The organism is Lonepinella sp. BR2271 (assembly GCF_051851515.1).
GTDB lineage: Bacteria > Pseudomonadota > Gammaproteobacteria > Enterobacterales > Pasteurellaceae > Lonepinella.
In genome coordinates, this window is sequence record NZ_JBPDVF010000009.1 from 1 (window position 1) to 57,671 (window position 57,671).

At 42.2% G+C, this 57,671-nt stretch carries 51 protein-coding genes (1 of these 51 running past the window's edge); 39 read left to right on the forward strand and 12 right to left on the reverse strand.

Annotated elements, in window-relative coordinates; all coding sequences use genetic code 11:
- The 5 genes from ACTG7X_RS07835 to ACTG7X_RS07855 all read left to right on the forward strand — a co-directional run.
- On the forward strand, window positions 1-768 hold a 768-nt coding region (locus ACTG7X_RS07835; RefSeq protein WP_439257951.1), incomplete at its 5' end, for an SEL1-like repeat protein.
- Between the two features lie 241 nt (window positions 769-1,009).
- Window positions 1,010-1,288 (forward strand): type II toxin-antitoxin system RelE/ParE family toxin, encoded by a 279-nt coding sequence (locus ACTG7X_RS07840; RefSeq protein ID WP_439239161.1) that lies wholly within the window; start codon window positions 1,010-1,012, stop codon window positions 1,286-1,288.
- 9 nt (window positions 1,289-1,297) lie between these two features.
- On the forward strand, window positions 1,298-1,570 hold the full coding sequence (locus ACTG7X_RS07845; RefSeq protein WP_439257952.1) for a HigA family addiction module antitoxin: 273 nt from the start codon (window positions 1,298-1,300) through the stop codon (window positions 1,568-1,570).
- Window positions 1,571-1,646: 76 nt separating this feature from the next.
- Window positions 1,647-1,925 (forward strand): type II toxin-antitoxin system RelE/ParE family toxin, encoded by a 279-nt coding sequence (locus ACTG7X_RS07850; protein ID WP_439257953.1) that lies wholly within the window; start codon window positions 1,647-1,649, stop codon window positions 1,923-1,925.
- A 9-nt stretch (window positions 1,926-1,934) separates the two neighbouring features.
- A complete protein-coding gene (locus tag ACTG7X_RS07855; RefSeq protein ID WP_439257954.1) occupies window positions 1,935-2,237 on the forward strand; it encodes a HigA family addiction module antitoxin in 303 nt (100 codons plus the stop codon).
- A gap of 49 nt (window positions 2,238-2,286) precedes the next feature.
- Here the strand turns inward: ACTG7X_RS07855 and dusA are convergent, their stop codons facing one another.
- Both dusA and ACTG7X_RS07865 read right to left on the reverse strand, forming a co-directional pair.
- Window positions 2,287-3,282 carry a tRNA dihydrouridine(20/20a) synthase DusA gene (gene dusA, locus ACTG7X_RS07860; protein ID WP_439257955.1) on the reverse strand — a complete coding sequence of 332 codons (996 nt, stop codon included), beginning with the start codon at window positions 3,280-3,282 and terminating at the stop codon, window positions 2,287-2,289.
- Window positions 3,283-3,293: 11 nt separating this feature from the next.
- Window positions 3,294-4,628, reverse strand: a complete 1,335-nt coding sequence (locus ACTG7X_RS07865) for a chloride channel protein (RefSeq protein WP_439257956.1) — start codon at window positions 4,626-4,628, stop codon at window positions 3,294-3,296.
- 188 nt (window positions 4,629-4,816) lie between these two features.
- Between ACTG7X_RS07865 and ACTG7X_RS07870 the strand changes: the two genes are divergently transcribed.
- The 14 genes from ACTG7X_RS07870 (at window position 4,817) to ACTG7X_RS07935 (ending at window position 23,511) form a co-directional block, all read left to right on the forward strand.
- Window positions 4,817-5,710 carry a DMT family transporter gene (locus ACTG7X_RS07870; RefSeq protein ID WP_439257957.1) on the forward strand — a complete coding sequence of 298 codons (894 nt, stop codon included), beginning with the start codon at window positions 4,817-4,819 and terminating at the stop codon, window positions 5,708-5,710.
- 50 nt (window positions 5,711-5,760) lie between these two features.
- Window positions 5,761-7,413, forward strand: a complete 1,653-nt coding sequence (locus tag ACTG7X_RS07875; protein ID WP_439257958.1) for a phospho-sugar mutase — start codon at window positions 5,761-5,763, stop codon at window positions 7,411-7,413.
- 98 nt (window positions 7,414-7,511) lie between these two features.
- A protein-coding gene (locus tag ACTG7X_RS07880) for an IS3 family transposase (RefSeq protein ID WP_439257959.1) occupies window positions 7,512-8,848 on the forward strand; the annotation gives its coding sequence in 2 pieces (ribosomal slippage) (window positions 7,512-7,983 and window positions 7,983-8,848; 1,338 coding nt in all).
- Between the two features lie 397 nt (window positions 8,849-9,245).
- Entirely contained in the window at window positions 9,246-10,706 is a 1,461-nt protein-coding gene (locus tag ACTG7X_RS07885) for a DUF3375 domain-containing protein (protein ID WP_439257960.1), read from the forward strand.
- 9 nt (window positions 10,707-10,715) lie between these two features.
- Entirely contained in the window at window positions 10,716-11,417 is a 702-nt protein-coding gene (locus ACTG7X_RS07890) for a DUF4194 domain-containing protein (protein ID WP_439257961.1), read from the forward strand.
- Window positions 11,418-11,484: 67 nt separating this feature from the next.
- A complete protein-coding gene (locus ACTG7X_RS07895) occupies window positions 11,485-14,853 on the forward strand; it encodes an ATP-binding protein (protein ID WP_439257962.1) in 3,369 nt (1,122 codons plus the stop codon).
- Entirely contained in the window at window positions 14,853-16,046 is a 1,194-nt protein-coding gene (locus tag ACTG7X_RS07900) for a DUF3322 domain-containing protein (RefSeq protein WP_439257963.1), read from the forward strand. The genes ACTG7X_RS07895 and ACTG7X_RS07900 overlap by 1 nt, the downstream gene beginning before the upstream one ends.
- An 87-nt stretch (window positions 16,047-16,133) precedes the next feature.
- Window positions 16,134-16,949: a 3'(2'),5'-bisphosphate nucleotidase CysQ gene (gene cysQ, locus ACTG7X_RS07905; RefSeq protein ID WP_439257964.1), complete on the forward strand. Its 816-nt coding sequence runs from the start codon at window positions 16,134-16,136 to the stop codon at window positions 16,947-16,949.
- Between the two features lie 70 nt (window positions 16,950-17,019).
- Window positions 17,020-18,507, forward strand: a complete 1,488-nt coding sequence (gene zwf, locus ACTG7X_RS07910; protein WP_439257965.1) for a glucose-6-phosphate dehydrogenase — start codon at window positions 17,020-17,022, stop codon at window positions 18,505-18,507.
- Between the two features lie 8 nt (window positions 18,508-18,515).
- Window positions 18,516-19,214, forward strand: a complete 699-nt coding sequence (gene pgl / locus ACTG7X_RS07915) for a 6-phosphogluconolactonase (RefSeq protein WP_439257966.1) — start codon at window positions 18,516-18,518, stop codon at window positions 19,212-19,214.
- Between the two features lie 37 nt (window positions 19,215-19,251).
- A complete protein-coding gene (locus ACTG7X_RS07920; protein ID WP_439257967.1) occupies window positions 19,252-19,680 on the forward strand; it encodes a toxin-antitoxin system YwqK family antitoxin in 429 nt (142 codons plus the stop codon).
- A 55-nt stretch (window positions 19,681-19,735) separates the two neighbouring features.
- Window positions 19,736-21,190 (forward strand): decarboxylating NADP(+)-dependent phosphogluconate dehydrogenase, encoded by a 1,455-nt coding sequence (gnd, locus tag ACTG7X_RS07925; protein WP_439257968.1) that lies wholly within the window; start codon window positions 19,736-19,738, stop codon window positions 21,188-21,190.
- Window positions 21,191-21,251: 61 nt separating this feature from the next.
- Window positions 21,252-21,878 (forward strand): ribosome biogenesis GTP-binding protein YihA/YsxC, encoded by a 627-nt coding sequence (gene yihA / locus ACTG7X_RS07930; RefSeq protein ID WP_439257969.1) that lies wholly within the window; start codon window positions 21,252-21,254, stop codon window positions 21,876-21,878.
- A 97-nt stretch (window positions 21,879-21,975) separates the two neighbouring features.
- Window positions 21,976-23,511: a YifB family Mg chelatase-like AAA ATPase gene (locus ACTG7X_RS07935; protein ID WP_439257970.1), complete on the forward strand. Its 1,536-nt coding sequence runs from the start codon at window positions 21,976-21,978 to the stop codon at window positions 23,509-23,511.
- 96 nt (window positions 23,512-23,607) lie between these two features.
- Here ACTG7X_RS07935 and ACTG7X_RS07940 read toward each other — a convergent pair whose 3' ends face one another.
- A complete protein-coding gene (locus tag ACTG7X_RS07940; RefSeq protein WP_439242637.1) occupies window positions 23,608-24,102 on the reverse strand; it encodes a YfbU family protein in 495 nt (164 codons plus the stop codon).
- A gap of 29 nt (window positions 24,103-24,131) precedes the next feature.
- Window positions 24,132-24,881: an MlaA family lipoprotein gene (locus ACTG7X_RS07945; RefSeq protein WP_439257971.1), complete on the reverse strand. Its 750-nt coding sequence runs from the start codon at window positions 24,879-24,881 to the stop codon at window positions 24,132-24,134.
- 266 nt (window positions 24,882-25,147) lie between these two features.
- Here ACTG7X_RS07945 and carA point away from each other — a divergent pair, with 266 nt between their 5' ends.
- The 4 genes from carA (at window position 25,148) to ACTG7X_RS07965 (ending at window position 30,540) form a co-directional block, all read left to right on the forward strand.
- Window positions 25,148-26,275 (forward strand): glutamine-hydrolyzing carbamoyl-phosphate synthase small subunit, encoded by a 1,128-nt coding sequence (gene carA, locus ACTG7X_RS07950; protein ID WP_439257972.1) that lies wholly within the window; start codon window positions 25,148-25,150, stop codon window positions 26,273-26,275.
- A gap of 10 nt (window positions 26,276-26,285) precedes the next feature.
- Complete coding sequence (locus tag ACTG7X_RS07955) at window positions 26,286-26,942, forward strand: Fic family protein (protein WP_439257973.1); 657 nt, start codon at window positions 26,286-26,288, stop codon at window positions 26,940-26,942.
- A 19-nt stretch (window positions 26,943-26,961) separates the two neighbouring features.
- Window positions 26,962-30,168 (forward strand): carbamoyl-phosphate synthase large subunit, encoded by a 3,207-nt coding sequence (carB, locus tag ACTG7X_RS07960; RefSeq protein WP_439257974.1) that lies wholly within the window; start codon window positions 26,962-26,964, stop codon window positions 30,166-30,168.
- 129 nt (window positions 30,169-30,297) lie between these two features.
- Window positions 30,298-30,540 (forward strand): hypothetical protein, encoded by a 243-nt coding sequence (locus ACTG7X_RS07965; RefSeq protein WP_439257975.1) that lies wholly within the window; start codon window positions 30,298-30,300, stop codon window positions 30,538-30,540.
- 57 nt (window positions 30,541-30,597) lie between these two features.
- Here the strand turns inward: ACTG7X_RS07965 and ilvC are convergent, their stop codons facing one another.
- Complete coding sequence (gene ilvC / locus ACTG7X_RS07970) at window positions 30,598-32,079, reverse strand: ketol-acid reductoisomerase (RefSeq protein ID WP_439257977.1); 1,482 nt, start codon at window positions 32,077-32,079, stop codon at window positions 30,598-30,600.
- A 63-nt stretch (window positions 32,080-32,142) separates the two neighbouring features.
- Between ilvC and ACTG7X_RS07975 the strand changes: the two genes are divergently transcribed.
- Both ACTG7X_RS07975 and ilvY read left to right on the forward strand, forming a co-directional pair.
- Window positions 32,143-32,304, forward strand: coding sequence for a hypothetical protein (locus tag ACTG7X_RS07975; protein ID WP_439257978.1), 162 nt, complete (start codon window positions 32,143-32,145; stop codon window positions 32,302-32,304).
- A gap of 496 nt (window positions 32,305-32,800) precedes the next feature.
- Window positions 32,801-33,688 carry an HTH-type transcriptional activator IlvY gene (gene ilvY, locus ACTG7X_RS07980; RefSeq protein WP_439257979.1) on the forward strand — a complete coding sequence of 296 codons (888 nt, stop codon included), beginning with the start codon at window positions 32,801-32,803 and terminating at the stop codon, window positions 33,686-33,688.
- A gap of 52 nt (window positions 33,689-33,740) precedes the next feature.
- On the opposite strand, the gene ACTG7X_RS07985 is transcribed toward ilvY, so the two are convergent.
- The 5 genes from ACTG7X_RS07985 to ACTG7X_RS08005 form a co-directional block, all read right to left on the reverse strand.
- A complete protein-coding gene (locus tag ACTG7X_RS07985; protein WP_439257980.1) occupies window positions 33,741-35,666 on the reverse strand; it encodes a UDP-glucose:protein N-beta-glucosyltransferase in 1,926 nt (641 codons plus the stop codon).
- Between the two features lie 9 nt (window positions 35,667-35,675).
- A complete protein-coding gene (rimO, locus tag ACTG7X_RS07990; protein WP_439257982.1) occupies window positions 35,676-37,010 on the reverse strand; it encodes a 30S ribosomal protein S12 methylthiotransferase RimO in 1,335 nt (444 codons plus the stop codon).
- A gap of 163 nt (window positions 37,011-37,173) precedes the next feature.
- Window positions 37,174-37,773, reverse strand: coding sequence for a peptidylprolyl isomerase (gene slyD, locus ACTG7X_RS07995; RefSeq protein ID WP_439257983.1), 600 nt, complete (start codon window positions 37,771-37,773; stop codon window positions 37,174-37,176).
- Window positions 37,774-37,831: 58 nt separating this feature from the next.
- Window positions 37,832-38,257, reverse strand: coding sequence for a ribonuclease E inhibitor RraB (gene rraB / locus ACTG7X_RS08000; protein ID WP_439257984.1), 426 nt, complete (start codon window positions 38,255-38,257; stop codon window positions 37,832-37,834).
- A gap of 337 nt (window positions 38,258-38,594) precedes the next feature.
- On the reverse strand, window positions 38,595-39,047 hold the full coding sequence (locus tag ACTG7X_RS08005) for a hypothetical protein (protein ID WP_439257986.1): 453 nt from the start codon (window positions 39,045-39,047) through the stop codon (window positions 38,595-38,597).
- A 380-nt stretch (window positions 39,048-39,427) separates the two neighbouring features.
- On the opposite strand from ACTG7X_RS08005, the gene ACTG7X_RS08010 reads away from it, so the two are divergent.
- The 3 genes from ACTG7X_RS08010 to ACTG7X_RS08020 are packed head-to-tail and all read left to right on the forward strand — an operon-like array spanning window position 39,428 to window position 44,158.
- Window positions 39,428-40,696 (forward strand): TolC family protein, encoded by a 1,269-nt coding sequence (locus ACTG7X_RS08010; protein ID WP_439257987.1) that lies wholly within the window; start codon window positions 39,428-39,430, stop codon window positions 40,694-40,696.
- A gap of 9 nt (window positions 40,697-40,705) precedes the next feature.
- A complete protein-coding gene (locus ACTG7X_RS08015) occupies window positions 40,706-42,919 on the forward strand; it encodes a type I secretion system permease/ATPase (protein ID WP_439257989.1) in 2,214 nt (737 codons plus the stop codon).
- Window positions 42,920-42,925: 6 nt separating this feature from the next.
- Window positions 42,926-44,158 (forward strand): HlyD family efflux transporter periplasmic adaptor subunit, encoded by a 1,233-nt coding sequence (locus ACTG7X_RS08020; protein WP_439257990.1) that lies wholly within the window; start codon window positions 42,926-42,928, stop codon window positions 44,156-44,158.
- A 33-nt stretch (window positions 44,159-44,191) separates the two neighbouring features.
- Here the strand turns inward: ACTG7X_RS08020 and ACTG7X_RS08025 are convergent, their stop codons facing one another.
- The gene (locus tag ACTG7X_RS08025; RefSeq protein ID WP_439257992.1) at window positions 44,192-46,117 is read right to left on the reverse strand and encodes an ABC transporter ATP-binding protein; all 1,926 of its coding nucleotides are present in this window, start codon (window positions 46,115-46,117) and stop codon (window positions 44,192-44,194) included.
- Between the two features lie 68 nt (window positions 46,118-46,185).
- On the opposite strand from ACTG7X_RS08025, the gene ACTG7X_RS08030 reads away from it, so the two are divergent.
- The 10 genes from ACTG7X_RS08030 (at window position 46,186) to ACTG7X_RS08075 (ending at window position 56,751) form a co-directional block, all read left to right on the forward strand.
- Window positions 46,186-47,025, forward strand: a complete 840-nt coding sequence (locus ACTG7X_RS08030; protein ID WP_439257993.1) for a DUF5718 family protein — start codon at window positions 46,186-46,188, stop codon at window positions 47,023-47,025.
- Between the two features lie 98 nt (window positions 47,026-47,123).
- The gene (locus ACTG7X_RS08035; protein WP_439242672.1) at window positions 47,124-47,384 is read left to right on the forward strand and encodes an oxaloacetate decarboxylase subunit gamma; all 261 of its coding nucleotides are present in this window, start codon (window positions 47,124-47,126) and stop codon (window positions 47,382-47,384) included.
- A 15-nt stretch (window positions 47,385-47,399) separates the two neighbouring features.
- Entirely contained in the window at window positions 47,400-49,205 is a 1,806-nt protein-coding gene (gene oadA / locus ACTG7X_RS08040; RefSeq protein WP_439257995.1) for a sodium-extruding oxaloacetate decarboxylase subunit alpha, read from the forward strand.
- Window positions 49,206-49,217: 12 nt separating this feature from the next.
- Window positions 49,218-50,519: a sodium ion-translocating decarboxylase subunit beta gene (locus ACTG7X_RS08045; protein ID WP_439257996.1), complete on the forward strand. Its 1,302-nt coding sequence runs from the start codon at window positions 49,218-49,220 to the stop codon at window positions 50,517-50,519.
- A 218-nt stretch (window positions 50,520-50,737) separates the two neighbouring features.
- Window positions 50,738-51,703: a TAXI family TRAP transporter solute-binding subunit gene (locus tag ACTG7X_RS08050; protein ID WP_439257998.1), complete on the forward strand. Its 966-nt coding sequence runs from the start codon at window positions 50,738-50,740 to the stop codon at window positions 51,701-51,703.
- A gap of 83 nt (window positions 51,704-51,786) precedes the next feature.
- Window positions 51,787-54,432 (forward strand): TRAP transporter permease, encoded by a 2,646-nt coding sequence (locus ACTG7X_RS08055; protein ID WP_439258000.1) that lies wholly within the window; start codon window positions 51,787-51,789, stop codon window positions 54,430-54,432.
- Between the two features lie 41 nt (window positions 54,433-54,473).
- A complete protein-coding gene (locus ACTG7X_RS08060) occupies window positions 54,474-54,899 on the forward strand; it encodes a universal stress protein (RefSeq protein ID WP_439258001.1) in 426 nt (141 codons plus the stop codon).
- Between the two features lie 195 nt (window positions 54,900-55,094).
- Window positions 55,095-55,940, forward strand: a complete 846-nt coding sequence (gene rpoH / locus ACTG7X_RS08065) for an RNA polymerase sigma factor RpoH (RefSeq protein WP_439258002.1) — start codon at window positions 55,095-55,097, stop codon at window positions 55,938-55,940.
- 125 nt (window positions 55,941-56,065) lie between these two features.
- The gene (locus ACTG7X_RS08070; protein WP_439258003.1) at window positions 56,066-56,329 is read left to right on the forward strand and encodes a type II toxin-antitoxin system prevent-host-death family antitoxin; all 264 of its coding nucleotides are present in this window, start codon (window positions 56,066-56,068) and stop codon (window positions 56,327-56,329) included.
- 2 nt (window positions 56,330-56,331) lie between these two features.
- The gene (locus ACTG7X_RS08075; RefSeq protein ID WP_439258048.1) at window positions 56,332-56,751 is read left to right on the forward strand and encodes a type II toxin-antitoxin system VapC family toxin; all 420 of its coding nucleotides are present in this window, start codon (window positions 56,332-56,334) and stop codon (window positions 56,749-56,751) included.
- A gap of 8 nt (window positions 56,752-56,759) precedes the next feature.
- Here the strand turns inward: ACTG7X_RS08075 and ACTG7X_RS08080 are convergent, their stop codons facing one another.
- Complete coding sequence (locus ACTG7X_RS08080; RefSeq protein ID WP_439258004.1) at window positions 56,760-57,149, reverse strand: helix-turn-helix domain-containing protein; 390 nt, start codon at window positions 57,147-57,149, stop codon at window positions 56,760-56,762.
- A 188-nt stretch (window positions 57,150-57,337) separates the two neighbouring features.
- On the opposite strand from ACTG7X_RS08080, the gene ACTG7X_RS08085 reads away from it, so the two are divergent.
- Window positions 57,338-57,671, forward strand: partial view of an ABC transporter ATP-binding protein gene (locus ACTG7X_RS08085; protein ID WP_439258006.1) — the 5' portion only. 731 nt of this gene lie beyond the right edge of the window; 334 of the gene's 1,065 nt are visible here — the first part of the coding sequence; the start codon lies at window positions 57,338-57,340; its stop codon lies off the right edge, out of view.

The window sequence follows — 57,671 nt, forward strand, 5'->3', positions numbered from 1 at the left end:
GATGGACAAGGCGTAAAACAAGATTATAAACAAGCTGTGTATTGGTTTCAAAAGGCAGCGGAGCAAGGGAATGCAAAAGCACAATATAATCTTGCTTTAAATTATTATGATGGACAAGGCGTAAAACAAGATTATAAACAAGCTGTGTATTGGTTTCAAAAGGCAGCGGAGCAAGGGAATGCAAAAGCACAATTCAATCTTGCCTTCATATATTATAATGGACAAGGGGTAAGACAAGATTACCGACAAGCGGTTTATTGGTATCAAAAAGCCGCTGAACAAGGGTATGCAGGAGCACAATTTAATCTTGCCTTAAGCTATTATGATGGGCAAGGCGTAAAACAAGATTACCGACAAGCGGTCTATTGGTATCAAAAAGCTGCTGAACAAGGGGATGCAAAAGCACAATTTAATCTTGGTAATATGTATGATAATGGGCAAGGCGTAAAACAAGATTACCGACAAGCGGTCTATTGGTATCAAAAAGCCGCTGAGCAAGGAGAGCCAAATGCACAAAATAATCTTGGTAATAGATATAGTGATGGGCAAGGCGTAAAACAAGATTACCAACAAGCGGTCTATTGGTATCAAAAAGCCGCTGAACAAGGGTATGCAAAAGCACAATTTAATCTTGCCTTAATATATTATAATGGACAAGGGGTAAGACAAGATAAACGACGTGCTAAAGAGTTATTTGGTCAATCCTGTGATAATGGTTATCAAGACGGATGTGATAATTACCGTAAATTGAATGAACGAAGATATTAATAAAGAAAATTATAATGTACAAATTTTTGATACTTGTATTATTTTTCGTTATTCCAGCCCACGCCAACCAAATTGATCAGATCAAACGCCAAGCAGAACTAGGTGACACTAACGTCCAATCCATGCTTGGTGCTTGCTGTTTTATAGGCTGGTATTGAAATAGCATAAAAGTGAAAATCGACTTTGACAGATGATATTTATAGCTGTATAGTGTAGCTACACAGTACGAGATTTTAATCCGATGATCATTTCATTTAAACATAAAGGATTGGAAAAATTCTTTACCACAGGTTCAACCGCTGGGATACAAGCAAGCCACGCCAAGAAAATTGCCCTAAGGTTGACCTACTTGAATAACGCCGCAGATATTAGTGATATGGATGTGCCTGGGTTCAATTTGCACGCCTTAACGGGCAATCTTGCTGATCATTGGTCGATTAAAGTCAGTGGCAATTGGCGTATTACTTTTAAATTTGAACAAGGACACGCCCAGATTGTGGATTATCAAGATTATCATTAAGGAATTATTATGCGTATGTACAACCCCCCCCACCCAGGTGAAGTGTTACAAGAATTTATTGCTGACACGACCGTAACCGAATTTGCTAAAAAATTGGGTGTAACCCGAACCACGTTATCACGGATTTTAAACGCAAAATCCGCTATTTCGCCCGAAATGGCATTGAGATTAAGCTATATTTTTAATACGAGTGCCAAAGTTTGGTTGGGTATGCAAGCGGATTATGATTTATGGCAATTGGAACATAACAAAGGTTTCCGTTTTAGCCCTGTTTTGGCGTAGGTTTTTAATAAAATCCGTTGAATTATGTAGTGTATTCCACTACAATTCGAATAGACTATTTAATTTAGGAATAAAAATGATCCTTTCTTTCAAGCATAAAGGTCTAGAGAAATTTTACCTTACGGGAAGTAAGGCAGGTATTCAAAGCCAACATTCCGCCAAAATTTCTCGTATATTAGCTCGCTTAGATAGTGCAAAAGTTCCGCAAGATATGAATGTACCCGGTTGGAATTTACATCCATTGATGGGAAATTTGCAAAATCATTGGAGCGTTAAGGTCAACGGTAACTGGCGAATAACTTTTCGGCTTGAAAACGGACACGCTGAAATTGTGGATTATCAAGATTATCATTAAGGAAAAACAATGCCAATGTACAACCCACCGCATCCTGCGGAAATGATTAAAGAAGATATTTTACCTGAATTAGGGCTAACGGTGACAGAAGCAGCTAAACAACTTGGGGTAAATCGAGTCACGTTTTCTCGCTTGCTCAATGGCAAAGCGGGAATCAGTGCAGATATGGCGATTCGGTTGCATCAATGGTTGGGAGAAGACAGTCCTACGCCTGAAAGCTGGCTACACCAACAAGCCAATTATGATTTATGGAAAGCGGAGCAAAAATCCCCTTTGGGCGTGATGCCAGTACATTCTTGGCAAGGTGTGTAATAAAAAAGTGCGGTATTTTTCACCGCACTTAGCCATTCATTCCCACATTTTAATCCGCTTCCACAAACCCCAATGCCGTTTCCACCACGTCAATCCCCGCATTCGGCTTGCAGGCATTTTCACTTAAATGTCGTCGCCATTGTCTTGCCCCTTTGCAGTTTTGGAATGCACCCAATATATGGCGAACAATATGATTTAAATACACGCCCTGACTGAGTTGGCTTTCAATATAAGGGAACATATTCCGCACTGCTTGATGAGCGGTGATGATCGGAGCATTAGGGTCAAACAACGCTCGATCAATTTCGCCTAATAAAGATGGATTTTGATAGGCTTCACGTCCTACCATCACGCCATCAACCTGTTGCAGATGGGCTTGAATTTCTGCAATGGTTTTAATGCCACCGTTAATGCTAATCCAAAGGTGCGGGAAATCTCGTTTGAGCTGATACACTCGCTCGTAATCTAAAGGCGGAATTTCCCGATTTTGTTTTGGGCTTAAGCCAGAAAGCCAGGCTTTGCGAGCATGAACAATAAACTCCTGACAGCCCACCGCTTGCACTTTTTGCACAAAATCACACAGAAAATCGTAGCTGTCTAAGTCATCAATGCCGATACGGGTTTTGACCGTGACAGGAATTTTCACCGCATTTTGCATCGCTTGCACGCAGTCTGCCACTAAATCTGCTTTTGCCATTAAGCATGCCCCAAACATGCCATTTTGCACTCGGTCGGATGGACAGCCAACGTTCAAATTAATCTCTTGATAACCTCGTTGTTCCGCTAAAATCGCACATTGTTTGAGCTGTTCAGGGTCGCTGCCGCCTAATTGTAAGGCAACAGGATTTTCCGCTAAATCAAACGCTAAATGATCATATTTGGCGTGAATAATCGCAGGTGCCGTCACCATTTCCGTATAAAGCAAAGCGTGCTTAGTAAATTGACGATGAAAATAACGGCAATGACGAGTTGTCCAATCTAACATGGGGGCCACGGAAAAACGTCCACGGTAATAAGGCGTAGGAAAGTGCGGTTGATTTTGCATAAGTTTTTTAATTATCCTTGTTCTTGAATACGTTGACGAAAACGGCCTGCGGCAAAATGGTAAAACGGTTTTGGCATAATTTGACGTGACACAATGGTGGCAATAATACCGCCGATTAATAACCAAATTAACACAGGCTGGCTCCCTGTCATTTCCATCACGACCACGGCTGCTGTCACTGGCGATTGGGTTGCACCGGCTAAAAATGCGGCCATGCAGAGTAACACCAACAAACGAGCATCTACTAAACCGCCTGTAAAGCCGGCAATTTGGGACCCAATTCCTGCCCCCACTGTTAACGCAGGCGTGAAAATCCCCCCTGCAATACCTGTCCAATAGGTCGCTACCGTAGCAAATAATTTGGCGATGCCTGTCACTTCGGGTTCCACCAGTTCTCCGCCCAAGGCTTGCGTTACCACTTTATAACCGGTGCCGTAGGTTTGACCGTGGGTGTAAGTGCCAAGCCCAGCTAAAACCAAGCCTAAAATCATGGCGATCAAAATCGGATGACGGCGTACCCAACCACGAATCACCCCAGGCACGACGCCTGCCACGCCTTTGGCTAAAAGTCGGGCAAAAATCCCACCAAAAACACCGCAGATCACGCCACATAACAGCACCCAAAGCAATATTTGATCTGCATTGGTCGCCCCTTTGTATAAAGGAAAATAAGGGTTATTACCATCAATGGCCACTAAAATAAAACCGGCGGCAAGCACGCCTAATAACACACGCCGTTCCCAACGCAAAATGACCCCACGTCCGAGTTCTTCAAGGGCAAAAATCACCCCAGCGAGCGGTGCATTAAAAGCAGCCGCTAACCCACCACCGGCACCGGCGGCCATTAACTCATTGGCATTCAAACCTCGGAATGCCACATTATGATGATGACACCAGTTGCCCCAAGCCAACATCACAGCAGCCCCCACTTGCACAGACGGCCCCTCACGCCCCACGGAGGCACCAAATAACATGGCTAAAAAGGTGAGTGGAATTTTCCAAAGGGTTTGCACAAACTGCACCAAATGGGATTTTCTTGAACCATGTGGCAAACTCATGGCGGCAATCACTTGGGGAATACCACTCCCCCCGACAAAAGGCGTGTATCTTGGGGTAAACCAAGCTAATGCGGCTAATCCCAACGGCAAAACAACCCAAACCGCAAGGGGATAACTGGCGGTCCATTGGGCATTCAGCTCCAAGCCAAATTCTGCTAATTTGGCAAATCCAAGGGAAAACAACGACACCAAACTTGCCCCAATCAGTAAGCAAGAAAACTCTACGGTTTTGCGAGAAATGCGGTGCGTTTGGCGTAATTTTTTGTGTAAAAAGTAACGAATATTCATAGGCCAATGATAAATAAGTTCTTCTTTAATCGCTTTATATTAACATAAATCAGCACGCTATTCTTTACTCCATATTCTCTTGTTGGTCAGAATTTTGTGAACTATCTCTCATTTTTACTATTTCTTTCTTTATTTTTCACAGATTTTACGACATGATCGGCATGAAGATTTTTCCCTTTTAGCCAACCATGAACAACGAACAATTTACACGCCTTGCTTATATTATTTTAATGGGCTTTGGTTTCCCCATTATGCGGTTTATGAGCATTCATTTTGAAACCTTAAATAATAATGCCGTCAGATTCTTATCGGGTGGATTATTTTTCATATTGATTTGTTTGGTAAAATTTAGACAAGAACTGAAAAAAATATGGGTAGAGCCGAAGATTATTGTCAGTCTATTGCTATTAGCGGTATTTATGACAGGCAATATGTATTTTTTTATTAATGGACTAAAGTACACCTCCGCTTTAGCTGGCAGTATTTTTGGTATTTTAGCGATGCCATTAGCCATTATTATGGCAGCCATTTTCTTTCAAGATGAACGCCAACGAGCTAAACAAAAACGCTTTTATGTCGGCAGTCTGATAGCGATTATAGGTTCGCTAATCTTTGTTTTTTATAGTAATAAAAATGCACAAAACAGCGATTTTCTACTCGGTTCACTGTTTTTAGCCACGGCTATTTTTATTCAATCTATTCAAAATTTGTTGGTAAAACAGGTGGCAAGAAAATTGCACGCTATTGTGATTAGTGCCTCCACCGCCACCCTTTCAGGATTGCTTTATCTTATGCTTGCCATTCATACCAATAGCATTGAACAACTGCAACAGGTCAATCAAGGGCTATTAATCGGTTTGGGGTTAGCTGGGGTTTATGGTATGTTGACAGGCATGTTAATGGCATTTTATATTGTACAAAAACAAGGGGTGGTGGTGTTTAATATTATTCAATTAATCATTCCTCTTTCCACCGCCGTTATTGGCTATTTCACACTCGGTGAAAAAATTAACCTATATCAAGGATTAGGCGGAATAATCGTGATTTTAGGTTGTATTTTAGCCTTGAAAAAGATAGGCTAAATAATTAACAACCATGTTAATGATTATTTTAATAAAAATAAGGAGATACTATGACAACAATTTTTAATCTTGCACAAAACTGGTTAGCACAAGATCCCGATGCAGAAACCAAAGCAGAATTAAGTCAATTAATTGAACAAGCACAAGCCGGTGATAAGGCTGCCACAGATGAACTTAACGCTCGTTTTGACGGCCGTTTGCAATTTGGCACAGCAGGCTTACGTGGGCGTTTACAAGCCGGTTCTATGGGGATGAACCGTGTTCTCGTGGCTCAAGCTGCTGGCGGCTTAGCCAAATTTATTCAAGATTATGATGAAAAGCCCTCTATCGTTTTAGGTTATGACGGTCGGAAAAATTCGGATGTTTTCGCTAAAGATACTGCTGAAATCATGGCGGGAGCAGGGATTAAAACTTATTTATTACCCCGTAAATTGCCCACCCCAGTGTTAGCTTACGCTATCCAACATTTCGACACCACCGCAGGTGTGATGGTTACTGCCAGTCATAACCCACCGGAAGATAATGGCTATAAAGTGTATTTAGGTAAAGCGAATGGTGGGGGTCAAATTGTTTCACCTGCCGATAAACAAATTGCTGCCTTAATTGATGAAGTCGCCCTTGGTAATATTCAAGATTTACCACGCAGCCAAGATTACATAGTGTTAGATGATGAAGTCGTCAACGCCTATATTGAAAAAACGGCAAGCCTAGCTAAACAGCCAAAAGCCGAGATTAACTATGTTTATACGGCTATGCACGGTGTCGGTTATGAAGTGTTAAGCAAAACCTTGACTAAAGCATGTTTACCACAACCCCATTTAGTCACTGAACAAATTCAACCCGATGGCGCATTCCCAACGGTGAATTTCCCTAACCCCGAAGAAAAAGGGGCATTAGATTTAGCCTTTAAATTAGCCAAAGCGAAAAATGCAGAATTTATTTTAGCTAACGACCCTGATGCAGATCGGCTGGCAGTTGCCGTGCCAGATAGTCAAGGCAATTGGAAAGCCTTGCACGGCAATGTGATTGGTTGTTTACTCGGTTGGTATCTTGCCGAAAAAAATCAAGGCAAACAAGGCGTGTTGGCATGCTCTTTGGTGTCTTCACCTGCTCTGGCAGAAATTGCCAAAAAATACGGTTTTCAATCAGAAGAAACCTTAACGGGCTTTAAATATATTGGCAAAGTGCAAAATTTAGTGTTCGGTTTTGAAGAAGCCTTAGGTTATTTAGTTGACCCTGACAAAGTGCGAGATAAAGACGGCATTTCCGCGGCCATTGTGTTCTTAGATCTCATTTGCCATTTAAAACAACAAGGCAAAACCTTGGCGGATTATATCGCCGAGTTTACCCAAACTTTCGGGGCGTATGTGAGTGGGCAAATTTCCATTCGGGTTAGTGATCTGGCAAAAATTGGCGAATTAATGACCGCACTTCGGGAAAATCCGCCAAGTCAAATCGGCGGAACGGAAGTGACTTTGTTTATTGATCATATGAAAACTGATCGCCATAGTAATATTCTGATTTTCACCTTAGTCAACGGCAACCGTTTAATTGCTCGCCCCTCTGGCACTGAACCAAAAATTAAGTTTTATTTAGATGCCAAAGGCGTGAATGCAGAAAATGCCGATCAGGTGTTAAAAGACTTTGATCACGCCGTGCGTGCCATGTTGCGTGATGAGAAATATGGTGGGCAGGATTGTTAAACTGCTTATCGCTTAATTGCGCAAGAAAGTGCGGTGTAAAAAAATGATCTGCCCCCAAAAAGTTGGACACAAACCAACTGATTAAGGGGCAGATTTTTATGACCAAATATAACGCACAATTCAAACTTGAAGTGATTCAGTTCTATCTGAATGTTTCTTATTCTTTCACTAAAACAAGTCAGCATTTCCAAATTCCAGAATCAATCATAAAAGATTGGCTCGCTAAATACACGTATTCAGGTACGTCTGCATTGCAGAATCAGTCCACTTGGAAACAATATACTGCAGATGAAAAATTCCAAATTATCACGCCTGTATTATCGGGTGAAATGAGCATTCGACAAGCAGCTTTAAAGGCTAATCTTCCCACTCACAGTGTGGTTGTAAATTGGTTGAAACGTTTTAAAGAACAAGGTATAACAGGACTTGAACCCAAACCTAAAGGACGAAAAGTGATGAAAACATTGATTAAACCTAAAAAAATGAAAGCACCACAAACAGAGATTGAAAAATTACAAGCGGAAAACTATCGCTTAAAATTGGAGAATATCTATCTAAAAAAGCTGGCGGAGCTAGAACAAAAAGAGAAAAAGCGAAAATCATCAATGAGTTAAGAGAATTAGGGCCATTAGATGTTTTGCTAGATATTGCCCAACTGGCTCGAAGTACGTTCTACGATAATCTTAATAGGCAAGATAATCCCGATAAGGCTTTAAAAGCAAAAATTAAACGTATTTTCATCAAAAATGACGGACGTTATGGTTATCGCCGAATCACACTAGCCTTGCGTAAAAAAGGAATTGTCGTCAACCATAAAAAAGTCGCCAAATTGATGAACGAACTGGGTTTAAAAGGGGAAAGAAAGCCAAAACGGGAATATCAAAGCTATCAAGGGGATGTTGGGGAAATCGCTCCTAATCTACTTGAACGCAACTTTACGGCAAGCAAACCCAATGAAAAATGGGGAACGGATATTACTGAGTTTAAATGCCGTAATGAGAAACTCTATCTCTCGCCGATTAAGGACTTCTACAATGGTGAAATTATTGCTTATGACCTAAGCCGTAGCCCAAATTGGGCACAAATAGACAGAATGCTAGAGCAAGCTGTTAAGAAGCTGAAACCAGGGGATAAGCCTATTTTACATTCAGACCAAGGTTGGCAATATCGACATCTTAGCTATCGTAAGCGGTTAGAAAAGCATAATATTTTGCAAAGTATGAGCCGAAAAGGTAACTGCATTGATAATGCAGCAACGGAAAGTTTTTTTGGACGATTAAAGGAAGAATGCTATTATGGTAAGCAGTTTGAAAGTATTGAGCAACTGGAGCAAACTCTCCTCGATTATATTGCTTACTACAATAACGAACGTATCCAAACCAAATTAAAAGGACTAAGCCCTGTGGAATACAGAACTCAGTCCTTAAATACTTAAACTAAACTGTCCGGTTTTTGGGGTTCAGATCATACGAGGAAGGGGCTTAAAAATGAAAAGTAAAAAATACCTAAAATAGGCTTAAACGTGCTCTTACTGCCAGTAAACCGAATGAAAAATGGTTACGGAGTTTAGAGTAAAAGATGGTAATAAACTCTACTTTTCGCCGATTTTAGATACATTTAACAACGAACTACTCGCACATCACACTAACACTAGCCCGAATTGGGCATTGGTGAAAAGGATGTTGAAAAAAAGCATTCTGGGGGGAGAAAAAACGGTGTTATATTCAGTTCTTTTAATTTATGAACGATAATAAAAGTGATATAATCTGATTGACATACCTTATTCCCCTTATTACAATTCTTGATAATATTCATAACCTTAAACGTAGCCAATGTCTTTCCAATCCCTGCAAGCCAAATACAAAATCGCACAGCAAGAAAGTCGTGCGTGGGCGTTGTTGCGTGCGGATAATGCACCTTATATTTTGGCATTTTTGGATGATATTTTTACGGACGATAGCGAAATTTCCTATGGGGAAGCTCGTTTATTGCTTGATGCAGTATTAGAACGTAGCCGAGAGTTAGGCACTTGGGAAACGCAAAATAATGCCACTACTTATCTGAATCAGTGGATACGCCAAGGTTGGCTTAGGGAAATGGATGATCTGCTTACCAAAACAGATTCTGCTGAAACGGCGTTACGTTTTTGTCGTAATTTACAACAGCGGGCATCAAACACCACAGCGTCGCATTTACGCATTGTGCAAGAAGCAGTACGTGAGTTGGTGGTGGCGTTAAGTGATAATTCGGATGACCGCATTGCCTTATTAGAGAACAAAAAAGCTGAAATTCAGCGAGAAATTGATGCCATAAATGCAGGGGTAATCATTGAACTTGATGACAGCCACAAGCGTGAACGCATTCGTGAAATCTATCAATTAGCATCGCTTTTGACTGCTGATTTTCGTCATTTGGAAGAAGAAATTCGTCAGTTTGATCAGTCTTTACGGATTGCGATGATTAGTGATGATAGTTCGCGTGGGGCAGTATTGCAGTCGGTGATGGACAAAGAAGAACTGCTTGCCAAAACCGAAGCTGGCAGTGCCTTTGAAGGATTTTTTCAGCTATTGTGCGACCCTAATCGTGCCACGGAATTGCGTGAACAATTACGTCAAGTTCTTGCTAAGCCAGATGTCGCCAGTCATTTAGCCGATAATCAAGCTCGCTTTTTGGGGCAACTGATGAATGAGCTAAACAATGAAAGTCAGCGAGTATTTAGAGTCCGTCGCCGCACCGAACAAGAACTGCGATCTTATATAGAAAGTGGACAAGCAGTGGAAAATCAAGCGGTAGATCGTTTGCTGAGTAAGTTAGAAAAAATTGCGGTGAATTTTTGCCAGTTAGATAATTTGCACAAAATCAACACATCACTATCCTTGCCAACAGGTACCGTTCAAATCAATTCCCCTACTGCTCAACGCTTAAAATTACCGAGTGAGAAAGTTCAAACCGATACCACATTGCACCAAAATAGTCATAATGCCAGTGATATGGTCTTGGCTAGCCTAGAAACGGTGAAAATTGGGCAAGTTGCCGAGCAGATTTTTGCTTGTTTGAAACAATCAGGGGCATTAAGTGTTGCAAGGCTTGTGGAACGTTTGCCGATTACAGCAGGTTTGGAAGAATTAGTGGCATTTTTGCGAGTGGCAAAAGCCGTTAATGCACCCGATTTGGGACAGCGAGAAAGTTGTATCATCTGCGATAAAAATGGCGAGAAATTGCAAGTTTCTATACCTATGTTGCTGTTGAGTGTGGATTTATTCCCCACTGATTTAAATGAATTACCGCTATAAGGAAAAATAATGTCGCAAAGCCTATTTGAAATGATCAGTGGTAAACCGACTGACACGACAAGCGAGCTTGAACCAGCCGAGAACAGCGAATCTCAGGATGAAGTAAGTCCACCTGAAGTCTTTCCACAAGCAATGCCTGAAGACGCCAAGCGTGTGTTGGTTTATTTGTTGCGTCAGGGTGTGATTTTACATAGCCAAAAAGCGAAATTATTTGAGAGCCTATGCCGTTATCAAGTGCAAATTCGTCAGCATTTGGCTGATGTATATTTGTCCTTAATGCTTGATGAGCGTGCTGGGGTGGCATTTGTACAAACCCAAGATAACACAACAAGCGATGACGAAAATGACGAAGCCGATGAAGACAGTTATTCGTTGATCACAAGGCGGACTTTGTCGCTATTTGATACCTTATTGTTATTGGTCTTACGCAAACATTACCAAGAACGAGAAACCGCAGGCGAGCAAAAAATCATCATAGATTTAGAGCAGTTAGAAATTAGCCTAAGTCCATTTTTGCCGTTAGTAGAACACGCCAGCCTTGAACGTAAAAAATTAAGCGGACGTGTCAAAGAGCTAATGAAACGCAAACTACTCACCGCTGTTAGGGGGTCAGACGAGCGTTTTGAAATTACACCGATTATTCGCTATGTGGTCAATGCCGAGTTTTTAGAAAGTTTATTGGTGGAATATCAACAATTAGCCGAACAGTAATTATTTGCAAATTATCCGTAAAAAATCACCGCACTTTTAACAGATTAAACACATTCAGGACACCGCTATGCCAGACACCACGCAAAATACGCTTTTCGCTCAGTCCCAAATCCGCCTTGCGGAATTATCGGTGTTTAATTGGGGATCATTTCACGGTCTGCATAATGCCCGCATAGACCCACAAGGCACACTGATTACAGGTGATAATGGTGCAGGTAAATCTACGTTTATTGACGGTTTAATGGCGTTATTACTTCCCCCAAGTAAAGCCAGTTTTAACGTAGCCGCCGCTCAAGGCGACCGTTCGGATCGTTCGCTGTTGTCCTATATGCGTGGGAGTTTTGGTTCGGCAAATGACGGCAGCCAAACACGCACTAAAAACAAGCGTGATAAGGCGGTGATTACAGGCTTGCGTGCTTTATATCAAGATGATGATGGCACACAAATTACCCTTGTGGCACTGTTTTGGACGTTGCAAGCTAGCAACAGCCTAAGTGATGTCAAGCGTTTATATCTGATTGGCAAGCAAAATATTCAGCTCAAAGATGTGCTTGATGTTTTTGCCGATGCTGACAGTCGATCGCTAAAAACGTGGCTCAAATTGCAACCACAGATCACTTGCCTTGATGATCGCTTTAACGATTATCAGCAGTTGTATCGTCAACTCTTATCTATGCAAAACAAAAACGCCCCAGCCTTACTATCTCGTGCTTTGGGATTAAAAAAGATTGATGATTTAACTAAGTTAATCCGAGAGTTGGTGCTTGAACCAAGTAGTTTACGTGATGAAGCACGCTTGATAGTGGCTGAATTTGCTGATCTTGTTAGTACGCACGATAAATTACTGGATGTACGTGAACAGGTTGCCCACTTAGAACGTCTACCACAGTTAGCCCAAAATATAGACAAGTTGCGAGAGCAAAGCCACAGTTTAGAACAACAAAAAATCGGCTTGCCTGTTTATTTTGCCCAAATTCAAGCTCAAATTCTAAGCGAAAAATTGCAAATCATCGCTGAAAAATTAGCGGACATTGAACGGCAAATTCGCAGCAACAAGCAAGCCATTGCCGATAGCGAAGCTCAAGTTGAACTTTATCACGCACAATATCTGCAACTCGGTGGTGATCAAATAGAAAGTTTACGCAAAGACATTACTTATCTACAAGAAAAACTGCAACGGATGATTTGGGATAGCAGTCAATATCAAAAAATCTGCCGTGAATTAGCCTTAAACGAGCAATTAGCAGAAGATGTATTTGATGGACATCAACGTCAAGCCGAGCAAACCCTAGCCAGTGGAGCGGAACAGAAAAAAGCACTGCAAATTCAATTTAGTGAATGTTATGCCACGCAAAAAGCCCTTGCCGAACAATTAAGCGATATTCAGCAAGATATCACCGCCTTAAAAGCACGCCCAAATTCTAATATTGACCTGCGTTATCAACAGCTTAGGGATAAGATTGCTGATGAATTAAACTTTGCTGACAATAGCCTAATGTTTATCGGTGAGTTAATTGATGTTGCCGAAAATGAGCAAGCGTGGCAAGGGGCGATTGAGCGAGCCTTAGGTGGAAAACGCACGACGTTACTGGTGCCACAAGCTCGTTACGCCCAAGTGACCGATTGGCTTAATCAACACCATACAGGGCTATTTGTACGGGCTCAAGTGGTAGAACAGGGCAATTTTGCCCCTGTCGAGTTTGCTAATAATGGCTTTTTAAGCAAGCTGATTTGGCGTAAACATCCTTATCAGCACTGGTTGCAACAGCATTTAAGCAAGAGCGATTTAACTTGTGTGAATGGCATTGACGAACTCAACCGCACGCCATTTTCGCTCACTGAACAAGGCTTAATGCAATTACAAAAGGGCTATTTTGAGAAAAAAGATCAGCACCAAGTCAATGATCGCCGTCAATGGCAACTTGGCTTTAGCAATGAACAAAAATTAGCCTTGCTAAATCAACAGTACAACGCTTTGCAAGCTGAACTCAAAGAAGCCGAAAACGCCTATAAAAATAGTCAAATCGCATTAGAAACCTTGCATTCACAATTAGAATTATGGCGTAAATTAAGTGAATTTCAGTGGGACAATATCAATGTCCCTTATCAGCAACATTTACTTGCTAGCAAGCAACAAGACTTGGCACGCTTGGAAGACAATCAAGGCGATTTAGCTCAAGCCAAAATACGCTGGGATACGGCGAAAAGCGGTTTAGAACAGCTACGATCCGCAAGATTAACACTTGCTACCGAACAAGGTTCACAGCAACAAGAACAGACAAATTTTACTCAGCAACTTGCACAAGCGGAAACCTTGATGCAACAGGGGTTAGCAGATGATATACGAGCTTTATTAACTAAGCGTTTTGGGCAGATTAATGCTGAAAGCTATCGTGAAGTTTATCGTGAACAACAGCAAGCCGAAAACGAGCTGGAGCAGGATTTACAACGCATTCGTGAACGCTTAGGTAGCGAAGAAAAGAGTGCGGTGGGCGTGATGAGTTCCTTTAAGGGCAAGGACAAATGGCAACCGCTCAGCGTGGACTGGGGCGTTGGCTTGGACGGCTTGGCGGATTGTTTGCGTTACTTGGACGAATTGCAACAAGAAGGTTTACCGCAACTGTTTGAGCAGTTCAAACAACGGCTCAACAAACACACTACGCAATCCTTGGCACGACTACAAAATCAGCTAGAAAGCGAATATGAAAAAATCCGTGACCGCATTGCACGTATCAATCTCGTGTTGGCAAAAACGGAATTTAAAGCCAACTCTTATTTACGTTTAGATGCCAAACGTGAAAAATATGCCCACGTTATTGCTTTTGATCGCAATCTCAAAAAAGCCTTGGGTTACTTAACCAGCGATAATCACGAAGAACGCTTTAATTTATTGCAAGAATTAGTACAGATTCTGGACAAAGCCAGCGACTCAGCAACCGCTCACAGTTTAGAGAGTTTACGCTTGCTTGACCCACGCTATCAAATGGCATTCAAAGCCGAAGAAGTGCATAGCCAAAGTGGCGAAGTGCTTGATGTGTTGGATTCATCTAGCGGTAAATCAGGCGGTGAAAAAGAGTCCTTTGCTGGTACGATTGTGGCGGCTAGCCTCGCCTATGTACTCACCCCTGATAATGGCGATTATCCGATTTATAGCACGGTATTTTTGGACGAAGCCTTTTCTAATACCGCCGAAGCGGTGAGTCGCCGAGTGTTGCGAGTGTTTAAAGCCCTTGGCATTCACGTTAATTTGATTACGCCGTATAAAAACTTAAATTTAGCACGAGAATCCGCTCGCAGTTTACTGATTGCTGAACGTGATAGCGAAAAACACGAAAGCCGTTTATGCGAAGTCACGTGGCAACAGATTGATGAGCAGCTGGCGAAGAAGCAAAATCTTGCACAGCAAGCACAGGATTTGGGGGTTGAATTAACTTAATGGCAGATGTAAATTGGGGCTTACTTCCCCACAATATCACCGCCCAACTTACCCAGCGTGAATGGCTCAATCGCACCCATCTCAAAGCACGCTTAAAAGGCGAGCGTGCTTTTCCGCTAGAAATCAGCCTAAAAGCCCCCACAAATGCACAAGTGCTGGAAAATCCTGAACATTTTCAGTCTTTTATCCACGCTTGGCAAAACTCCCCACCAAACTTTAATGTGCAATGGCAAACACGCCAACTACGCCATTTTGGGCAGCAAAATATCCCCATTAAAATTCAGATTAACACTTTACCTGATTTAATCGCTTGCCTAGGCGAAAATGAACAACAAGCATTTGCACGGATTTATGAAAAATTTGCATTTTTATTGCAAAATTTGACCGCACATTTGGATTTTATCAACGTGTTAATTGATAATTTAGAGTTGATTGAACCGTTGGCGGATGTGCAATTACAGCTTCTGGTGCAACTTATCCCCCAGTTACAGGCAAATATGGGGCAGGGCAATTATCTGCGAGCCTTGCCTTTGGTCGGTGTGGATACTAAGTTTTTAGAAAGCCATTTTGTACTCGTAGAAAATCTACTAGATGCTTTACATAATGGACAGGTCAAAACCCAAGGCTTAATGGCGTGGCTCAATTGCAAGCCCAAGCCTAAAGACTGGCTATTGATTAAACCGCTATGTAACAAGGCACAACAAGCCCTTGGCGGATTGCCGATTTTACGGCTGGATAGTGAGACCTTGCTCAATTTTGCCTTGCCTGCCCAGAATATTTTGATTGTAGAAAATGAACAATCTGCTCTCGCCTTGCCAAATTTAGACAATAGCATAGTAGTCGCTGGTGGCGGCAAAAATGTAGCCTGGCTAGACGCGACTTGGCTGGCGGATAAAAATCTTGCCTACTGGGGCGATATAGATTCGGACGGATTGCATATTCTTAATCTCGCACGTCTAAAACAGCCCAGTATTCGGGCGTTAATGATGGACGAACAGACGCTCATTCAACATCAAAAGCAAATGGTGAATGAAGCCAAAGCCTGTGAATTTGTGCCGGCAGGTTTGACGGTGGCAGAAGTGGGCTTGTATCAGAAGTTAAAAAATGGGGAGTTTGGTTGTACACGCTTAGAACAAGAAAGGTTAGCAAGGGATTATGTCGCAACGATATTGGCGAAATGGTTGGCACATTGATAAAGCAACTCATCAAACAATATCATTCGTCAACCCCCACAAATTTTGCTACACTAAATCCAACGCGGATTTCACCTAGGATTTTCTATGCAACTTACGGCTCAACTTCTTCAATCTGTTCTTCATATTGCCAATGAAGCAGGTAAAATCTTAGAAAATTTCTATCTAAAATCTGAATCTATTGAAATTCATACAAAATTAGACAATACACCCGTGACAGAAGTGGATGTTGCCATTAGTCAATTTTTAACCCAAAAACTCACCGCACTTACCCCTGATTTTCCTGTTCTCTCGGAAGAAAATTGCAATATTCCCTTAACAGAGCGACAAAAATGGAAAACCTATTGGTTAATCGATCCCTTGGATGGCACGCAACAATTTATTGATAGAACGGGGCAGTTTTCCATTTTAATTGCCTTAATTCATCAAAATCGTCCTATTTTAGGGGTTATTCATGCGCCGATTTTACACAAAACCTATTACGCTATGCAGGGATTTGGGGCATATAAATGGGAAGATAATAATCATCAACGCCTAATCGCTCGCCATATTGATTTAAGTAAACCGCTCAATATCGCCGTGGGTTCAGAAAGCCATAAGCAAAAAGTGCGGTGTATTTTGCCGGAGAATTTTCCTTGTGAATTTATTGTTTATGGTTCAAGCGGATTGAAAAGTACATTAGTTGCTGAGGGGATAGCGGATTGTTATGTCCGCTTAGGTGACACTGGTGAGTGGGATACGGCGGCGTCCGAGGTTTTATTAAATGAGCTACATGGTAATATTTTTGATCCTTCTTTTTCACCTTTGACTTATAATCAACGTGAAACTTTTGTGAATCCGCCTTTTGTGATGACGGCGGATGGTGAAAAAAATTGGCAAAAAATCTTTCACTTTAATTTGTGATAGCTATTGGAAAATTGTGCGTTAATGGTGCATAGTATCGCAATAGTTTATTATTTTACTAGGATATAATATGAATGCAGAAAATAATTGTATTGTGATTTTTGGTGCGTCAGGTGATTTGACCCATCGTAAATTAATTCCCGCCCTTTATAACCTCTATAAAATCGGGCGTTTAACGGAAAACTTTTCTGTGCTGGGCGTGGCTCGTTCAGATTTAAATGATGAAAGTTTTCGTGACAAAATGCGTAAAGCATTGATTAAACATGAGAAAGCAGCAGGTGAAAGTTTAGATAATTTCTGCTCACATTTGTATTACCAATCTGTAAACACCTCTGATTCGCAAGATTATGGTAAGTTAGTGCCACGTCTTGATGAATTACACGATAAGTACCAAACCTGCGGTAACACGCTTTATTACCTTTCTACCCCGCCAAGCCTTTATGGTGTGATTCCTGAATGTCTAGCGGCTCACGGCTTGAATACTGAAGAATATGGTTGGAAACGCATTATCGTGGAAAAACCTTTTGGTTATGATTTGAAGACGGCTCACGAATTAGATATTCAGATCCACCGTTTCTTTGAAGAACATCAAATTTACCGTATTGACCATTATTTGGGCAAAGAAACCGTGCAGAACTTACTCGTGCTACGTTTTTCTAACGGCTTATTTGAACCCCTTTGGAGCCGTAATTTTATTGATTATGTGGAAATTACAGGCGCAGAATCCATTGGCGTGGAAGAACGTGGGGGTTATTATGATGGCTCTGGGGCAATGCGTGATATGTTCCAAAACCATCTATTGCAAGTGTTAGCCATGGTAGCCATGGAACCGCCAGCGATTATTAATGCGGATTCTATGCGTGATGAAGTGGCGAAAGTCTTACACTGTTTGCACCCATTAAGTGAAGATGATCTACAAAATAATTTGGTGCTAGGCCAATATACCGAAGCCCAAATTGACGGCGAGCAAGCCAAAGGCTATTTACAAGAAAAAGGTGTACCAACGGATTCAAATACGGAAACCTTTATGGCATTACGCTGTAAAATTGATAACTGGCGTTGGGCGGGTGTGCCATTTTATGTGCGTACAGGTAAGCGTTTACCGACTCGAGTGACGGAAGTCGTGATCCATTTTAAAACTACACCACATCCGGTATTCAGCCAAAATGCCCCTGAAAATAAATTGATCATCCGCATTCAACCGGATGAGGGAATTTCCATGCGTTTCGGCTTGAAAAAACCGGGGGCAGGCTTTGATGCCAAAGAAGTTTCCATGGATTTCCGTTATTCGGATTTAAGCGGCTCATCAAGTTTATTAACCGCTTATGAACGCTTATTATTAGACGCCATGAAAGGTGATGCAACATTATTTGCTCGTACGGATGCCGTACATGCTTGCTGGAAATTTGTGCAACCGATTTTGAATTACAAAGAAAATCGGGGTCGTGTGTATGAATATGAAGCTGGCACTTGGGGACCAAAAGAGGCGGATAAGTTAATCGCAAAATCGGGGCGAGTATGGCGTAAACCAAGTGGTCAAATGAAGAAAAAAGTATAAGGTGAAATATGAATACCATTATTTTTGAGACGGCACAACAAGCGGTGGAAAACATTGCCGAGCAGTTTTTGCAATTAAGTCAACAGGATAAAGCTGTGCATATTTCCTTATCGGGTGGCAGTACGCCAAAATTGCTGTTTAAAATCCTTGCTCAAGCACCGTTTAACAGCAAAGTGCGGTGGAAAAATTTGCATTTTTGGTGGGGCGATGAACGTATGGTTTCCCCAGCGGATCCGGAAAGCAATTACGGCGAAGTACAAAAACTGTTATTCGATCATATTGAAATCCCTGCGGAAAATATTCACCGCATTCGGGGCGAAAATGATCCACAAGCTGAACTCGCTCGTTTTGAACAAGACATTCAAGCCAATATTCCCAACGGTGAATTTGACTGGATTATTTTAGGGATGGGCAATGACGGACACACGGCATCCTTATTCCCCCATCAAACGAATTTCAATGATCCGAATTTAGTGGTGATTGCCAAACACCCAGAAAGCGGACAGCTACGCATTTCGAAAACAGCGAAATTATTGAGCCAAGCGAAACGGATTAGCTATTTAGTGACAGGTGAAACGAAAGCAGAAATTCTCAAAGAAATTGCTACGCACTCTGCTGACCAACTGCCTTATCCTGCGGCGAAAATTCAAAGTTCCAATGGAGTAACGGAGTGGATTTTGGATCGTGGGGCAGCGAAATTACTGTAATTTATTTAGAAATATGGTCAATAATTAGGAGTTGGAAATGAAAAATAGATTTATCTTTATGTCTGTCATAGTAGTACTCTTAACGGGATGTGTTAGCAGTTCATCTGAACAATTTTCTCAAAAAAAAGAAATAGGTATAGAACAAATTCCTGAACAATACAGAGTACATCCAAAAACCCCTGCACCTAAAGGCGTTAAGGATGGAGAATATACGGGTAAGATTAGTCAAGGAAGAACATATAAAACGGTCTTTAAGGATCACTTTGCGGATAAATATATTGATGTGTATTATCCAAATGGGCAGTTGCATTCACATACTCCTTTGGTTGATGGATTGGCTCAAGGTTGGTCTGAAGGATATACAGCAGAAGGGAAATTAAGAACAAAAGTTTTATATAAAGATGGTGTAGTGGTTCGTTACCAAACGTATGATGAACAAGGTAAGTTACTCCAAGATATACAATAGTAATCAAGCATAATAAATTTAGAGCAGAATTAATTTAACTCAACAGGAGAAAAAAATGTCAGTTAAAGGCGACATCGGCGTTATCGGTTTAGCGGTAATGGGACAAAATTTGATTTTAAATATGAACGACAACGGCTTTAAAGTGGTGGCGTATAACCGCACCACCAGCAAAGTTGACGAGTTCTTACAAGGTGCAGCGAAAGGCACAAATATCATTGGGGCTTACTCATTAGAAGACTTAGCCGCCAAATTAGAAAAACCACGCAAAGTGATGTTAATGGTGCGTGCGGGCGATGTGGTGGATCAATTTATTGACGCCTTGTTACCGCACTTAGAGCAAGGCGATATTATCATTGACGGCGGTAACTCAAATTACCCTGATACCAACCGCCGAGTGAAAGCCTTGAGCGAGAAAGGGATTCGCTTTATTGGTTCGGGCGTATCAGGCGGTGAAGAGGGGGCAAGACATGGGCCGTCGATTATGCCTGGTGGTAGCCAAGACGCATGGCCTTATGTGAAACCCATTTTCCAAGCCATTTCTGCGAAAACAGATAAAGGTGAGCCTTGCTGTGACTGGGTTGGCAAAGACGGTTCAGGTCATTTCGTGAAAATGGTACACAACGGCATTGAATATGGTGATATGCAATTAATTTGTGAAGCCTATCAATTCTTAAAAGACGGGCTAGGCTTAAGCTATGATGAAATGCACGCCATTTTCCAAGAATGGAAAAATACCGAATTAGACAGCTATTTAGTGGATATTACTACCGATATTTTAGCGTATAAAGATGCTGATGGTTCGCCGTTAGTAGAAAAAATCTTAGATACCGCAGGTCAAAAAGGTACGGGCAAATGGACAGGAATTAACGCCCTTGATTTCGGTATTCCATTAACCTTAATCACCGAATCGGTATTTGCTCGTTGTGTTTCTTCTTTCAAAGATCAACGTGTTGCTACGTCTAAATTGTTCAACAAAACCATCTCGCAAGTCACGGGCGATAAAAAAGTGTGGATTGAGGCCGTTCGCCGTGCCTTATTGGCATCAAAAATCATCTCTTACGCCCAAGGCTTTATGTTGATTCGTGAGGCGTCAGAGAATTTTGAGTGGAATATTAATTACGGTGCAACGGCGTTATTATGGCGTGAAGGCTGTATTATTCGTAGCCGTTTCTTAGGCAATATCCGTGATGCTTATGAAACTAATCCTGATTTAGTGTTCTTAGGGTCTGATCCGTATTTCAAAGGCATTTTAGAAAACTGCTTAGCAGACTGGCGTAAAGTGGTGGCAAAATCGATTGAAGTGGGCATTCCAATGCCTTGTATGGCAAGTGCGATTACATTCTTAGATGGCTATACCTCCGCTAATTTACCAGCGAACTTGCTACAAGCCCAACGTGACTATTTCGGTGCGCACACTTATGAGCGTACTGACAAACCACGTGGCGAGCATTTCCATACTAACTGGACAGGACGTGGTGGCAATACGGCATCAACGACGTATGATGTGTAGTTGAGCAATATCTGGTGGGGGAGAACTGACATGGTTTTTCCCCACGTCAAGAGAGAAAAAAATGTCCGAATTAAAATTAAACTACCATAAAACCCATTTTCTCACCAGTGCAGCAAATATTACCCAGTTGCCAGAAGATACGGGAATTGAGATTGCTTTTGCTGGTCGCTCAAATGCAGGAAAATCCACCGCACTGAATGCCTTAACCAATCAAAAAAACTTGGCTCGCACCTCAAAAACTCCAGGGCGGACGCAGTTAATCAATCTGTTTGACGTGGAGCCACAATGTAAATTGGTGGATTTGCCTGGTTATGGTTATGCGGCGGTGCCAGAACAAATGAAATTGCAATGGCAGAAGTCTTTATCGGAATACTTGCAGAAACGAGAATGCTTGCAAGGCGTAGTGATTTTAATGGATATTCGTCATCCGTTAAAAGATCTCGATCAGCAAATGATTGAATGGGCGGTGGCCTCAGAATTGCCTGTCCTATTATTACTCACCAAAGCCGATAAACTCAGCCAAAGTGCCCGATCAAAAACCGTAAAAATGGTGCGTGAGGCGATTTTACCTTTTCAGGGTGATGTGCAAGTTGAGCCATTTTCAGCACTCAATAAAATCGGCATAGATCGCTTGTCGGCGAAATTAAATGACTGGTTTAGTCCCACTTTTGAGGGTGAAAAGAGTTAATTTTGTGATCTTGATTCCAAAAATACACCGTAGTTTTTGCAAAGCGCGGTGTATTTTTTTATGCTTTTTCTAATTTAGCCATAAAAAAGGAAAAGTCATGTCGTTAGCGATTGTTTATAGCCGTGCCTCTATCGGGGTGCAAGCCCCTCTGGTGACCATTGAAGTGCATATTAGCAATGGTAAGCCGAATTTTGTGTTAGTTGGATTGCCAGAAAAAACCGTGAAAGAGGCGCAAGATCGGGTACGAAGTGCGTTGATTAATGCGCAGTTTAAATATCCCCCGAAACGTATTACGGTGAATCTCGCTCCAGCGGATTTGCCCAAAGAGGGGGGACGTTTTGATTTGCCGATTGCCTTGGGCATTTTGGCGGCCTCAGGGCAAATTAATGCGGAGCAATTACGTCAATTTGAGTTCTTGGGTGAACTGGCGTTAACGGGTAATTTACGTGGTGTACAAGGCGTCATTCCTGCCATTTTAGCCGCCCAGAAAGCGAAAAGAACCATGATTATTGCGCCACAGAATGCCAATGAGGCCTCGCTTATTTCGGGCCATGACAGTTACTATGCTCATTCCTTGTTGGAAGTGGTGCAGTTTCTCGGCAATCAATTAAATTTACCCACGGCGAGCCAAATGGCTGAACAGGTCAGGGAAAATGCACAGCAAAGTGCGGTGCAAAATCAGCAAGATTTAACCGATATTATTGGTCAACATCATGCTAAACGCGCTTTAACCATTGCGGCAGCGGGGCAGCATAATTTGCTGTTATTAGGGCCACCGGGGACAGGCAAAACCATGTTAGCCAGCCGATTAACTGACTTACTGCCAGAAATGAGCGATCAAGAGGCCATTGAGACGGCTTCTGTCACCAGTCTGGTTCAAAATGAACTGAATTTTGCGAACTGGAAAAAGCGTCCTTTTCGGCACCCTCATCATAGTGCCTCTTTACCTGCTTTAGTGGGTGGAGGCTCGATCCCAAAACCTGGCGAGATATCATTAGCAACCAATGGCATTCTTTTCTTAGATGAGTTGCCCGAATTTGAACGTAAAGTATTGGACGCCTTGCGCCAACCCTTAGAAAGTGGCGAAATTGTGATTTCTCGTGCTAACGCAAAGATACAATTTCCTGCCAGATTTCAATTAGTTGCGGCCATGAACCCAAGCCCTACTGGCCATTATCAAGGCTCGCATAACCGTACCTCACCACAGCAAATCATTCGTTATTTAAACCGCCTGTCTGGCCCGTTTTTAGATCGTTTTGATCTCTCTATTGAAGTGCCATTATTACCACAAGGCGCATTACAATGTCAAGAAGATCGTGGGGAAACGAGCGAACAAGTGCGTGCAAAGGTGCTAAAAGTGAGGGAAATTCAGTTCGCTCGACAAGGTAAAGTGAATGCCCATTTAACCAGTAAGGAAATTGAACGCTATTGCCCGTTATCAGAAAAAGAGGCGATGTTTTTGGAAAATGCGCTAACGAAGTTAGGCTTATCCGTACGAGCCTATCACCGTATTCTAAAGGTGTCACGCACCATTGCGGACTTGGCGGAATCAGAACACATTACCCAAGCCCATTTAGCCGAGGCGTTGGGCTATCGCACCATGGATCGGTTATTGTTGAAATTACACGAGTAATCAATGGTTTAGAGAGAAAAAAATAGACAAAAATAAACCGCACTTTTTGTGTCTGAGCATGTTGTTCAACAAAGTGCGGTCTTTTTTTAATGAGATTTAGGCATTTAAAATATTCTGAATTTCTTGAATACTTAAATGATAACCATGCGGGCAATTACGCCATTCATCAAGCATTTTGGTGTATTTATCCCACATTGGGGTTTGTGAGTCGCAGCCGTGTTCACAACGCATAAATTCTTGATATTTGCCCTCAACACCGGTAATAAAACGCAAGTAGCTTAAATATTTTTTCTCACGCACCGCACAATAGCCCACAAATTGTAAGCGGTGAGGCGTTACCGTGGATTTATCGGTTAAATTGTTGTACGAAACATGTAAGGCTTTATACATTTCGAGCGTATCTAGCACGGTTTGGCATTCTTCTAATGAAATGTCATTAAATTCTTGATCCAGTTCTTTTAATTCACGCGCAAAGCCACCTTTTACGATAGCCTCTAAACGGGCATATTTCGCTTTATTTTCAGGTTCAAGTAAACCCATTAATTTATATTGATTGCTTAAAATTAAGCGTTGTGTTGATGTCATTTCCATAATAAATTCCTTGTTTCTTTAAATTTTATTTAGTCGATACTGTTTAAATCTTCTTTTGAAAGCCCGCTTTCTTTCACTTTTACATTACCATCTGTGGCACGATATTCAAGGTTTTGATAATAAGCCTCACGGAATGTAATGTACGGATCTTGTGCTTGTTCTAACAAGGCCTCTTTATCTATGGCTTTGGCACGGGTGTCCACGGCTTGCACGCCGGTTTTGACTAACGACCAAGCTCCGCCAACCCAATGCCAGAAAGGATAGGTATAAGCGGTATCAACCACGGAACCAGTTAATTCTCGAGGTGTGGTGGCATTATAGACGGGGAGAACCACATAGGTACCCGCCTCTACGCCATAACTGCCGAGGCTATCGCCGAAAGTGCGTTGGTGTTCAATTTTGAGTGGATCGCTATAACTGGCCCAGTCAATTAATCCGCCTAAGCCAAAGGTCGAGTTAATCACAAAGCGGTTAAAATGCACCATGGCTTTTTTGACCTCGCCCTCTAATAAGCGGTTCACAAAGCTCACAGGTTCATCAAGGTTATTGGCCACATTTGAAATTCCTGTAGTGACAGGGCTTGGCAAGGCATTCCAACCTTTGGCGGCCGGTTTCAATAAATAAGGGTCGAGAACTTTGTAGTTGAAATCCCACATCGTGCGGTTAAATCCTTGTAAAGGATCTTGACGTTCTCCCGTGACGGGATCGAGCGTGTTAGTACAGCCACTCAGTAACACAAGGCTACAAAGTGCGGTGGAAAAGAGCGTTGTTTTTTTCATTAAGTTGATTTCCAAATAGAATTTTGCTTATTGTAAATGAGTTAGGCAAAATCTACAAAAAAATTTACCGCAGTTTAGATTAAAAACTGCATAAAATGAATATTAATTCAGTTTTGTTGCATAAATATATTTCTTTGCAACTTTACAAGCGGATCGGGGCTTGATAGAATAGCTTGAATTTAACCAATTCACCTCAAGAGATTGTCATCAACAATCTTTGGTTAATGAATATTTGTAAGTGTTCAACCACACATTCAGGAGCAATTATGTCCGCACAAGCCATTCTCGTGCTTGCCGACGGCAGTGTTTTTCACGGCATCTCTATTGGTGCTGAGGGCTACACTATCGGCGAAGTCGTTTTTAATACTGCCATGACCGGCTATCAAGAAATTTTAACTGATCCTTCCTATTTTCAACAAATCGTCACGCTCACTTATCCCCATATTGGCAACACTGGTTGCAATATTGAAGATCTTGAAAGCCAACAGGTTTTTGCCTCTGGCTTAATTATTCGTGATTTACCCTTAACGCATAGTAATTTCCGTGCTAACCAAAGCCTTTCAGATTATTTAAAAGCCAATAATGTGGTGGCGATTGCGGATATTGACACTCGCCGTTTAACCCGAATTTTACGTGACAAAGGAGCACAAGCTGGTTGTATTATGACCGGTGAAGTTGACGAGAAAAAAGCCTTGGAACTGGCGTTAAGTTTTGGCTCAATGGCAGGCAAAGATTTAGCTCAAGAAGTGACGTCTAACGAACCTTATCAATGGACACAAGGCGAATGGCAACTCGGCAAAGGCTATGTGGAAACGAAACATCCTGAATTTAATATTGTGGCGTACGACTTCGGCGTGAAACGTAATATTTTAAGAATGTTGGCGGAGCGGGGTTGCAATATCACGGTTGTGCCGGCTAAAACTTCAGCCGAGGACGTGTTGGCCTTAAACCCTGATGGTATTTTTCTTTCCAACGGACCGGGCGACCCAGAACCTTGCGATTATGCCATTTCAGCAATCCAAACCTTATTAAAATGCAAAAAACCGATTTTTGGCATTTGCTTAGGACATCAATTATTAGGTCTAGCCGCAGGCGGTAAAACTAAAAAAATGCCATTCGGCCACCACGGCGCTAATCATCCGGTGCAAGATTTAGACAGTGGCAATGTGTTGATTACCAGCCAAAATCACGGTTTTGAAGTGGATGAACACAGTTTGCCAGCTAATGTGCGAGTGACCCACCGTTCGTTGTTCGATAACTCGGTACAAGGCATTGAACTCACCGACCAATCGGCATTTTCATTCCAAGGACACCCAGAGGCCAGTCCGGGGCCGAATGATGTGGCGTATTTGTTTGATAGATTTATTGGCGAGATGAGAAAAGCGAAAGCGTAAGAAGATAGCCATGCAAAATAAATTTAATTTAACTCTACAAGAAGATCGTTTTCTGGCGAAGAAAAATATTGTGGAAGTGATCCACAGTATTTCACGACTGGAAAACGTCAACACCACTTTTCCGCAAACCCAAACCATTGTGAGCGGCATGAGCGTGAGCGGGGTGTCAACGGACGATATTCAGGTGATTTTAAATTTAAAAAATGCGTGGCAATTTATTTTAAAAAGCGATTTGCCTTTTAATTTAGCTTTTGCTTGTAAAATCAATGGCTTTGTGGCGTATAATGAATCACTGGCGTGGGGCGAATTACGCACGGGCAAGGTGGGGATTAGTGGCGTGGCTTATGTGCCAGAAATTCCCAATCCACAAGCCGTTGAACAAAGGTTTGCACAAATTATCAATCAGCCCATTTCTGCCACGGAAAAAGCGTTAAAATTAATGTATTACCTGATGCGAAATCAACTATTTTGGGACGGCAATAAACGCACGGCGATTATTTGTGCCAATTATTTGCTGATTCAAGCAGGGGCGGGCGTGTTAAATATTAACGAACAACAATTGGAACCATGGCACGAGCGACTTTCCAACTTTTATGAAAGTGGCGATGATACAGAAATTATTGAATGGACATATCAGCATTGTTTGTATGGGATTGTCAAAGATTAAAGAAAACAGGAAATAAAAAATGCCAAAACGTAACGACATAAACACAATATTAATTATCGGGGCAGGTCCAATTGTCATTGGGCAAGCCTGTGAATTTGACTATTCGGGGGCGCAGGCTTGTAAGGCTTTGCGGGAAGAGGGCTATAAAGTGGTGTTGGTGAACTCCAACCCTGCCACCATTATGACCGATCCGAATATGGCGGATGTGACCTACATTGAGCCAATTCAATGGCAAACCGTGGAAAAAATCATTGAAAAAGAACGTCCTGATGCCATTTTGCCAACCATGGGCGGACAAACGGCGTTAAATTGTGCCTTGGATTTGTCTAAAAACGGCGTGTTGAAAAAATACAATGTGGAACTCATCGGGGCAACGGAAGACGCTATTGATAAAGCCGAAGATCGTGGACGGTTTAAAGAAGCCATGGCGAAAATTGGGCTAAATACGCCAAAATCTTTTGTGTGCCATACTTTCGATGAAGCCTGGAAAGCACAGGAAGAAGTGGGTTTTCCAACCTTGATTCGTCCGTCATTTACAATGGGTGGTTCAGGCGGTGGGATTGCCTATAACCGTGATGAATTTCAAGCCATTTGTGAACGGGGTTTTGATGCCTCACCGACCCACGAATTGTTGATTGAGCAGTCCGTACTCGGTTGGAAAGAATACGAGATGGAAGTGGTGCGGGACAAAGCGGATAACTGCATTATCGTCTGTTCCATTGAAAACTTTGACCCAATGGGCGTGCATACGGGCGACAGTATCACCGTTGCCCCTGCTCAAACTTTGACCGATAAAGAATACCAAATTATGCGTAACGCCAGCTTGGCGGTGTTGCGTGAAATCGGCGTGGATACGGGCGGTTCAAATGTGCAATTTGCTATTAACCCTGACAATGGCGAGATGATCGTGATTGAAATGAATCCACGGGTCAGTCGTTCTTCGGCGTTGGCAAGTAAAGCAACAGGCTTTCCGATCGCCAAAGTAGCAGCCAAATTGGCGGTGGGTTATACGCTTAACGAACTTCGCAACGACATTACAGGCGGTTTAATTCCTGCCTCTTTTGAGCCGTCCATTGACTATGTGGTGACCAAAGTCCCACGCTTTGCCTTTGAAAAATTCCCACAAGCGGACGACCGTTTAACTACGCAAATGAAATCCGTGGGCGAAGTGATGGCAATGGGGCGTACCTTCCAAGAAAGTTTACAAAAAGCCTTGCGTGGCTTAGAAACAGGGATTTGCGGTTTCAATTTGCTTTCCGAAGAGCCTGAAAAAATCCGTAGCGAATTAGGCAATCCAGGCCCGAACCGAATTTTATATGTAGCAGACGCATTCGGTGCAGGCTTTAGCTTGGAAGAAGTCCATCATTATTCCAAAATCGATTCGTGGTTTTTGATTCAAATTCAAGATTTAGTGCAAGAAGAATTAGCCTTAGAAAAACGCACGCTAGACGAATTGGATTACGCTGAACTTCGTCGCTTAAAACGCAAAGGCTTTTCCGATAAACGTATCGGGCAGCTCACTCAAGCTGGCGAAACCGCGGTGCGAAATAAACGAAATTTATTAGATTTGCACCCTGTTTACAAACGAGTGGATACCTGTGCGGGCGAATTTAAATCCGACACCGCTTATCTGTATTCAACATACGAAGAAGAATGCGAAAGCCGTCCAACGGATCGCAAAAAAATTATGATTTTAGGTGGCGGTCCAAACCGTATCGGGCAAGGTATTGAGTTTGACTACTGTTGCGTTCATGCCGCCCTTGCCTTGCGTGAAAGCGGTTTTGAAACCATTATGGTCAACTGTAACCCTGAAACGGTTTCGACCGATTTTGATACATCGGATCGTTTATATTTTGAGCCGTTGACGCTGGAAGATGTGTTGGAAATTATCCATGTGGAAAATCCGTACGGCGTGATTGTGCATTACGGCGGTCAAACCCCGCTGAAACTCGCCAATGCCTTGCACGACAACGGCGTGAATATTATTGGCACCTCTGCCGATAGCATTGATGCCGCCGAGGACCGTGAACGTTTTCAACAAATCTTGCACGATCTCGGCTTAAAACAACCGAACAACCGTACTGCTCGCAATGCGATTGAGGCGGTGAAATTAGCGGAAGAAGTGGGCTATCCGCTGGTGGTACGTCCGTCTTATGTATTGGGTGGTCGAGCCATGCAAATTGTGTATAACGTGGACGAACTCAACAAATATATGCGTGAGGCAGTGCAAGTGTCGGATGACAGCCCGATTTTGCTTGACCATTTCTTGAACAATGCCATTGAAGTGGATGTGGATTGTATTTGTGACGGCAAAGAGGTGGTCATCGGTGGCATTATGCAACATATTGAGCAAGCAGGCATTCACAGTGGCGACTCCGCTTGCTCGTTGCCCGCTTACTCCTTAAGCCAAGATGTACAAGATGAAATCCGCCGTCAAACCGTGGCCATGGCGCAAGCTCTGAATGTGGTAGGCTTAATGAATGTGCAATTTGCGGTACAGGATAACGTGATCTATGTGTTAGAAGTCAACCCTCGTGCCAGCCGTACCGTGCCATTTGTCAGCAAAGCCACAGGACGTTCCTTGGCGAAAATTGCTGCTCGAGTAATGGCGGGTATTTCCCTTGCGGAACAGGGTATTTCAGGCGAAGTGATCCCTGATTATTACTCCGTCAAAGAGGCCGTGTTCCCGTTTATTAAATTCCCTGGGGTGGATACGATTTTAGGGCCTGAAATGCGTTCAACAGGCGAAGTGATGGGCGTGGGTAAAACGTTCTCCGAGGCCTTTTTGAAAGCAGAGCTTGGGGCAAATGAACGGATTCCAAAAACCGGTAAAGTCTTTGTATCGGTGGATAACAAAGACAAAGCCCGCCTATTGCCAGTGGCTCGCCGTCTACAAGAACAAGGCTACGGTTTATGTGCCACCATGGGAACCGCTAAATTCTTACGGGACAATGGCATTTCGGCTCAAATTGTGAATAAAGTCCGTGAGGGGCGCCCGCATATTGTGGATGCGATTAAAAACGGTGAAATTGCCATGATTATCAACACCGTGGGTAGCACTCCAGAAAGCGTGACGGACAGTCATTCCATTCGCCAAAGTGCGTTGCAACAAAAAGTCTTTTTACAAACCACCCTGTCAGGGGCTGAGGCTTTGGTAGAGGGCGTGAAAAGCCTTGCGGGGTGTGATGTGTATTCGTTACAAGGTTTGCATCAGCGGTTGCAGTAAGAGCCAAACAACTAGACACAAAAAATGTGTTTAGTTAAATCAAAAGAGGGAACTATTTCTTTTCTTTACATTCTAATCAAGGCGGACATTTTGTCCGTCTTTTTAATCTTTAAACAAGGAAACTTTTATATGAAAAAATTACTCGGAGTATCATTCTTAGCTGTTTTATTAACGGCTTGTACATCAGAATCAAACCAACGTCCGCAAGGTCCACGTGGTGAACGCCCACACAATCCACAACTTGAAGCAGCAATGAAATCTTGTCGTGAATCTGTGGGACAAAATGCAGACCGTAGTAAATTTGCAGCTTGTATGAAAGAAAAAGGTTTTGAAAAACCAGCGGGTAAACCAGATTTAAAACCAGCTAATTAGTTGTTATATAAACAAAAAGTGCGGTATTTTCTACCGCACTTTTCACATTCATTTCAATTATGCTTGAGATGAAATACGTTTCATATCTGTCATATAACCACGTAATTCTTGACCGATTAATTCAATCGGGTGATTGCGAATCGCATCATTCACATCACGTAATAACACGTTATCAATTTCAACCGTTGGTGCAGGTTCACCTAGGTCGCCTTTTTGTAAGGTTGGAATCACTTTTTCTGCCAAAATTGGTGTTGCCACGTGGGAGAATAGATAGTTACCATATTCTGCTGTATCAGAAATTACCACGTTCATTTCATATAAACGTTTACGAGCAATGGTGTTGGCAATTAATGGTAATTCGTGTAAAGATTCGTAGTAAGCGGATTCTTCATAAATACCACTTGCCACCATGGTGTCAAATGCCAATTCTACACCCGCTTTCACCATCGCTACCATTAACACGCCGTGATCAAAGTATTCTTGTTCAGAAATTTTGATGTTGTCGCCTTTTGGTGAATTTTCAAAGGCGGTTTTGCCTGTGGCTTCACGCCATGTTAATAGGTTCACATCATCGTTCGCCCAGTCTGCCATCATGGTGGAGGAAAATTCGCCACTGATAATATCGTCCATGTGTTTTTCAAATAAGAACGCTAATTCCTCTTTGATTTGTTCAGATAATTCAAAGGCACGCAATTTGGCGCTGTTAGATAAGCGATCTAACATCAGCGTGATACCACCTTGTTTTAACGCTTCAGTAATGGTTTCCCAACCGTATTGAATTAATTTACCTGCATAAGCTGGGTCTTTGCCGTCAGCCACTAATTTGTCGTAGCAGACGATAGATCCTGCTTGTAACATACCGCAAAGAATGGTTTGTTCGCCCATTAAATCAGATTTTACTTCAGCCACGAATGAAGATTCTAATACACCTGCACGGTCGCCCCCTGTGGCACTTGCCCATGCTTTAGCGATTGCCATGCCTTCACCTTTCGGATCATTTTCAGGGTGAACAGCGATTAAGGTTGGCACACCAAAACCACGTTTATATTCTTCACGGACTTCCGTCCCCGGGCATTTTGGTGCAACCATCACCACCGTAATGTCTTTGCGAATTTGCTCGCCCACTTCAACGATGTTAAAACCATGAGAATAACCAAATGCAGCACCATTTTTAATTAGAGGCATGACATCTGCTACTACTTTTGAGTGTTGTTTGTCTGGGGTTAAGTTGATGACTAAATCCGCAGTTGGAATGAGTTCTTGGTAAGTACCCACTTTAAAACCATTTTCGCTAGCACGTTGGAATGACGCACGTTTTTCTGCAATGGCTTCTGGACGTAACGCATAGCTCACATCTAAGCCAGAATCACGCATATTTAAACCTTGGTTTAAGCCTTGTGCACCACAACCGATAATGACAACTTTTTTGCCTTTTAAGAAGTTGCAGCCATCGGTAAATTCGTCACGTTCCATAAAGCGGCAACGACCGAGTTGGTCGAGTTTTTGGCGTAGATTTAGGGTGTTGAAATAGTTAGACATTTTTATTTTCCTTTTGGATTGTTAGCTGTTTTTGTTGAATGAGGGGATTATAGGGGTTTTATTGTGTTGCGTAAATTGATATTATTGGGATTTGATATTGCGGATTTTGCAATTATTGAAATCGGGTTTCGTCCGATGGGCGACCATACTTTCTTTTGCTTGTGGCAAGAACGGATTTCGCCGTTGGCGACTTACTTTTTCTTTGCTCGTGCAAAGCAAAAGTAAGCAAAAAGAAAGCACGCCCCAACTTTGCCTTGTTTCCTGAAAATGATTAAATTTGCTTAACGGAAAAGTTGTCAACTCGCTTCGCTCAAACAGCACAACTTTTCCTACAAATTTAATCATTTTCAGGCGGCAAACATGGGGCCCCCATTGGTGATGAAATAAAGTGCGGTGGAAAAATTGAGAATACCTTAAGCATAGTAACGTTACTCCGTAGCTTAAAAAAATATCTATTTTTTTAACCGCACTTTTATCTACGCTCGATCAAAAAATTGGGGCCCCGTCTGAACCGCCTTTGCGACTTGAAATTTTTAGGTAAAATCGCCTTGTTTGAGCGTAGCGAGTTGCGATTTTACCGTTAAGAAAATTTCAACCAAGCAAAGATAAGCGGTGAAGTCGGGGTGTGTTTCTTTTGTTACTTTTCTTTGCACAAGCAAAGAAAAGTAAAAGACGTGGCGAAATCCGATTGTAATAAAATTGTAATTTAAGAGAAAAAACCATGAACTTCACTGATCTAAAAATCTTCCTCCACCTCACCCAAACTCAAAACTTCAGCAAAACCGCTGCCCAAAACCACATGTCCCCCTCCACGCTTTCACGCCAAATTCAACGCATGGAAGAAGAACTGGGACAGCCTTTATTCCTCCGTGATAACCGCCAAGTGATTCTCACTGAAACCGGCGTGAAATTTCTCACGTTTGCACAACAAAATTGGCATAATTGGGACGTGTTTAAGCAACAGTTACGCTCGACTTCTCAAGAATTATCTGGCGAGTTAAAACTCTTTTGCTCGGTGACGGCGGCTTATTCGCATCTTCCACAAATCTTAGAAAAATTTCGGGCTCGTTATCCTAAAGTGGAAATTCAATTAACCACGGGCGATCCCGCATTAGCGGTGCAAATCGTGGAGGAAAAACAAGCCGACTTAGCTTTAGCGGGGCGGCCATTGAATTTGCCACATTCTCTTGAATTTCAACCTATTGATGATATTTCATTGTCGTTAATTGCGCCTCGTGTGGCTTGTGTGGCGACCCAATTATTGCAGCACGATCCCATTGATTGGCAACAGATTCCGTTTATTCTTCCCGTCGAGGGGCCGGCTCGTCAACGGATTGATGAATGGTTACGCCATAAGAAAATCAAACACCCGAAAATTTATGCGACAGTGAGTGGGCATGAGGGGATTATGTCGATGGTGGCATTAGGTTGTGGGGTGGCGTTATTGCCTGATGTGGTGATTAAAAATAGCCCTATTAGCACCCAAGTCTCCTCGTTAAATTTGGATGTGCCTGTCGCACCTTTTGAGTTAGGCATTTGTGTGCAAAAACAGTCGTTAGCCTCGCCATTGGTTAAGGCATTTTGGTCGATGTTAAAAAAAGTGCGGTAAAAAATTAAGTAATTTTTACCGCACTTGGACGAGATAAGTAACTTAACCTTGATTAAGCCTCTTTTTTCTTGGTGGCTTTTTTGGCTCTTGGTAAGGTGAGCTTGACTTTATTGGCTTTGCCCCATGTTTTTAAGCGTGCCATAAATTCTTTACCCATAGGGCTAGGATCACCTGTGAATAATTTTTGTAAGCCGTTATTTTCAATGATATGACGGCGTAATTCTAAACGTTCTTGATGATTTTCCGCTAAACGAATCGCACGTTCCACATATTCATCTACCGTATTGGCAATTAACCATTCAGGCAAGCCTAAACGTTTGAATAAGCCCTCGTCAATATGTTCATGCACTTCAGGGCCTGTTTTACAAATACCCACTAAGCCTAAGGTGACCATATCAATAATGCCATTGGTGTTGCCAAATGGGAACGGGTTCACCATCATATCGCAGTTATGTAAGATACTGAGATATTGATGATAAGGTGAGTGTCGGTGTGCTGTCGCTGAATCACCTAGGTGGCTTTTAATAAAGCGTTCTACATAAGGATGAGTTATACCACTGGATTGTCCTAAGGCAAAATGGAAGTGGACTTTCACTTTGGCACGATCACGGATGGCTTTTAATGCCTCAAGGAAATACGGGTTCAACTTCATGGTGGTGGAGGCGATACCGATATTGACCACGTCAGGATTTTCATGCAAGCGATATTCTACCTTTTCTGGCGCTAAGGCTGACGGCACATAAGGCAAGGCATCTTTTGGTAAGCGTAATAATTTTTCGCTAAAGCATTGTTCAGAACCAACGTAATCATCTTCTACCACTACATATTCAATAAATGGTGAGTGCGTGGTGGCAGGGTGACCTAAGGCGACGGCTTGGATTGGTGCCAAGCGAGTGTTACTGGCAAAAATCGTGACAAGATCCATGCCGATACTTGGCATATATAATATTGCGCTACCATTTTCATTGCAGATGTTTTTTAAGAACAGCAGTTTCTCAAAAATATTATCACCTTGTATAAGATGGAATTCATCAAACACATCACGACCTAATTGGTCTACGGCGTCATTACCCACACCGATAATATGAAATAGCTCACGCGCTGCACGCATTGAAGTGGAGTGGGTTCGATAAATAGAGTGCGCAGAATGAAAATGTTCAAGCAACACCACCATTACAGGTTTCCCATCACGGTAGCCGATATTACTCACATCACGATCTTGCCAACCGCCAGTGATTAAGTGGTTGCGAATGACTTTATTGAGGGCATTTTTAATCCCATGTTTATTGTCGGCAATGTCATAACTACAGTGCATGTAAACATCATGGGAAATACTGCTTGGCAAATTATTGAGGTTTGGAATTTGTTCCAAACGTTCAGGGAGCCATTGCAAGATGGTGCCACGTTTGCTAAAGGCTTGTTGTGTCCCGATAAAACGAGGTGATTGCAAAGAGAAGCAAAGGGAAACGCACAGATCACGATCCAGATTCCACAAGGCGTCTAAATTAATGGTTAAATTAGATTCAGGCAGATACATAATGCAGAATTTCGTCCACACCGCTTTGTTTGATTCTAAGGTAATCTCTGACGAGGATTTATCGGGATTGAGATTATAACTTTGTAACACATGGTCCGCATTGATATAAGGCGAAGAGGCGAAAATCATCCCTAGCCAACGTTGATAGCCGAAAAATTTTAAGGCACCTGAATCAGAAACCTGTAAGGCTTTATCCATAAATAACGTGCTGATCGCATTTGCCATTCGAGTACAAAAATAGACGATACGATCTTGCTGTAATTCGTCGTTTGAGAGTTGTGTGGGGACATTCAATTCAATGTCTTGAATATCGCCAAAATTGCTGTCTAATTTACTTAAAATTGCCAGTAAGATATTACAGGCAAGTTCATAATTTTTCGCTTCAACGGCTTGTTCAAACTGTTCCACGTTGGGTTTCATTTCTGTATTATTGTCTGTCATAAGCGCCCTTTAACAAGTTCCCCATAAATCATATTCATCTGCGTTAGTTATTGTAACGGAAATAATATCACCGATTTTCACCGCACTTTGGCTGATATTATCCACATAAACCACCCCATCAATTTCAGGTGCATCTGCCATGGAACGGCCGATAATCCCATCTTCATCAATGTCGTCCACAATCACAGGTAAGGTTTTGCCAATTTTTTGCTGTAATCGTTGGGCGGAAATTTGCTGTTGGACTTCCATAAAACGTTGGAAGCGTTGTTCTTTAATGTCCTCTGGCACTTGATCTGGCATTGCTGTTGCGGTAGCGCCCTCGACGGGACTAAATTTAAAGCAACCGACACGATCAAGTTGTGCCTCTCTTAGAAAATTAAGTAATAATTCAAAATCTTCTTCTGTTTCACCTGGGAATCCTACAATAAAGGTGGAGCGCAAGGTTAATTCTGGGCAAATTTCTCGCCATTTTTTAATCCGTTCTAAAATGCGTTCTACCGACCCTGGGCGTTTCATCAATTTCAAAATTTTCGGGCTAGCGTGTTGTAATGGAATATCCAAATACGGCAAAATTTGCCTTGCCGCCATTAAAGGGATTAATTCATCCACATGTGGATAAGGATAAACATAGTGCAAACGTACCCAAACTTTTAAACTCGCCAACATCTGGCACAAGGTGATCAGATTATTTTTAATCGGCATGCCATTCCAAAATACGGTTTTATTTTGGTTCTCTTTGCGTTGATCGAGCGAATAAGCCGAGGTATCTTGCGATACCACCAACAATTCTTTTACCCCCGAATCCACTAAGCGTTTGGCTTCATCTAAAATTTGGGTAATAGGACGGCTGTCTAAGTCACCACGCATGGACGGAATAATACAAAACGTGCATTTATGATCGCAGCCCTCTGAAATTTTCAAATAGGCGTAATGTTTCGGCGTGAGTTTTACGCCTTGGCTTGGCACGAGACTCACATAAGGATTATATTCCGGTTTCGGCACATATTTATGCACATTTTCCATCACCGCCTCATAGCTATGTGGCCCTGTAATTTCCAACACTTTTGGGTGAACTTCACGGATTTTATCTTCTTTTGCGCCCAAACAACCGGTGACTAATACACGGCCGTTGGCCTCAAGTGCCTCGCCAATGGCCTCTAAGGATTCTTGTACGGCACTATCAATAAAACCGCAAGTATTGACAATCACCAGATCAGCATTTTCATAAGTAGGGATAATATTGTAACCGTCAGTACGTAACTCGGTGAGAATGCGTTCGGAATCGACTAAATTTTTCGGACAACCAAGGCTAACAAAGCCAATATTTGGCGTTTTTGATGACATAAATAATCTTAAAATAATGTAAAAAATTGGGCGTATTGTACAAAAATTTTAAGGGAAAGGCGACAAAATCAACGTAAATATTTTGTAAAGTTTCGGAAAAATCGTGAAAAAATACCGCACTTTGACGTTATTTTGCCAACAAAGTGCGGTATTTTTAATCTGATTAATGGTGGTGATGACCACAACCACAGCCGTCATGGCTATGTTCTTCTTCATGGTGGTGGTGATGGTGACTGCCACAACCGCAACCGTGACCTTCTTCATCGGAATCATGGTGATGGCCACCGCAGCAACCGCCCTCCGCATGAATATGACCATGGGCAATTTCTTCCAAGGTGGCTTCACGGGTTGCGACCACTTCCACAGTGAAATGCAATTCTTGACCGGCTAACATATGGTTACCGTCAACGACCACATCGGCGTCACCCACTTCGGTAATGACAACAGGTAATGGGCCCATATCCGTATCGGCAATAAAACGCATGCCCACTTCTAATTCATCTACGCCTTGGAATACCTCTTTCGGTACACGTTGCACCATATTTTCGTTGTATTCGCCATAACCTTCTTCCGGTTTTACACGTACTTCAAATTTATCACCAACCTCTTTGCCTTCTAACGCATTCTCTAAACCAACCACTAAATTATGGTGACCTTGTAAATAGTCTAAAGGTTGATTGGCTGGCGCCTCGTCAACTAACACGCCATCTTCGGTACGCACTTGGTAAGCAATGCTTACGACCACATTTTTTGCTACTTTCATTTTTTTCTCCAATGTTAAAAAGGGGGCTATTCTATCGAAAATTCGGTCAAATAGCTAACTATTCATCTTCTTCGTCAAATTCTTCTTCAAAAAATTCGCCATCATCACCATATTCATCTTCTTCGGCATTGGGATCTTCAAAATAAGTCCCCCAACCGTCATAAATGCCGCCATGTTTTGCCACTAACGGCACGATTTCTTTTTGTTGCGCATCAATGATTTCAGGTTTGAGTTCCACTTCGGCGATAATATCGAAACAGAACAATAATTTACCGTTATCATCTTCTAATTCTTCGGCTTCTGACACTTCATATCCCGCTTTGAACGCATCCACGGCGATTTTTTCTAATTTATCAAAATCGTCGTGCGCAATATGGTGTTCAATAATATAAAGCGCATTGGGATCGCTGCCGTCATTGAATAAGTCGTTAATAATCTCACGGGTTTCCGCTTGGAGTTCCGCGGGGGTTGGGTGATTGGCCATAATGTTTGTCCTGTTATTGGGTTTAATTGGGTTATATTATCATAGAAATGGACGAAATATGACAGGATAAAAATAAAACGGATATTTTCTGCTATGTGTTTAGCCGTATTTAAGGCGAAATCATTAAATAAGCGCAAGGGAAAGTGACGGATTTTCACTATAAAATTCAGAAAGCGCAATCTCTGCGCTTTCTGATACATCCACACCTTTAGTGCTATGCAACCCTATTGAGGGGCATTGACTAATGTCTAGATAGAAATTGTTTAAGCATCTGTGCTTGTGTTTTTTATGTTCAATAGAATATCCATAAACATTCCTTGAAATCCTAAAAAATGCCTTATTCGCAATGAATTAGGGCGTCAGACATGCGTGAAACTAATTTTCTATTTTTTACGTTTGATGCTTGGTTAAATTCGCTGTCACTAGCAGGGGTAAGCACTAACTTATTGTTAAGTTTTGATACCTTGATATAGTTTGCTGTTGCGGTATCAACGGCTACTGAGCTATTGGTTTTTACGATTTTTGCGCCGTAACCATCTGCAATAGCTACTTCTACTTCATGATTACCTTTGCAAACTTGTTGCTCAACACGATTATTTTGTTCAAGTGCAGCTAAAAAGCGTCCATCAATGGATACCACGACATCGTGATTAATACTGTTGTCGGTAAAGATTGCCACCGTACCATGTTGGTTGCCAGTGACAGCGCGATCTGTATTTGTTGCTACTGTGCAAGCAGAAAGCAATAAGCTAGAAAGGCCGACACTTAATGCAATGTGTTTTAAATTCATAAATATTTCTCTTAAGTAAGTTGATGAATGTGAGTTAATCGTCAGAACGATAAAAATTTAAATCAAAGGAAAGCGATTAAAATCGAGAATGCTGAGTAACCCCTTACTTTAATCAAAATCCTTTGCCCTAAGTGCTATCTTCTTTTCAAAAAAATTAGATAGATCTTTGCAATTATGATTTAAATTGGAAAAACTTTCAACCATTTTATGTTTTATTACGTAAAGAATGTGCTTAATGCGCATTGAATACCCTCAATTAACCTATATTATGGGGTTTCATGGGAACTTCATCTCTGTTTGGTGATAAGAATAGAAAAGCGCATGGTGATATGTTATAATCTTCTCAAACGGTATCGTTGAAAATATCAAAGGCATACAAAATGAGCAAATTAGTTACCCGAATAACGGGTTTTTTCTTTTTATTTGTCAGTGTTTTTGCTGTTATGCTCGGAAACGCGCAAGCAGAATCATTGCAATCTATTTTAAAAGTCGCATTAAATTCCGATCCTACCATTCGTGAAGCACAAGCGAATATTGGGGTATCGGATACGCAAGTGAAAATTTCCAAAGCAGGACATTGGCCTGTATTAGGGGTGACTACATCTCGTAATTTGAACCATCATTATAAAGATGGACGTACTGTCGAACGCAATCCCGTGGCATTAACTGCCACCGTGAATGTGTATTCTTGGGGCGAAATTTCCAACGCGGTCGAGAGAGATGAGCATAAACGGGAATATTATGAACATAAATATGATGAAACTAAGGAACAATTAGGTAGCACGATTGGTAAAATTTACCTGTCTGCCTTGAATGCCAAAGAAAATATTGTGATCTATCAGGAAAGTTTACAACGTTATAGCGATATTTTGGCTGATTTGAAAGTGATTTCTAGTTATGACGCTGGACGTTTGTCAGAAACGGTAGAAGCTGAATCTCGCCGTTTACAAGCCGAATCTTCGTTGACAGCACAACAACGTATTTTACAAACGTCGTTAAGTCAATTAAGCCGTTATACCGGGCGATTATTAACCGAAGATGATATTGAAGATCCGTTTTCCAATATCACGGTGGAAATACTCAAATCACAATTCACGAGCAAAGGCCAATATGCAGATAATCCAAGTTATCAAGCGCAACAAGCCGAATTAGCGCGTGCGCAATCCCAAGAAAAAGTCTCTAAAGCAAAACGTTTACCAGCACTGAATCTGGAAGGCGAATGGGGTAGACGTGGTTATGAAGTGAATATGAAAGTGTCGTGGGATTTATTTAACCCCGCCACCTATTATTCTGGTGTGCAAGATGCTTATTCTGCTGAAGCCGCTAAAGAACGTATGGCGGAGATTCAACGTGAAGTGACGGAAAATTCACAAACCGCTGAAATCAGTATGCGCCAAAGTTTACAATATTTAAAAGTATCAAGTAAGCAAATTCAATCTCAAAAGCATGTTGTTGATATTTATGAACAACAATATTTGATTTCTCGCCGTTCTTTGCTTGATGTGTTGGACGCGTATCAAAGTTTAACAAGTATTCAGGTGGCAGAAGCCTCCGCTCGAAAAGATTACCGTGATGGCGTATTGGCATATCTGGTTGCACAAGCGCAAGTGGGTAAATGGGCTGGCGTTGTCACATTGAAAGGATTATAAGGTTAATATATGAAATCTATCGTAGAACATTTGGCGTTTGTCACCCAAATTTATGGTTCGCCTGTGGCGAAAGAAACATTAGCCGCGCAGACGATTCGCGATGCGCGCAATAACTTGAATTTTACCTCATTGAGCGAAGTGTTACGCACGCACGGCTATGAGAATAAAATGTCGCGTCGCGTGCTGTCGGATATCCCTGCGTTGACGGTGCCAGTGGTGATTATTCTGAAAAATGAAGAATCCGCGGTGATTACCAAAATTTCAGGCAATGCCGGTAGCCGTGTTTACACGGTACAACAAACGGTGGGCGTTGAGCAGGAAATGAAGGAAGCGGAACTCAATGCGAAATATCTTGGTTATTGCTGGTTTATTAAGCCGAAAGCCGCCGCGGACATTAGTTCTGAACTGCCTGAATATAAGATGAGTAAAGCATGGTTCTGGAAAGTGATTTGGCGTTTCCGTTCCTATTATTATCAAGTCATTTTAGCCACCTTTGTGATTAACTTTTTGGCCTTGGTGAGTTCGTTATATGTGATGAACGTGTACGACCGTGTTATCCCGAATAAAAGTTATGAAACATTGTGGGTGTTGAGTATTGGGGTGATCATTGCGATTTCCTTTGAATTTGTCGCCAAAATGATTCGAGGGCATTTAACCGATATTGCGGGTAAAAAAGCGGATTTAATTATTAGCTCAGCGTTGTTCCGTCGAGTGCTTGCGTTGCGAATGTCGGATAAACCTGCCTCTTCAGGGAGCTATGCCAATAATCTGCGCGATTTTGAGTCGGTGCGTGATTTCATGACCAGTGCCAGCTTATTGGCCTTGGTGGATTTACCGTTTATTTTGCTGTTTGTGTTTGTAATGTTTTTAATTGCAGGCAAATTGGCGATTGTGCCATTAATCATTATTCCAACAGTGATTTTGGTTGGCTTTTTGGTTCAACCGATGATGGAAAAATTTATCAATGAATCCATGCGTGAAAGCTCACAACGTCAAGGGTTGGCGGTGGAAGCGGTAGAAGGTATTGAAACCATCAAAACCAACAACGCAGCCAGTTGGGCGCAAACCCGTTGGGATTATTACACCGCACGAACCGCCTCATCTCAAACAAAAACCAAAGATTTGAGCAATTTTGTGGTGAATTTTTCCACCGCACTTCAGCAATTAAATACCGTGTTTGCGGTATTGTATGGGACTTATTTAATTCATAGCGAAGTTGAAGCCGAGCGTATTACCATGGGGGCATTGATTGCGACGGTGATTTTGTCTGGTCGTGCTTTGGCACCATTGGGACAAATCGCTGGCTTGGCAACACGTTTACAACAAGCTCGTTTGGCCTTTAAAGGCGTGGAAGACATTATTTCTCGTCCGAGTGAACGTGCCGACGACCGTAATTACATCAGCTTAGAATATATGCACGGTCAAGTGGCTTTTAATCAAGTGGGCTTTAAATACGTGAAAGACGGTATGCCGGCGCTACAAAATGTGTCAGTGACCATCAAGCCGGGGGAAAAAGTCGCGATTTTAGGTAAAATTGGTAGTGGTAAAACAACCATGCTGAACTTGGCGTCAGGTCTCTTTGAACCGGAACAAGGCAGTGTTACCATTGACGGTGTAGATGTACGTCAAATCGATCCAAACTACTTGCGTAGTCAAGTGGTATTGCTCGGTCAACACCCACGCTTATTCTTAGGCACCTTGCGTGACAATATGAATTTGGCGCGTAGCGACAGCTTTACCACTGACCAAGAATTATTAGCTGCCTTACAACGTTTTGGTTTAGATCGCATGATTCAAGGACACCCACGTGGGTTGGATATGCCATTGGGTGAGAACGGTATGGGCTTGTCAGGTGGACAACGTCAAATCGTGGCGTTATCCCGTATGACCTTGAAAAATCCAAAAGTCGTGTTGTTAGATGAACCGACCAATAGCCTCGATTCTGGCTCCGAAGATCTCGTGTTGAACGCCATTGCACAATGGGCGCAAAATCGTACCATGGTGATTGTGACGCACCGTATGCAAGTACTGAAAGTGGTGGATCGAGTGATCGTGGTGGATAATGGTCAAGTGGTCATGGATGGGCCAAGAGATGCGGTTATTCAACGTTTACAACAAAATGAGAAAACTGTTCCAACGCAGGCGCAGGCACAAGCAAAACAAGTACCGGCGCAAGCTAAAAGTGCGCCAGCAGAAAATAGTAACCCAGCAAGTAAAGGGTAGAGAAAAATGAAAGCAGAAAACCTAAAAGAGCAGCTGAGTGAAAAAGATTTAGCGCTCGTCAATGATCTCAATGCCGCGTTGCAAAAAGAGAAGCACAACAAATCATTTGCCATGATTAGCTTATTGTTTGTCTTTGCTATCGTGTTCGTGATTTGGGCATATAACAGTCCTTTGGAAGAAGTAACCCGTGGGCAAGGCTCGGTGATTCCAAGTAGCCGTGATCAGGTGATTCAAAGTCTGGATCCCGGTATTGTGAAAGAAATGTTGGTAAAAGAAGGGGATATCGTAGAAAAAGGGCAAATATTGCTGACCCTTGATGATACGCGTAGTTTGGCGATTTTAAAAGAAACTGAAGCGAAAATTAGTACATTACAGGCGACGATTGACCGTTTAAAAGCAGAGGCTTATGGTCAGCCATTACAATTTGCCGAGGATACACCCGACGATTTAATTGCCAGTGAAACAGCCGCTTATAATACACGTCGTAAGGCAATGCAAGACGCGATTTCGGGCATGCAACAAAGTAAAACAATGTTAGATCGTGAAATTGCCATCACCACCCCAATGGTCGCCAAAGGGGTCATGCCGGAAGTGGAATTATTGCGCTTGAAACGTCAATCAGCGGATTTGGTGACACAAATCAGTGAACGTCGTAACCGCTATGCAACGGATGCGAATAACGAATTGGTGGCAAAAGAATCAGAGCTTGCGCAAGCTAAAGAAAACCGCATTATGCGTGCTGACCCAGTGGCACATTCGCAAATCAAAGCCCCTCTCAAAGGGATTGTGAAAAATATCAAAATCAACACTGTCGGTGGTGTGGTGGGGGCCGGTCAAACCATTTTGGAAATCGTCCCCATTGGGGAAAAACTGTTGGTACAGGTTTATGTAGCACCTCGTGATGTGGCCTTTATCCGCACAGGCCAAGAAGCCTTAATTAAAATCAGTGCTTATGACTATGCGATTTACGGTGGTATTGAAGGAAAAGTCACGCTTATCAGCCCAGATACTTTACAAGATGATCGTCGTCCAAGTGAGTTAAAACTCAACCCAGACCAAGCCTATTATCGTGTATTGGTGGAAACGGTGAGCAATAATATTACCGATAAAAACGGGAATAAAATGGACATTACCCCCGGCATGACGGCAACGGCAGATATTAAAACGGGAACAAAAACCGTGTTCCAATATCTTATCAAACCGATCACGCGCTTGAAACAAGCAATGCAAGAACGTTAGAAAAATACGCATTAACACCTAGCCTTAATCAGGCTAGGTGTTATAACTTTCTAATGTTTCCTGAAGCCCTAACCATTCTATTTCCACTTCTTCCAACTGTTTTTTCACATTCACTTGCTCCGCCAAAAGTGCGGTCAATTTTTCTTTATTTTCTGGTGAATAGAGATCATTATCGGAAAGTTGCTGCTCAATCTCAGTCAATTGTACAGACAATTTTTCCATCTGGCTTTCAAGCTGAATGAGTTTCTTGCGTAATGGTGCAGTTTGTTGCCGTAGTTCGGCTTCTCGGCGTTTTTGATCTTTGCGATTTTGTTGGGAATTTTCCGAAACATCGCTGTTTTGCACCGCACTTTTATTTAATTCCTTACGTTCTTGTGTATTAATATTAGTCAGCCATTTCGCATAATCGTCTAAATCACCGTGAAATTCTTCTACTTGTTTATCATGTACCAAATAAAATTCTTCCACCGTGTTACGCAATAAATGACGGTCGTGCGACACCACCACTAGCGAGCCTTGATAATCCACTAAGGCTTCGGTTAAGGCTTGTCGCATATCTAAATCTAAGTGGTTAGTCGGTTCATCTAATAACAGCAAATTTGGACGTTGCCATACAATTAACGCTAACACTAATCGGGCTTTTTCGCCGCCAGAAAAGGTTTTTACGGCTTCGTTAACTTTGTCGCCGTGAAAAGCGAAACTGCCTAAATAATTGCGACATTCTTGTTCGGTCAGTTTGTCATCTAATTTTTGCAAATGCCATAGAGCGGATTCATCGGCTCGTAAGGTGTCTAATTGATGTTGAGCAAAATAGCCCAGTTGCACGCCTTTGGCCAGTTGCACATTGCCAGAAAGGGCAGTTAATTCACCTGCTAATAATTTGATCAACGTGGATTTCCCTGCGCCGTTTTTACCAAGCAAACCAATACGAGAACCGGGTACGAGATTCAGTTTAATTTTTTGCAAAATTTCCACCGCACTTTCACCCACACCATAGCCAGCAGCGGCTTTTTCAATCATCACTAAAGGGCTCGGGAGTGACAAAGGTTCTCTAAATTCAAAGGTAAAGGGATTATCAATATGTGCAGGCGCAATTTTTTCCATGCGTTCAAGGGCTTTCATGCGACTTTGAGCCTGTTTGGCTTTGGTCGCTTTGGCTTTGAAACGGTCGATATAGCTTTGTAAATGGGCGATTTTTTCTTGTTGCTGACGGAAAAGTGCGGTCTGTTGTGAGAGTTTTTCTGCACGTTGCAGTTCAAAGCTCGAATAATCACCGGTGTATTCGTTCAGTTGCTGATTTTCAATATGTAAAATCTTATTGACGATAGGATCGAGAAAATCACGGTCGTGGGAAATTAATAACAAGGTGCCTTGATATTGGGTGAGCCAACGTTCTAGCCAAATCACCGCATCTAAATCTAAGTGGTTGGTGGGTTCGTCCAACAGCAATAAATCGGACGGACATAACAAGGCCTGTGCCAAATTCAACCGCATTCGCCAACCACCCGAAAAGGATTTTACAGGGCGTTGCAATTCTTCTTGAGCAAAACCTAACCCATGCAACAATGCGGAGGCTCGGGATTGAATGGTCCACGCATCAATATTGTCTAACTGTGCATGAATATGAGCAATGGCATGGCCGTCATTTTGTTGGTTAGCTTTTGCTAACTCGGTTTGTAATTGGCAATAAAGGCGGTCGCCCTCAATCACATAATCTAATGCAGAGGTGTCTAAGGCTGGTGTCTCTTGATTCACCCAAGACACCGCCCAATTAGACGGAAAATTCACATCACCGCCCTCGGGTGACATTTCTTTTTTGAGTAAAGCGAGCAAAGAGGATTTACCACAACCGTTTTTTCCCACTAAGCCCACTTTTTGCTTTGGATTAATGGTCGCAGTGGCATTTTCGAGCAGTAAATTTTGCCCACGTTTTAAAGATAAATTGGAGAATAGGATCATTTTTGTGTTATATTTTTCAAAATTTTGTTTATTTTCCTGTTTTTCAGCTAATTAGCAAGGAGAAAAGTATGTTAAAGCACGATTTTATTGGTTTAGGCGTGGCCGGTAATTTTGCCGGTCATTTGGAACAAGCGGGTGAGGCGGCAGATTTTGTGAAAGTGAAAACAGAAAGTGCGGTGCAACCCAAGGCCATTTTCCCTTTTTATGTGCCAAGTCAGCAGTTAGACGAAAGCGAAGGTTTTTTATCGGTTTACCCGATTTCTCATGATCGCTTGCAGTTTCCACTAAATGCCGATAATTTGCAAATTGAGCCAGAAATTGCGTTAATTTGCGACGTGCAATATGATAAAACCAGTCAAAAAGTCACCGCACTTTTACCGACCCATTTTGCTGCTTACAACGATTGTTCCATTCGTCGCCCCAACGCCCACAAAATTTGTGAAAAGAAAAACTGGGGAGCCGATTCCAAAGGGATTTCGGCAACTTGGATTGCCCTTGATAGCTTTGCCAGTGGCAGTAATATTGATGATTATCATATTGCCTGTTTCCACCGACGTCACGGCGTGTTAACGGAATACGGTATTGACAGCCCCGCTGCGGAATACAGTTATTTTCATCAACAATTATTGGACTGGATTGTGGATAAAATGAATCATCAGCCTGATCAGGATCCGATGAATGATATTGCCAAATTACTCAAACAAGCCAATTATCCAAGCAAGGCAGTGATTAGCATTGGAGCGACCCGTTACACTGAATTTGGTGAAAAGAATTTCTTGCAAGTGGGCGATGTCAGCCAAGTAGTGGTCTATAATGGTAAAAAATATTCGCACTCGCAAATTGTCGAAATGGCCGAGCAAATGCACTTCGCACAGGATATTTCTGCGTTAGTGCAAAAAGTGGTGTAAATAAAATAATTTGCTCACTTTGTGATCTCTATCAAAGATTTTATTTTAATTAAGTCGTAAGATACAACAATGTTCTATTTCATATAAGGATGATTAATATGACCCCAGCAGAACTTTTCGGCGAAGGGATTAACCTGATGTTTTCAGGTATGGGTTTTGTGTTGGTCTTTTTGCTCATTTTAATTTGGGCGATTGGATTGATGTCAAAACTGATTACCCGATATTTCCCTGAACCTGTGGCTGTCCCAAAAACAGCTCCCAATTCCACCGCACTTCAGCCTGTCAGTAACGACTTAGATCGTTTACGTCCAGTGATTGTTGCTGCCATTGCACATCATCGTGCGACCCATTCAAATTAAGAGAAGGATTTTATTATGACTAAAAAAATTAAAATAACCGACGTGGTACTTCGTGACGCTCATCAATCTTTATTTGCCACTCGTTTACGTTTAGAGGATATGTTGCCGATGGCGGCAGAATTAGATGATATGGGGTATTGGTCGTTAGAAGCGTGGGGCGGTGCGACCTTTGATAGTTGTATTCGTTTTTTAGGCGAAGATCCTTGGGTGCGTTTGCGTGAATTGAAAAAAGCCTGCCCGAAAACGCCGTTGCAAATGTTATTACGTGGACAAAATTTATTGGGCTATCGTCATTATGCCGATGATGTGGTGGATCGTTTTGTAGAGCGTTGTGTCGCTAATGGCATGAGCGTATTCCGTGTATTTGATGCCTTAAACGACCCACGTAATATGCAAGCCGCTTTGCAAGCAGTGAAAAAACACGGCGGTCACGCACAAGGGACATTGAGCTATACCACCAGCCCAGTGCATACTTTGCAAACGTGGTTAGAGGTAACAGAACAGCTACTTGAAATTGGCATTGACAGCCTTGTGATTAAAGATATGTCAGGGATTTTAAACCCAATGGCGGCTGCCGAATTAGTCGGCGAAATCAAAAAACGCTTTGATGTGCAACTCCATTTGCATTGTCACTCCACCACAGGTATGGCAGAAATGGCATTATTAAAAGCGATTGAAGCAGGGGTTGATGGGGTTGACACGGCGATTTCGTCTATGTCAGGCACCTATGGACACCCAGCTACTGAATCCATTGTGGCGACCTTGCAAGGTACAGAATTTGATACGGGCTTAGATATTCCACGTTTAGAAAAAATTGCCGCCTATTTCCGTGATGTGCGTAAAAAATATGCCAAATTTGAAGGGCAGTTGCGTGGTATTGATAGCCGTATTTTGGTAGCACAAGTGCCAGGTGGTATGCTGACTAACCTTGAGGGGCAATTAAAACAACAAAATGCCAGCGACAAATTAGATTTAGTGTTGGAAGAAATTCCACGTGTGCGTAAAGATTTAGGCTATATTCCGTTAGTCACCCCGACATCACAAATTGTGGGTACGCAATCTGTTATCAACGTGTTAATGGGCGAACGTTATAAAACCATCGCCAAAGAAACCGCAGGGATTTTAAAAGGCGAATATGGTCGCACTCCAGCCCCTGTGAATGCAGAATTACAAGCTCGTGTGCTTGAGGGAGGCAAACCAATTACCGACCGTCCAGCGGATCATATTGCCCCTGAAATGGCGAAAATTGAAGCAGAAGTGAAACAAACCGCACAAGAAAAAGGCATTAAACTGGCTGAAAATGCGGTAGATGATGCGTTAATTGTGGCGTTATTCCCACAAATTGGTTGGAAATTCTTAGAAAATCGTGGCAATCCTACTGCCTTTGAGCCTGCTCCGACATTAGAAAGTGCGGTACAAAAACCAGCAGAAAAAGCCCCAGCCAAACCAGCAAGCGGTTCAGCGGTTTACACCGTGGAACTTGAGGGTAAAGCCTTTGTAGTGAAAGTGTCTGAAGGTGGCGATGTTACTCATATTGCACCGACAGCAGCTCCAGCGACAGCCCCTGTGGCTCAAACTGCTCCAGCACCTGCTGCAAGTAGTGGTACTGGCACTGCAGTTACCGCACCAATGGCAGGCAATATCTGGAAAGTGGTCGCCACCGAGGGACAAACTGTCGCAGAGGGTGATGTGTTGTTTATTTTAGAAGCAATGAAAATGGAAACCGAAGTACGGGCGAACCTTGCTGGTACGGTGCGTGGTATTTGTGTGAAAGCGGGTGATTCAGTGGCTGTGGGCGACACCGTCATGACCATTGCTTAATTTGGAGGCAGTATGGAAAGTATTATTGCTCTACTGAAAGGCACAGGTATTATGCACCTTGAATGGGGGCAAGCGGTGATGATTTTGGTGAGCCTGTTGTTATTGTGGCTTGCCATTGTGAAAAAATTTGAACCGTTGTTGTTATTGCCGATTGGCTTTGGTGGTTTGTTGTCGAATATTCCTGAAGCGGGCATGGCAATGACGGCATTGGATAATTTGTTACATTCAGGTACACCTGAACAACTTGCTGTGATTGCAGGAAAAATCGGTGTAGTGGCAGATCCTGTTGCAATTAAAACCGCTCTTGCGAGCTTGCCAGCCTCTGTGCAAGCACAGCTTGAAGTCACCGCTGGCGATCTTGGCTTTAGTGCAGGTATTTTAGCCCTGTTCTATAAAGTAGCGATTGGCTATGGTGTTGCGCCGCTGGTGATTTTTATGGGGGTCGGTGCCATGACGGATTTTGGTCCGTTAATTGCCAATCCAAGAACCTTATTGCTTGGTGCGGCGGCACAATTTGGGATCTTCACTACCGTATTAGGTGCTTTGGGTTTGAACTGGTTAGGGGTAATTGATTTTACCTTGCCACAAGCTGCCTCTATCGGAATTATTGGGGGGGCAGATGGTCCAACCGCTATTTACTTAACCAGTAAATTGGCACCTGAATTATTGGGTGCGATTGCAGTGGCTGCCTATTCTTATATGGCGTTAGTCCCATTAATTCAACCGCCAATTATGAAAGCCTTAACCACCGAAACTGAACGCAAAATTCGTATGACGCAACTTCGCAATGTGAGTAATACAGAAAAAGTGTTATTCCCGATTATTTTGTTATTGTTGGTGGCGTTATTATTACCTGATGCCGCACCATTGCTCGGTATGTTCTGTTTTGGTAATTTAATGAAAGTCAGTGGCGTGGTGGATCGTTTAAGTGATACCACACAAAATGCCTTGATTAACATTGTGACCATCGTGTTAGGTTTATCGGTTGGGGCGAAATTGGTGGCAGATAAATTCTTGCAACCACAAACCCTTGGTATTTTACTGTTAGGCGTGATTGCGTTTGGTATCGGAACGGGTAGCGGTGTGTTGATGGCGAAATTGATGAACAAATTCAGCAAAAATAAAATCAACCCACTGATTGGTTCTGCTGGCGTGTCAGCCGTGCCAATGGCAGCTCGTGTTTCTAACAAAGTAGGGTTGGAAGCCGATCATCAAAACTTCTTACTGATGCACGCCATGGGACCAAATGTGGCTGGTGTAATTGGTTCAGCCATTGCCGCAGGGGTGATGTTGAAATACGTTGCAGCGATGTAAAATAGGATAAAAAAACACCGCACTTTTTGTCACGAAGAGGTGATACCAACAAAAGTGCGGTGCAAAAAATGCGATCTTTGTCGCATTTTTTATATTCAATTCGTTGTAATGTAAAAAATATGTTGCAACCGACAGCTAAATTGGTATATTTTTAACTGTCCCTTTTTAATAGGTACGGAAATATACAACTTCATCCCCTTTCTAGGAGAACTATTGTTATGAAAAAATTCTTAAAACTTTCCCTTGTCGCTGGCGTTGCAATGTCGGCATTTTCCGCTCAAGCTGCAGAAGAACAGTTTATTACCATTGGTACTGGTGGCCAAACGGGCGTATATTATGTGGTCGGTCAATCGATTTGTCAGTTAGTGAACCGTGATACGGCGAAAACCCACATTAAATGTAATGCCCCCTCAACTGGCGCCTCCATTGCTAACTTAAATGCGATTGCCGCCAAGGAAATGGATATGGGGATTGCACAATCTGACTGGCAATATCATGCCTATAACGGCACCAGTTCTTTTGAGGGCAAGAAAAATGACAAATTGCGTGCGGTGTTCTCCTTACATGCTGAACCCTTTACGTTAATGGCTCGTGATGATTCGGGGATTAAATCCTTTGATGACTTGAAAGGCAAACGTGTGAATGTGGGCGATCCAGGTTCTGGTACCCGTGCCACCATCAACGTTATCATGAAAGAAAAAGGTTGGACGGACAAAGATTTCAAAGTGGCTGCGGAATTAAAACCAGCAGAAATGGCGTCATCTATGTGTGATAACAACCTTGACGCCATCACTTACAACGTGGGTCACCCGAATGGTGCATTGAAAGAGGCCGCAGCGTCTTGTGATTCTCACTTAGTGCCAGTAACCGGCCCTGAAATTGATAAATTAGTGGCGCAACATGCTTACTATGCGAAAGCTGTGATTCCTGGTGGTTTGTATAAAGGCACTGATAATCCAGTGGATACATTCGGTTCTTATGCAACGTTAGTGAGTTCAACGGATGTGGACGCAGATAAAGTCTATGCGGTGGTAAAAGCGGTGTTTGATAACTTCGACCGTTTCAAACGTTTACACCCCGCTTTTGCGAACTTAAAAGAAGAAGAAATGATTAAAAATGCCTTATCTGCACCATTGCACGAGGGGGCGGCTCGTTACTACAAAGAAAAAGGCTGGTTAAAATAAATTAATCCTGCTTTGTCCTTTTCTATTACACCCTACGCAGCCTGTGTAGGGTGTCTGTTTTATCGTTATTCGGGGACTTTACGATGTCTGCACAAGAAAAAGCGATGGATTATGATGACTTGCAAGATATGGTGGCATCTAATGATGCTGGCGGTCGAAATCCAAAAGGCTTTGCCAAAAAACTCATTATTGTGACCGCAATTGTTTGGTCGATTTTTCAGCTCTATTATACTTCGCCGTTTCCATTTTGGTTGCAAGAGCAATTAACACATCTCGGCATTCCGTTAAATGTGGTGGTGGACGACACGAAAGCCCGTTCTTATCATTTGGCGTTTGCGTTATTTTTAGCGTTTCTTTCGTTCCCTGCCTTTGCCAGTTCACCTAAACATCGGATTCCTTTATTCGACTGGTGTTTAGCCATTGCCGGTGCATTTTTAGGCGCTTATTATTTATTTTTCTACGAGGGATTAGTCACTCGATTTGGCGCCCCCAATTTGCAAGATATTATTGCAGGTTGTTGCGGTGTCTTGCTGTTATTAGAGGCCACAAGACGTAGTCTCGGCTTGCCATTGGTGGTGATTGCGGTGGTGTTCTTGCTGTATAATTACTTCGGGCAATTTATGCCAACAGATTGGATTATCAGCCACCGTTCAGGCTCATTGGCTCAAATTGTCAACCAACAATGGATCACCACTGAGGGCGTCTTTGGTGTGGCGCTTGGGGTCTCCACGAAATATGTGTTCTTATTTGTATTGTTTGGTGCGTTGTTAGATAAAGCGGGTGCCGGTAACTATTTTATTAAAACGGCCTTTGCCTACTTAGGCCATTTAAAAGGCGGGCCTGCTAAAGCCGCAGTGGTCTCTTCTGCACTCACTGGATTGGTTTCTGGTTCCTCCATTGCGAATGTGGTGACCACGGGGACATTCACGATTCCCATGATGAAACGTGTGGGCTTTTCAGCCGAGAAAGCGGGCGCCGTAGAAGTGGCGTCTTCCGTTAATGGCCAAATTATGCCACCTGTAATGGGTGCCGCCGCATTTTTGATGATTGAATATGTCAATATGCCGTACAGCCAATTAATTATGCACGCTTTTTTACCGGCGCTGATTTCTTATATTGCGTTGGTTTACATCGTGCATTTAGAAGCCAATAAAATGGGCTTAAAAGGGCTTGATCGAGTCGATCCTGCTCGTCCGTTTTTAATGGTTGTGATCCGTACGCTAGGCTTTTTCTTGACCCTTTGCGTGATTTTCTTTGCTTTACATTTTGGCTTAGGCTGGATTAAAACGCTGATTCCGGATTATTCCTTTATGGTGATCGGGACGTTACTTGGCTGTGTTTATTTAGGCTTAATTCGTCGTGTGGCACAGTTCCCTGATTTAGAACCTGATGATCCTAATTCCAAAATCGTTAAATTGCCGTCAGCAAAACCGACGGTGAATGCAGGCTTACATTACTTATTGCCGGTGGTGGTATTAATGTGGTGTTTGATGATCGAACGTTTATCACCGGGGCTTTCCGCTTTCTGGGCAATCTTGGCGTTATCTTCTATTTTAGTGAGCCAAAGGCCTCTATTAAGTTGGTTTAGACAGGAAAAAAGCGACAAAAAAGCGCTGTTTAAACAAGGTTTATATGAACTTATTGATGGCCTTGAAGTCGGTGCCAGAAATATGATTGGTATTGGGATTGCAACTGCCACTGCTGGTATTATCGTGGGCGTGGTGTCTTTGACCGGTTTCGGTGTGCAATTAGCCGGCATTATTGAATTCTTGTCCATGGGCAATATTTTATTAATGTTGATTCTGGTGGCAATGTTCAGCTTAATCTTAGGCATGGGCTTGCCGACCACCGCCAACTATATCGTCGTGTCCTCCTTAATGGCTTTGGTGATTGTGGAAGTGGGCAAACAAAACGGCTTAATTGTGCCATTAATTGCGGTGCATTTATTCGTCTTTTATTTCGGTATTATGGCCGATGTGACGCCACCGGTGGGCTTGGCCTCTTTTGCGGCTGCCGCTATTTCAGGGGGCAGCCCGATTAAAACTGGGGTGACCGCATTTTATTACAGTTTAAGAACCGCTATTTTACCGTTCCTGTTTATTTTCAATACGGATTTATTACTTATAGATGTCACGTGGTGGCATGCCTTGCTGATATTCTGTGTTGCGACCATAGGGATTATGATTTTCACGGCGGCAAGCATGAATTTCTTTGTGGTGAAAAATAAAGCATGGGAAACGGCGGTGTTAATTTTGGCAGCTTTTACCCTATTCCGTCCGGGGTTCTTTATGGAATATGTTTCCCCGACCGCACGTAGCGTGGAGCCTGCGCAATTTGTGCAAGAGTTGGGACAAACACCCGTGGGGCAAAATATTATGCTGAAAGTATCTGGCATTAACCCTTACGGCAAAGAAATTCAATTCTATTCACAACTGGCCGTGCCAGCGGGCGAAACGGGCGAAGATCGGGTGAAAGCCTTAGGTTTAACCCTGTTAGATACGGGTGAACAGATTGAAATTAACGGCAAATTGTCACCGAAAATCTTAATTGATAACGTAGAAATAGATTCTCCAGCGGCTAAAGCAGGATTAAACTGGGATCAAACGATTCTTGAGTTAGATTTACCCACTCATTCGATTCCAAAAGAATGGATGTTTATTCCCGCCCTATTATTGGCATTCGGGGTGTGGTGGAATCAACGTCGTCGGAAATCTCAAATCACGAATTAATGTATGGCTGGCAACCCGCCAGCCTTTAAAAAGGATATTTTATGTATAACAACTTGCTCATTGCGATTGATTTAAATGATTTGCAAAGTGCCAAATATGTGGTTGACACTTGCTTAAAACTGACGGCGCATAAGCCCGATGCGGTATATCGTGTGGTGTCCATTATTGAACCCATGGATGACAGTTTTATCTCTGCGTTTTTACCGAAAAATTTTGATAAATCCGTGGTCGAAGAAGCCAATAAAGCCTTACACGAGTTCACTCAAGCGAATTTTCCCGCCGGTGCGAAAGTGCAACATATCGTCGCCCATGGTACCGTATATGAAGAAGTGAACCGTATTGCACAAGAAAAATCGGTGGATTTAATCGTCATGTTGGCGAGCAGTAAACCGAAAGCCAAGGGATTAAGCTCTAACACCGTCAAAGTCGCACGCCATAGTGAAAAACCGATGTTGATTCTCAAATAGAAACTCGGTAAAATTGACAAAAAGGTTTAAGCTATCAATTAAAGCGGATTCTTAGCTAAATATTTTATGAAGTAGTGGAACTTTTATGAAAAAAGTGCGGTCTAATTTAACATAAAATCGAAAGCAGTTGATCTTTTGCTGTTTTATGTTATAAAGACAGAAACTATTTCGTCTTACATTTGAAGAAGGAAAGCGATGAATAAAGAAGCACAAATGATGTTAGTTCCGCAAGGTAATCTCGAGGGTTATATTCGTGCCGCTAATGAGTATCCAATGCTCACGGCAGAAGAAGAAAAGGAATTGGCGGAACGTTTGTACTACAAAGAAGATTTAGAGGCTGCCAAAGCCTTAATTTTGTCGCACTTGCGCTTTGTGATTCACGTTGCTCGTGGTTATTCAGGCTATGGTTTACCGCAAGCGGATTTAATTCAAGAGGGTAATATCGGCTTGATGAAAGCCGTCAAACGTTTTAACCCAGAAGTGGGCGTACGTTTGGTGTCTTTTGCGGTGCATTGGATCAAAGCAGAAATTCACGAATATGTGCTCCGTAACTGGCGTATCGTGAAAGTGGCAACCACTAAAGCACAACGCAAATTGTTCTTCAACCTACGTAAAACCAAACAACGTTTAGGTTGGTTTAATGAAAACGAAGTGGATTTAGTGGCCAATGAGTTAGGTGTTTCCAAGCAAGACGTCATGGAAATGGAAAGCCGAATGACAGGTGCTGATGTTGGTTTTGATTTGCCAAATGAAGATAGCGAAGAAAGTAGCTTTTCTCCCGTGATGTATTTGGAAGATAAAAGCTCCAATTTTGCGGCGGAATTAGAAAATGAAAACTTCGAAAACCAAGCTGTTGAGCAGTTAAGCAACGCCATGGAAACCTTGGACGAACGTAGCCAAGACATTATTAAAGCCCGTTGGTTAGATGATGATAAAGCCACGTTGCACGATTTGGCTGCTAAGTATAATATTTCTGCTGAACGGGTGCGTCAGCTAGAAACTAATGCGTTGAAGAAGTTGAAAAGTGCGGTGAATTTTTAGGGAATTTATTGTAAGAGGAAAGATCGAAGAAATTCGATCTTTTTTGTTATCTGTTTATTTTTGTTGTAACAATTTAACTAATGTAGTAGCATTGGCGGATATTTACAATGGAAAGGAAAGGGAATATGAATGTGATTACCAGTCGGGAATTTTACCAAAATACAGGAAAAGCCCACAAAATTGCAAAAATAGAACCCGTGTTGATTACCAAACATGGTACGCCTGATATTGTTGTATTAAATTATACGGAATATCAGCGCTTAACTCAGCTTTCATCTTCTCGAACGCTATATGATATTTTTGCGAGTAGCAACCCACAAGTTGCAGAAATTGATTTAATCTTGCCAGATCGTGAAGTAGATCATCAACGTCCAGATGTGGAGTTCTGATGATGTTCTTAATTGATACGAATATTATTAGCGAAATACGTAAAATTCCCTTGGGTTATGCCAATGTTGGGGTCGTTGCGTGGGCAAAGAACGTCACGGAAGATCAGATCTTTATTTCTGCGGTTTCTATCATGGAAATTGAACGTGGTATTTTAGCCTTATACAGACGAGATCCCACTCAAGCAAAAATCATTCAATTTTGGTTTGAAAATACGGTAAAACGTCAATTTCAGGGGCGAATATTACCTATTGATTCACAGACTGCGGAAATCTGTGCCAAATTACATGTTCCCAATAAACGCCCTGAAAATGACGCTTGGATCGCTGCCACGGCCTTGCAACATCAGTTGACATTGGTTACTCGTAATATTAAAGATTTTGACATGAAAGATTTATTGGTTTTTAATCCGTTTAGGGAGTAGTTTAATCGTTATGCTACCTTTAAAAAACTCAACATTTCTTTTAATAGTTTAATTTCTTCTTGTAATTGTTGAATAGTTTCATCTTTGTGAGCAATAACCAAGCTGAGTTTCTCATTCTCGTTGAGTATGTCTTTAATATTACTGGCTGTACTAAAAATATTCGAACCGTAATGATTGACTTGGTAAGAAATATTCTTTTCATCGCAATTTTGAATCAATTCCACCACATCCAAATCAAAAATATCTGCAATTTGTTCTAGTTTATTCAACGTCAATTTCGTTTCACCTCGTTCAATTTTACCGTAACTATTGGTAGATAAGTGCATTTTTTCTGCCATCTGTTCCTGAGAAAGCAAATGCTCTTCACGAAGTAATCGGATTTTGTCATTGATTTTCATAGATACTCTTTTTTCTGTGTGTATATAAAGGTTTTGGTGGATAGAAAACACTTTTTCTTTATTGATAAAAGATGATGATTTCTATATTTTAAATCCCAATTTTTGCAATTATACATAATTTTTCAGTAAATTACAGCGGTTATTTTATGCCTTTGGGGTGATGTAACCTAATGGAGTAGGGGGAGAAAATGGCAAAACTTGAAATTAAAAATGTAACCAAAAAATTCGGGGATTTTTATGCCGCTAGGGATATTTCTTTTGTCGCAGAAGAGGGGGAATTTGTTACCTTGCTCGGTCCGAGCGGTTGCGGTAAAACGTCATTATTGAAATTGATCGCAGGATTCTATCAAGCAGATGAGGGGGAGATACTTATCGGTGGTGAAAATGTCAATTTTGTTCCACCAGAAAAACGTAACACCGCAATGTGTTTCCAATCTTATGCCTTATTTCCCCATTTGAATGTTTCCCACAATATTTGTTACGGATTGCAGCAAAAGAAGATAGAGAAAGCCGAACAGGTTT

What these genes read in the sequence shown, in the direction of transcription:
- ACTG7X_RS08010 (WP_439257987.1), top strand. Translation starts at nt 39,428, where the DNA reads ATGAGCAAATTAGTTACCCGAATAACGGGTTTTTTCTTTTTATTTGTC.
- ilvC (WP_439257977.1), bottom strand. Translation starts at nt 32,079, where the DNA reads ATGTCTAACTATTTCAACACCCTAAATCTACGCCAAAAACTCGACCAA.
- ACTG7X_RS08075 (WP_439258048.1), top strand. Translation starts at nt 56,332, where the DNA reads ATGTTCTTAATTGATACGAATATTATTAGCGAAATACGTAAAATTCCC.
- ACTG7X_RS08050 (WP_439257998.1), top strand. Translation starts at nt 50,738, where the DNA reads ATGAAAAAATTCTTAAAACTTTCCCTTGTCGCTGGCGTTGCAATGTCG.
- pgl (WP_439257966.1), top strand. Translation starts at nt 18,516, where the DNA reads ATGAATACCATTATTTTTGAGACGGCACAACAAGCGGTGGAAAACATT.
- gnd (WP_439257968.1), top strand. Translation starts at nt 19,736, where the DNA reads ATGTCAGTTAAAGGCGACATCGGCGTTATCGGTTTAGCGGTAATGGGA.
- ACTG7X_RS08035 (WP_439242672.1), top strand. Translation starts at nt 47,124, where the DNA reads ATGACCCCAGCAGAACTTTTCGGCGAAGGGATTAACCTGATGTTTTCA.
- cysQ (WP_439257964.1), top strand. Translation starts at nt 16,134, where the DNA reads ATGCAACTTACGGCTCAACTTCTTCAATCTGTTCTTCATATTGCCAAT.
- carA (WP_439257972.1), top strand. Translation starts at nt 25,148, where the DNA reads ATGTCCGCACAAGCCATTCTCGTGCTTGCCGACGGCAGTGTTTTTCAC.
- ACTG7X_RS07845 (WP_439257952.1), top strand. Translation starts at nt 1,298, where the DNA reads ATGCGTATGTACAACCCCCCCCACCCAGGTGAAGTGTTACAAGAATTT.
- ACTG7X_RS07965 (WP_439257975.1), top strand. Translation starts at nt 30,298, where the DNA reads ATGAAAAAATTACTCGGAGTATCATTCTTAGCTGTTTTATTAACGGCT.
- ACTG7X_RS08005 (WP_439257986.1), bottom strand. Translation starts at nt 39,047, where the DNA reads ATGAATTTAAAACACATTGCATTAAGTGTCGGCCTTTCTAGCTTATTG.
- ilvY (WP_439257979.1), top strand. Translation starts at nt 32,801, where the DNA reads ATGAACTTCACTGATCTAAAAATCTTCCTCCACCTCACCCAAACTCAA.
- rimO (WP_439257982.1), bottom strand. Translation starts at nt 37,010, where the DNA reads ATGTCATCAAAAACGCCAAATATTGGCTTTGTTAGCCTTGGTTGTCCG.
- ACTG7X_RS07870 (WP_439257957.1), top strand. Translation starts at nt 4,817, where the DNA reads ATGAACAACGAACAATTTACACGCCTTGCTTATATTATTTTAATGGGC.
- yihA (WP_439257969.1), top strand. Translation starts at nt 21,252, where the DNA reads ATGTCCGAATTAAAATTAAACTACCATAAAACCCATTTTCTCACCAGT.
- ACTG7X_RS08025 (WP_439257992.1), bottom strand. Translation starts at nt 46,117, where the DNA reads ATGATCCTATTCTCCAATTTATCTTTAAAACGTGGGCAAAATTTACTG.
- slyD (WP_439257983.1), bottom strand. Translation starts at nt 37,773, where the DNA reads ATGAAAGTAGCAAAAAATGTGGTCGTAAGCATTGCTTACCAAGTGCGT.
- ACTG7X_RS07945 (WP_439257971.1), bottom strand. Translation starts at nt 24,881, where the DNA reads ATGAAAAAAACAACGCTCTTTTCCACCGCACTTTGTAGCCTTGTGTTA.
- ACTG7X_RS07840 (WP_439239161.1), top strand. Translation starts at nt 1,010, where the DNA reads ATGATCATTTCATTTAAACATAAAGGATTGGAAAAATTCTTTACCACA.
- ACTG7X_RS07855 (WP_439257954.1), top strand. Translation starts at nt 1,935, where the DNA reads ATGCCAATGTACAACCCACCGCATCCTGCGGAAATGATTAAAGAAGAT.
- rpoH (WP_439258002.1), top strand. Translation starts at nt 55,095, where the DNA reads ATGAATAAAGAAGCACAAATGATGTTAGTTCCGCAAGGTAATCTCGAG.
- ACTG7X_RS07900 (WP_439257963.1), top strand. Translation starts at nt 14,853, where the DNA reads ATGGCAGATGTAAATTGGGGCTTACTTCCCCACAATATCACCGCCCAA.
- ACTG7X_RS07955 (WP_439257973.1), top strand. Translation starts at nt 26,286, where the DNA reads ATGCAAAATAAATTTAATTTAACTCTACAAGAAGATCGTTTTCTGGCG.
- carB (WP_439257974.1), top strand. Translation starts at nt 26,962, where the DNA reads ATGCCAAAACGTAACGACATAAACACAATATTAATTATCGGGGCAGGT.
- ACTG7X_RS08055 (WP_439258000.1), top strand. Translation starts at nt 51,787, where the DNA reads ATGTCTGCACAAGAAAAAGCGATGGATTATGATGACTTGCAAGATATG.
- ACTG7X_RS07935 (WP_439257970.1), top strand. Translation starts at nt 21,976, where the DNA reads ATGTCGTTAGCGATTGTTTATAGCCGTGCCTCTATCGGGGTGCAAGCC.
- ACTG7X_RS07920 (WP_439257967.1), top strand. Translation starts at nt 19,252, where the DNA reads ATGAAAAATAGATTTATCTTTATGTCTGTCATAGTAGTACTCTTAACG.
- ACTG7X_RS07875 (WP_439257958.1), top strand. Translation starts at nt 5,761, where the DNA reads ATGACAACAATTTTTAATCTTGCACAAAACTGGTTAGCACAAGATCCC.
- ACTG7X_RS08070 (WP_439258003.1), top strand. Translation starts at nt 56,066, where the DNA reads ATGAATGTGATTACCAGTCGGGAATTTTACCAAAATACAGGAAAAGCC.
- ACTG7X_RS08080 (WP_439258004.1), bottom strand. Translation starts at nt 57,149, where the DNA reads ATGAAAATCAATGACAAAATCCGATTACTTCGTGAAGAGCATTTGCTT.
- zwf (WP_439257965.1), top strand. Translation starts at nt 17,020, where the DNA reads ATGAATGCAGAAAATAATTGTATTGTGATTTTTGGTGCGTCAGGTGAT.
- ACTG7X_RS07895 (WP_439257962.1), top strand. Translation starts at nt 11,485, where the DNA reads ATGCCAGACACCACGCAAAATACGCTTTTCGCTCAGTCCCAAATCCGC.
- ACTG7X_RS07940 (WP_439242637.1), bottom strand. Translation starts at nt 24,102, where the DNA reads ATGGAAATGACATCAACACAACGCTTAATTTTAAGCAATCAATATAAA.
- ACTG7X_RS08020 (WP_439257990.1), top strand. Translation starts at nt 42,926, where the DNA reads ATGAAAGCAGAAAACCTAAAAGAGCAGCTGAGTGAAAAAGATTTAGCG.
- oadA (WP_439257995.1), top strand. Translation starts at nt 47,400, where the DNA reads ATGACTAAAAAAATTAAAATAACCGACGTGGTACTTCGTGACGCTCAT.
- ACTG7X_RS08060 (WP_439258001.1), top strand. Translation starts at nt 54,474, where the DNA reads ATGTATAACAACTTGCTCATTGCGATTGATTTAAATGATTTGCAAAGT.
- rraB (WP_439257984.1), bottom strand. Translation starts at nt 38,257, where the DNA reads ATGGCCAATCACCCAACCCCCGCGGAACTCCAAGCGGAAACCCGTGAG.
- ACTG7X_RS07885 (WP_439257960.1), top strand. Translation starts at nt 9,246, where the DNA reads ATGTCTTTCCAATCCCTGCAAGCCAAATACAAAATCGCACAGCAAGAA.
- ACTG7X_RS07865 (WP_439257956.1), bottom strand. Translation starts at nt 4,628, where the DNA reads ATGAATATTCGTTACTTTTTACACAAAAAATTACGCCAAACGCACCGC.
- ACTG7X_RS07890 (WP_439257961.1), top strand. Translation starts at nt 10,716, where the DNA reads ATGTCGCAAAGCCTATTTGAAATGATCAGTGGTAAACCGACTGACACG.
- ACTG7X_RS08015 (WP_439257989.1), top strand. Translation starts at nt 40,706, where the DNA reads ATGAAATCTATCGTAGAACATTTGGCGTTTGTCACCCAAATTTATGGT.
- dusA (WP_439257955.1), bottom strand. Translation starts at nt 3,282, where the DNA reads ATGCAAAATCAACCGCACTTTCCTACGCCTTATTACCGTGGACGTTTT.
- ACTG7X_RS08030 (WP_439257993.1), top strand. Translation starts at nt 46,186, where the DNA reads ATGTTAAAGCACGATTTTATTGGTTTAGGCGTGGCCGGTAATTTTGCC.
- ACTG7X_RS07985 (WP_439257980.1), bottom strand. Translation starts at nt 35,666, where the DNA reads ATGACAGACAATAATACAGAAATGAAACCCAACGTGGAACAGTTTGAA.
- ACTG7X_RS07850 (WP_439257953.1), top strand. Translation starts at nt 1,647, where the DNA reads ATGATCCTTTCTTTCAAGCATAAAGGTCTAGAGAAATTTTACCTTACG.
- ACTG7X_RS08045 (WP_439257996.1), top strand. Translation starts at nt 49,218, where the DNA reads ATGGAAAGTATTATTGCTCTACTGAAAGGCACAGGTATTATGCACCTT.